This window comes from Photobacterium obscurum, assembly GCF_026191635.1.
In the GTDB taxonomy this organism is placed as follows: domain Bacteria; phylum Pseudomonadota; class Gammaproteobacteria; order Enterobacterales; family Vibrionaceae; genus Photobacterium; species Photobacterium obscurum.
The window spans coordinates 57,672-115,342 of record NZ_JAKRRW010000014.1; the positions used below are offsets into that span (position 1 = coordinate 57,672).

Annotated in this window: 57 protein-coding genes and 1 other RNA gene (2 of these 58 cut by a window edge); 39 read left to right on the forward strand and 19 right to left on the reverse strand. The window is 50.5% G+C overall.

The window, feature by feature from the left end; translation table 11 throughout:
- On the reverse strand, positions 1–676 hold the 5' portion of the coding sequence (locus MD588_RS16765) for a calcium/sodium antiporter (RefSeq protein ID WP_265698652.1). Its footprint begins 290 nt before the window's first position; the window shows 676 of its 966 coding nt (coding positions 1–676); the start codon lies at positions 674–676; its stop codon lies beyond the left edge, outside the window.
- Between the two features lie 390 nt (positions 677–1,066).
- On the opposite strand from MD588_RS16765, the gene mlaF reads away from it, so the two are divergent.
- The 7 genes from mlaF to murA all read left to right on the forward strand — a co-directional run bounded on the left by mlaF (position 1,067) and on the right by murA (position 5,783).
- Entirely contained in the window at positions 1,067–1,882 is an 816-nt protein-coding gene (gene mlaF / locus MD588_RS16770) for a phospholipid ABC transporter ATP-binding protein MlaF (protein ID WP_265698653.1), read from the forward strand.
- A 97-nt stretch (positions 1,883–1,979) separates the two neighbouring features.
- On the forward strand, positions 1,980–2,762 hold the full coding sequence (gene mlaE / locus MD588_RS16775) for a lipid asymmetry maintenance ABC transporter permease subunit MlaE (RefSeq protein ID WP_265698654.1): 783 nt from the start codon (positions 1,980–1,982) through the stop codon (positions 2,760–2,762).
- A 40-nt stretch (positions 2,763–2,802) separates the two neighbouring features.
- Positions 2,803–3,282 carry an outer membrane lipid asymmetry maintenance protein MlaD gene (gene mlaD, locus MD588_RS16780; protein ID WP_265698655.1) on the forward strand — a complete coding sequence of 160 codons (480 nt, stop codon included), beginning with the start codon at positions 2,803–2,805 and terminating at the stop codon, positions 3,280–3,282.
- A gap of 8 nt (positions 3,283–3,290) precedes the next feature.
- Positions 3,291–3,935: a phospholipid-binding protein MlaC gene (gene mlaC, locus MD588_RS16785; protein WP_265698657.1), complete on the forward strand. Its 645-nt coding sequence runs from the start codon at positions 3,291–3,293 to the stop codon at positions 3,933–3,935.
- On the forward strand, positions 3,928–4,239 hold the full coding sequence (locus MD588_RS16790) for an STAS domain-containing protein (protein ID WP_265698659.1): 312 nt from the start codon (positions 3,928–3,930) through the stop codon (positions 4,237–4,239). Before mlaC ends, MD588_RS16790 begins: the two co-directional genes overlap by 8 nt.
- Positions 4,240–4,258: 19 nt before the next feature.
- Entirely contained in the window at positions 4,259–4,516 is a 258-nt protein-coding gene (gene ibaG / locus MD588_RS16795) for a BolA family iron metabolism protein IbaG (protein WP_265698661.1), read from the forward strand.
- A 10-nt stretch (positions 4,517–4,526) separates the two neighbouring features.
- Positions 4,527–5,783: a UDP-N-acetylglucosamine 1-carboxyvinyltransferase gene (gene murA, locus MD588_RS16800; RefSeq protein ID WP_265698662.1), complete on the forward strand. Its 1,257-nt coding sequence runs from the start codon at positions 4,527–4,529 to the stop codon at positions 5,781–5,783.
- Positions 5,784–5,862: 79 nt separating this feature from the next.
- Here the strand turns inward: murA and degS are convergent, their stop codons facing one another.
- Positions 5,863–6,930 carry an outer membrane-stress sensor serine endopeptidase DegS gene (gene degS, locus MD588_RS16805; protein WP_265698664.1) on the reverse strand — a complete coding sequence of 356 codons (1,068 nt, stop codon included), beginning with the start codon at positions 6,928–6,930 and terminating at the stop codon, positions 5,863–5,865.
- A gap of 123 nt (positions 6,931–7,053) precedes the next feature.
- Here degS and MD588_RS16810 point away from each other — a divergent pair, with 123 nt between their 5' ends.
- Complete coding sequence (locus tag MD588_RS16810; RefSeq protein WP_265698665.1) at positions 7,054–7,185, forward strand: hypothetical protein; 132 nt, start codon at positions 7,054–7,056, stop codon at positions 7,183–7,185.
- Between the two features lie 47 nt (positions 7,186–7,232).
- On the opposite strand, the gene MD588_RS16815 is transcribed toward MD588_RS16810, so the two are convergent.
- Positions 7,233–8,600: a Do family serine endopeptidase gene (locus tag MD588_RS16815; RefSeq protein WP_265698667.1), complete on the reverse strand. Its 1,368-nt coding sequence runs from the start codon at positions 8,598–8,600 to the stop codon at positions 7,233–7,235.
- 136 nt (positions 8,601–8,736) lie between these two features.
- Positions 8,737–9,159, reverse strand: a complete 423-nt coding sequence (gene zapG, locus MD588_RS16820; RefSeq protein WP_265698668.1) for a Z-ring associated protein ZapG — start codon at positions 9,157–9,159, stop codon at positions 8,737–8,739.
- A 242-nt stretch (positions 9,160–9,401) separates the two neighbouring features.
- Between zapG and zapE the strand changes: the two genes are divergently transcribed.
- Positions 9,402–10,502 carry a cell division protein ZapE gene (gene zapE, locus MD588_RS16825; RefSeq protein ID WP_265698669.1) on the forward strand — a complete coding sequence of 367 codons (1,101 nt, stop codon included), beginning with the start codon at positions 9,402–9,404 and terminating at the stop codon, positions 10,500–10,502.
- On the opposite strand, the gene MD588_RS16830 is transcribed toward zapE, so the two are convergent.
- Positions 10,499–10,783, reverse strand: a complete 285-nt coding sequence (locus tag MD588_RS16830) for a hypothetical protein (RefSeq protein WP_265698670.1) — start codon at positions 10,781–10,783, stop codon at positions 10,499–10,501. The genes zapE and MD588_RS16830 overlap by 4 nt on opposite strands.
- A 91-nt stretch (positions 10,784–10,874) precedes the next feature.
- Between MD588_RS16830 and rplM the strand changes: the two genes are divergently transcribed.
- The 7 genes from rplM to sspB all read left to right on the forward strand — a co-directional run bounded on the left by rplM (position 10,875) and on the right by sspB (position 15,882).
- A complete protein-coding gene (gene rplM / locus MD588_RS16835; protein ID WP_075762377.1) occupies positions 10,875–11,303 on the forward strand; it encodes a 50S ribosomal protein L13 in 429 nt (142 codons plus the stop codon).
- Positions 11,304–11,318: 15 nt separating this feature from the next.
- Positions 11,319–11,711, forward strand: a complete 393-nt coding sequence (rpsI, locus tag MD588_RS16840; protein ID WP_265698672.1) for a 30S ribosomal protein S9 — start codon at positions 11,319–11,321, stop codon at positions 11,709–11,711.
- A 347-nt stretch (positions 11,712–12,058) separates the two neighbouring features.
- The gene (petA, locus tag MD588_RS16845; RefSeq protein WP_265698673.1) at positions 12,059–12,649 is read left to right on the forward strand and encodes a ubiquinol-cytochrome c reductase iron-sulfur subunit; all 591 of its coding nucleotides are present in this window, start codon (positions 12,059–12,061) and stop codon (positions 12,647–12,649) included.
- Positions 12,649–13,914 (forward strand): cytochrome b, encoded by a 1,266-nt coding sequence (locus MD588_RS16850; protein ID WP_265698675.1) that lies wholly within the window; start codon positions 12,649–12,651, stop codon positions 13,912–13,914. The genes petA and MD588_RS16850 overlap by 1 nt, the downstream gene beginning before the upstream one ends.
- Positions 13,911–14,648 carry a cytochrome c1 gene (locus MD588_RS16855; protein WP_265698676.1) on the forward strand — a complete coding sequence of 246 codons (738 nt, stop codon included), beginning with the start codon at positions 13,911–13,913 and terminating at the stop codon, positions 14,646–14,648. The genes MD588_RS16850 and MD588_RS16855 overlap by 4 nt, the downstream gene beginning before the upstream one ends.
- Positions 14,649–14,734: 86 nt before the next feature.
- Positions 14,735–15,373: a stringent starvation protein SspA gene (sspA, locus tag MD588_RS16860; RefSeq protein ID WP_265698677.1), complete on the forward strand. Its 639-nt coding sequence runs from the start codon at positions 14,735–14,737 to the stop codon at positions 15,371–15,373.
- Positions 15,373–15,882 (forward strand): ClpXP protease specificity-enhancing factor, encoded by a 510-nt coding sequence (sspB, locus tag MD588_RS16865; protein WP_265698678.1) that lies wholly within the window; start codon positions 15,373–15,375, stop codon positions 15,880–15,882. The genes sspA and sspB overlap by 1 nt, the downstream gene beginning before the upstream one ends.
- 63 nt (positions 15,883–15,945) lie before the next feature.
- Here sspB and MD588_RS16870 read toward each other — a convergent pair whose 3' ends face one another.
- Genes MD588_RS16870 through MD588_RS16885 form a run of 4 tightly spaced genes read right to left on the reverse strand, consistent with a single transcriptional unit; the run spans position 15,946 to position 19,261 of the window.
- A complete protein-coding gene (locus MD588_RS16870; protein WP_407676590.1) occupies positions 15,946–16,476 on the reverse strand; it encodes a BON domain-containing protein in 531 nt (176 codons plus the stop codon).
- Positions 16,477–16,485: 9 nt separating this feature from the next.
- A complete protein-coding gene (locus tag MD588_RS16875; RefSeq protein WP_265698683.1) occupies positions 16,486–17,076 on the reverse strand; it encodes a phosphoheptose isomerase in 591 nt (196 codons plus the stop codon).
- A 3-nt stretch (positions 17,077–17,079) separates the two neighbouring features.
- On the reverse strand, positions 17,080–17,454 hold the full coding sequence (locus tag MD588_RS16880; protein ID WP_265698685.1) for a YraN family protein: 375 nt from the start codon (positions 17,452–17,454) through the stop codon (positions 17,080–17,082).
- Positions 17,432–19,261 carry a penicillin-binding protein activator gene (locus tag MD588_RS16885; protein ID WP_265698686.1) on the reverse strand — a complete coding sequence of 610 codons (1,830 nt, stop codon included), beginning with the start codon at positions 19,259–19,261 and terminating at the stop codon, positions 17,432–17,434. Before MD588_RS16885 ends, MD588_RS16880 begins: the two co-directional genes overlap by 23 nt.
- 61 nt (positions 19,262–19,322) lie before the next feature.
- Here MD588_RS16885 and rsmI point away from each other — a divergent pair, with 61 nt between their 5' ends.
- From rsmI to lpxC, 16 genes are all read left to right on the forward strand, one after another.
- Positions 19,323–20,183 (forward strand): 16S rRNA (cytidine(1402)-2'-O)-methyltransferase, encoded by an 861-nt coding sequence (rsmI, locus tag MD588_RS16890; RefSeq protein WP_265698687.1) that lies wholly within the window; start codon positions 19,323–19,325, stop codon positions 20,181–20,183.
- 83 nt (positions 20,184–20,266) lie between these two features.
- An RNA gene (rnpB, locus tag MD588_RS16895) (RNase P RNA component class A) lies at positions 20,267–20,649 on the forward strand.
- A 373-nt stretch (positions 20,650–21,022) separates the two neighbouring features.
- A complete protein-coding gene (gene rsmH / locus MD588_RS16900) occupies positions 21,023–21,970 on the forward strand; it encodes a 16S rRNA (cytosine(1402)-N(4))-methyltransferase RsmH (RefSeq protein ID WP_265698688.1) in 948 nt (315 codons plus the stop codon).
- The gene (ftsL, locus tag MD588_RS16905) at positions 21,967–22,287 is read left to right on the forward strand and encodes a cell division protein FtsL (protein ID WP_265698690.1); all 321 of its coding nucleotides are present in this window, start codon (positions 21,967–21,969) and stop codon (positions 22,285–22,287) included. Before rsmH ends, ftsL begins: the two co-directional genes overlap by 4 nt.
- A gap of 8 nt (positions 22,288–22,295) precedes the next feature.
- Positions 22,296–24,065, forward strand: a complete 1,770-nt coding sequence (gene ftsI / locus MD588_RS16910; protein ID WP_265698691.1) for a peptidoglycan glycosyltransferase FtsI — start codon at positions 22,296–22,298, stop codon at positions 24,063–24,065.
- On the forward strand, positions 24,052–25,569 hold the full coding sequence (gene murE, locus MD588_RS16915; RefSeq protein ID WP_265698692.1) for a UDP-N-acetylmuramoyl-L-alanyl-D-glutamate--2,6-diaminopimelate ligase: 1,518 nt from the start codon (positions 24,052–24,054) through the stop codon (positions 25,567–25,569). The genes ftsI and murE overlap by 14 nt, the downstream gene beginning before the upstream one ends.
- Positions 25,566–26,972, forward strand: a complete 1,407-nt coding sequence (gene murF, locus MD588_RS16920; RefSeq protein WP_265698693.1) for a UDP-N-acetylmuramoyl-tripeptide--D-alanyl-D-alanine ligase — start codon at positions 25,566–25,568, stop codon at positions 26,970–26,972. The genes murE and murF overlap by 4 nt, the downstream gene beginning before the upstream one ends.
- Entirely contained in the window at positions 26,969–28,051 is a 1,083-nt protein-coding gene (gene mraY, locus MD588_RS16925) for a phospho-N-acetylmuramoyl-pentapeptide-transferase (protein ID WP_265698694.1), read from the forward strand. The genes murF and mraY overlap by 4 nt, the downstream gene beginning before the upstream one ends.
- Positions 28,052–29,389: a UDP-N-acetylmuramoyl-L-alanine--D-glutamate ligase gene (gene murD / locus MD588_RS16930; RefSeq protein ID WP_265698696.1), complete on the forward strand. Its 1,338-nt coding sequence runs from the start codon at positions 28,052–28,054 to the stop codon at positions 29,387–29,389.
- Positions 29,389–30,597: a cell division protein FtsW gene (gene ftsW / locus MD588_RS16935; protein WP_265698697.1), complete on the forward strand. Its 1,209-nt coding sequence runs from the start codon at positions 29,389–29,391 to the stop codon at positions 30,595–30,597. The genes murD and ftsW overlap by 1 nt, the downstream gene beginning before the upstream one ends.
- Positions 30,584–31,648, forward strand: coding sequence for an undecaprenyldiphospho-muramoylpentapeptide beta-N-acetylglucosaminyltransferase (gene murG, locus MD588_RS16940; protein ID WP_265698753.1), 1,065 nt, complete (start codon positions 30,584–30,586; stop codon positions 31,646–31,648). The genes ftsW and murG overlap by 14 nt, the downstream gene beginning before the upstream one ends.
- 15 nt (positions 31,649–31,663) lie before the next feature.
- Positions 31,664–33,124 (forward strand): UDP-N-acetylmuramate--L-alanine ligase, encoded by a 1,461-nt coding sequence (gene murC / locus MD588_RS16945; protein ID WP_265698698.1) that lies wholly within the window; start codon positions 31,664–31,666, stop codon positions 33,122–33,124.
- 243 nt (positions 33,125–33,367) lie between these two features.
- Entirely contained in the window at positions 33,368–34,123 is a 756-nt protein-coding gene (locus MD588_RS16950; RefSeq protein ID WP_265698699.1) for a cell division protein FtsQ/DivIB, read from the forward strand.
- Between the two features lie 69 nt (positions 34,124–34,192).
- Positions 34,193–35,449 carry a cell division protein FtsA gene (gene ftsA, locus MD588_RS16955; protein ID WP_265698700.1) on the forward strand — a complete coding sequence of 419 codons (1,257 nt, stop codon included), beginning with the start codon at positions 34,193–34,195 and terminating at the stop codon, positions 35,447–35,449.
- Between the two features lie 34 nt (positions 35,450–35,483).
- A complete protein-coding gene (ftsZ, locus tag MD588_RS16960; RefSeq protein ID WP_265698701.1) occupies positions 35,484–36,680 on the forward strand; it encodes a cell division protein FtsZ in 1,197 nt (398 codons plus the stop codon).
- 112 nt (positions 36,681–36,792) lie between these two features.
- Entirely contained in the window at positions 36,793–37,710 is a 918-nt protein-coding gene (gene lpxC / locus MD588_RS16965; protein WP_265698702.1) for a UDP-3-O-acyl-N-acetylglucosamine deacetylase, read from the forward strand.
- Between the two features lie 114 nt (positions 37,711–37,824).
- Here lpxC and MD588_RS16970 read toward each other — a convergent pair whose 3' ends face one another.
- Positions 37,825–38,286, reverse strand: coding sequence for a DUF721 domain-containing protein (locus MD588_RS16970; protein WP_265698703.1), 462 nt, complete (start codon positions 38,284–38,286; stop codon positions 37,825–37,827).
- A 485-nt stretch (positions 38,287–38,771) separates the two neighbouring features.
- Between MD588_RS16970 and secA the strand changes: the two genes are divergently transcribed.
- Positions 38,772–41,498 (forward strand): preprotein translocase subunit SecA, encoded by a 2,727-nt coding sequence (gene secA, locus MD588_RS16975; RefSeq protein ID WP_265698704.1) that lies wholly within the window; start codon positions 38,772–38,774, stop codon positions 41,496–41,498.
- Between the two features lie 189 nt (positions 41,499–41,687).
- Positions 41,688–42,086, forward strand: a complete 399-nt coding sequence (gene mutT, locus MD588_RS16980; RefSeq protein WP_265698705.1) for an 8-oxo-dGTP diphosphatase MutT — start codon at positions 41,688–41,690, stop codon at positions 42,084–42,086.
- A 108-nt stretch (positions 42,087–42,194) separates the two neighbouring features.
- Here mutT and yacG read toward each other — a convergent pair whose 3' ends face one another.
- The 9 genes from yacG to MD588_RS17025 form a co-directional block, all read right to left on the reverse strand.
- Positions 42,195–42,401 (reverse strand): DNA gyrase inhibitor YacG, encoded by a 207-nt coding sequence (gene yacG, locus MD588_RS16985; protein WP_265698706.1) that lies wholly within the window; start codon positions 42,399–42,401, stop codon positions 42,195–42,197.
- 8 nt (positions 42,402–42,409) lie between these two features.
- Entirely contained in the window at positions 42,410–43,147 is a 738-nt protein-coding gene (gene zapD / locus MD588_RS16990; protein WP_265698707.1) for a cell division protein ZapD, read from the reverse strand.
- 25 nt (positions 43,148–43,172) lie between these two features.
- Positions 43,173–43,778 (reverse strand): dephospho-CoA kinase, encoded by a 606-nt coding sequence (gene coaE, locus MD588_RS16995; RefSeq protein ID WP_265698708.1) that lies wholly within the window; start codon positions 43,776–43,778, stop codon positions 43,173–43,175.
- Between the two features lie 2 nt (positions 43,779–43,780).
- Entirely contained in the window at positions 43,781–44,650 is an 870-nt protein-coding gene (locus tag MD588_RS17000) for a prepilin peptidase (RefSeq protein ID WP_265698709.1), read from the reverse strand.
- Positions 44,651–44,847: 197 nt separating this feature from the next.
- Positions 44,848–46,068, reverse strand: coding sequence for a type II secretion system F family protein (locus MD588_RS17005; protein ID WP_265698710.1), 1,221 nt, complete (start codon positions 46,066–46,068; stop codon positions 44,848–44,850).
- A gap of 22 nt (positions 46,069–46,090) precedes the next feature.
- A complete protein-coding gene (gene pilB / locus MD588_RS17010) occupies positions 46,091–47,800 on the reverse strand; it encodes a type IV-A pilus assembly ATPase PilB (RefSeq protein WP_265698711.1) in 1,710 nt (569 codons plus the stop codon).
- On the reverse strand, positions 47,800–48,315 hold the full coding sequence (locus tag MD588_RS17015) for a pilin (RefSeq protein WP_265698712.1): 516 nt from the start codon (positions 48,313–48,315) through the stop codon (positions 47,800–47,802). Before MD588_RS17015 ends, pilB begins: the two co-directional genes overlap by 1 nt.
- A 465-nt stretch (positions 48,316–48,780) precedes the next feature.
- Positions 48,781–49,668, reverse strand: a complete 888-nt coding sequence (gene nadC, locus MD588_RS17020; protein ID WP_265698754.1) for a carboxylating nicotinate-nucleotide diphosphorylase — start codon at positions 49,666–49,668, stop codon at positions 48,781–48,783.
- 191 nt (positions 49,669–49,859) lie between these two features.
- Positions 49,860–50,027: a hypothetical protein gene (locus tag MD588_RS17025; protein ID WP_265698713.1), complete on the reverse strand. Its 168-nt coding sequence runs from the start codon at positions 50,025–50,027 to the stop codon at positions 49,860–49,862.
- Between MD588_RS17025 and ampD the strand changes: the two genes are divergently transcribed.
- The 5 genes from ampD to lpdA form a co-directional block, all read left to right on the forward strand.
- Entirely contained in the window at positions 50,014–50,568 is a 555-nt protein-coding gene (gene ampD / locus MD588_RS17030; protein WP_265698714.1) for a 1,6-anhydro-N-acetylmuramyl-L-alanine amidase AmpD, read from the forward strand. The genes MD588_RS17025 and ampD overlap by 14 nt on opposite strands.
- 290 nt (positions 50,569–50,858) lie before the next feature.
- Positions 50,859–51,632 carry a pyruvate dehydrogenase complex transcriptional repressor PdhR gene (gene pdhR / locus MD588_RS17035; protein ID WP_265698715.1) on the forward strand — a complete coding sequence of 258 codons (774 nt, stop codon included), beginning with the start codon at positions 50,859–50,861 and terminating at the stop codon, positions 51,630–51,632.
- Between the two features lie 82 nt (positions 51,633–51,714).
- Complete coding sequence (aceE, locus tag MD588_RS17040; RefSeq protein WP_265698716.1) at positions 51,715–54,378, forward strand: pyruvate dehydrogenase (acetyl-transferring), homodimeric type; 2,664 nt, start codon at positions 51,715–51,717, stop codon at positions 54,376–54,378.
- 13 nt (positions 54,379–54,391) lie between these two features.
- Entirely contained in the window at positions 54,392–56,308 is a 1,917-nt protein-coding gene (aceF, locus tag MD588_RS17045) for a pyruvate dehydrogenase complex dihydrolipoyllysine-residue acetyltransferase (protein ID WP_265698717.1), read from the forward strand.
- Positions 56,309–56,482: 174 nt separating this feature from the next.
- A protein-coding gene (gene lpdA / locus MD588_RS17050) for a dihydrolipoyl dehydrogenase (protein WP_265698718.1) crosses the window boundary here: on the forward strand, positions 56,483–57,671 show its 5' portion. It continues 242 nt past the right edge of the window; 1,189 of the gene's 1,431 nt are visible here — the first part of the coding sequence; its start codon is at positions 56,483–56,485; its stop codon lies beyond the right edge, outside the window.

Consider the following 57,671-nt stretch of genomic DNA (forward strand, 5'->3'; position numbering starts at 1 on the left):
CGGCAAGCTCTGGTAGGCTGGTACCAATGGCAATGATCGTCAGGCCGATCACCAAATCACTCATACCGAAGAACTTGGCGATGGTCACTGCTGAGTCGACCAGCATGCTGGCAGCATAAGGGAGCAGAACCAGCCCGACAATGACCCAAACTATCGCGGCCTTGCTGCTGACGCCGTCCGGGATTTCGGACTCTTGTTCCTCGGCCAACGGATCTCCTGATGCTTTGGCGTTGCGGCTGATGTGCAGCATGGCAAGCAGGAAGGCGATGAATAGGATAACCAGCAGGACGCCCTCTAGGAAGCCCAGGTGGCTGTCCCATAGCAAGGCGCCGGCGATCAGGGTGACGACCATCATTAAAGGTAGTTCGCGGCGAATAATGTCAGAGCTGATTGCCAGTGGTTTGAGTATTGCGGTCAGACCAAGGATCAATGCGATATTGGCGATGTTGGAGCCCAGCACGTTACCCACCGCGGTGTCAGTTTTACCGGCAAGAGCCGCTGTTGCAGAAACCATCATTTCCGGTGCGGATGAGCCCATGGCAAGAATGGTCATACCTATGACTAATGGCGCAACACCAAGGTTTTTTGCCAGCGCTGCCGCGCCAAAAACAAGTCGATCCGCACTCCATACCAGTAAGGCTAAACCAATACAGAGCAACACAATGGCTTCGAGCATTCTTATCCCTTTTGTCGTAAATCTTTAGATAGAAGTTAAGAGGACAATTTTGACGGTTCGCTGAGTAAAAGGAAAGTAAAAGCCGCGACAAATTGTTGGGAGGATCAGTTTTAGGTTCCGGTAGGTTCCAATCTTCACTCAAATCAGGGCAGAAAAGGGAGTGTCACACTGTTGGGACTGGGGGCGGTGGGTCTCGGAGGCTAAAAAATTACGGCATAATGGTGATAGTGAATGAAATAACACAGAACTTACAGTTATCGTCTTGAGTTGGCTGCGTAATGTACCTATGATCGATGTTTAATTGTTAAATGATTAATAATATTAATTATATCGCCCCATCACTGGATGGCGAGAGTTACAGACAGGGCCGGAGAGGCCGACAGGATGGCTATGGAACCGACTGAAGCGCTAGTTTCAATCAAAAACATGACGTTTTCGCGGGGAGACCGCAAAATCTTTGATGATGTGTCGCTGGATGTGCCAAAGGGAAAAGTGACGGCCATTATGGGGCCGTCAGGTATTGGTAAAACGACCCTGCTGAGGCTGATTGGCGGCCAGATCCTGCCCGACAGTGGTGAGGTGTGGTTTGAACATTGGAATATACCAGCCTTGAGTCGCAGCGAGCTGTACCAGGCGCGTAACAAGATGAGCATGCTATTTCAGTCTGGGGCGCTGTTCACCGATATGACGGTGTTTGACAATGTCGCTTTCCCGCTACGAGAGCATACCGACTTGCCGGAAGATTTGTTGCGTACGTTAGTGCTATTAAAGTTGGAAGCGGTTGGTTTGCGCGGAGCTGCACAACTCATGCCCAACGAACTGTCTGGCGGTATGGCGCGACGCGCAGCGCTGGCAAGAGCGATCGCCCTGGATCCCGACATGATCATGTATGATGAACCGTTTGTCGGCCAAGACCCGATCACTATGGGCGTATTGGTAACGCTGATCCAAAGCCTGAACAAGGCACTAGGGATCACGTCGGTGATCGTGTCTCATGATGTGCCGGAGGTGATGAGCATTGCCGATCATGTTTACTTGCTCTCAGGGGGCAAGGTGATAGGTCAGGGAACCCCCGATGAATTGAGGGCGAACCCTGATCCGAAAATCCGCCAGTTTCTTGATGGGGATGCCGACGGTCCCGTGCCGTTTAAGTTTCCGTCGCGGAGTTTGAGCGATGATCTTTTTGGAATGGCAGAGCAGAACTAGTACAGAGTTAATTGAAAACGACATGGGTGCTAGCGTGTCGGTTGTTCATTTGGTCGACTAGTGCAGGTATTTATAAATAATAAGGTAATTACCAATAATGATAGCGGATTTTGTTGCACGACAGGGACGGCGAGGGATCGATTATTGCCAGACTCTGGGTCGGGCAAGTTTATTGCTTTATGGAGCATTGGTTCATAAGCCCGAGCCGAGAAAAATGTTTCCGCTGCTGATGAAGCAGCTGTATTCAGTGGGGGTGTTGTCTGTCGCAATCATCCTTGTTTCCGGGTTGTTTATTGGCATGGTCTTGAGTCTTCAGGGCTACATTGTGCTGGTCGATTTCGGCGCCGAAACGAGCCTGGGGCAAATGGTGGCTTTGTCGTTGCTGCGGGAGCTGGGCCCTGTGGTTACCGCATTGCTGTTTGCGGGTCGTGCCGGGTCGGCATTGACGGCTGAGATTGGCCTGATGAAAGCCACCGAGCAGTTGTCGAGTCTGGAGATGATGGCGGTCGATCCGCTACGAAGGGTTATTGCTCCTCGCTTCTGGGCCGGTGTCATTTCGATGCCGTTGCTGGCATTGCTGTTTTGCGCCATTGGTATTTGGGGCGGCCAGTTGGTCGGTGTGGATTGGAAGGGAATTGATCACGGCAGTTTCTGGTCGGTGATGCAGTCCTCGGTAGAGCTTGGCTATGATGTTGGCAACAGCATTATCAAAGCGGTGGTGTTTGCAATCACTGTCACCTGGATTGCGGTGTTTAACGGCTATGACTCGGTACCGACATCTGAAGGGATCAGTCGGGCGACAACACGTACAGTGGTGAATTCGTCATTGGCAGTTTTGGGATTGGATTTTGTGCTAACTGCTTTAATGTTCGGAAACTAATAAGCAGTTTGGCGACTAACGTAACGTTGGGAATTAACGGATGCAACAGATTAAAAAATTAGAATTATGGGTTGGGAGTTTTGTTCTTGCAGGGGTTGTTGCCTTGCTGGTGCTAGTTTTCAAAGTTGCGGATGTGCAGAGCATCGGCGGTAACGACTCTTATACCCTGAAAGCTCAGTTCGATAACGTCGGTGGGTTGAAGGTACGTTCACCGATTAAGGTCGGCGGGGTGACGGTCGGTAAAATTACCGCGATTACTTTGGATACCGAGAATTACATTCCGGTTGTTACCATGGCTATCGAGAAAAAGTATGGTTTCTTTCCTGAAACCAGTTCTGCTGCCATCCTTACATCAGGGCTATTGGGTGAGCAGTATCTGGGGATCGTACCGGGCTTTATTGATGAAGATATTGAGATGCTTGCAGACGGTGACTTAATCGAAGATACCAAGTCGGCATTAGTGCTGGAAGATATGATTGGCCAGGTGCTGTATAGCATTGGCGGTGATAGTGATAAATAGGGGATATGATGAAATTTGTTCGATATATGTTGTTGATGCTAGTTTCGTTGCCTTGGATTGCACAAGCTACGGCTATCGATAAAACCGATCCGTACCTGATGATGGAGAAAGTGTCCCAGGTAACGTTTGATCGTCTGAAATCGGAGCAGGCCCAGATCCAGCGTAATCCGGAATTGCTACGCAACGTGGTTAGGCAGGAGTTACTGCCTTACATCAACACCCGTTATGCCGCTTATAAAGTCCTTGGGCCACAGCTGAAAAAAACCACCAAGGTACAGCGTAATGATTTCGTGGATGCGTTCACAGATTACCTAGTGGCTTCTTATGCGCAGGTGCTGACTCAGTATACCGATCAGGATATAAAGATCGAGTCACCGAAGTCGGTACCGGCGAACCGTACTATCGTATCGGTACGAGTTGATATTCTGGAAACCCAGCGTCCGCCTATTCGTCTGGACTTCAAATTGCGTAAAAACAAGAAGACCAACGAGTGGCAGGGCTACGATATGGTGGCTGAAGGCGTCAGTATGATCGCCACCAAACAGAGCGAATGGAGCGGTCAACTTCGTACCGAAGGGGTCGATGCCGTAACTACCAACCTCAGAACGCTTGCGGCGAAACCGATTCGTCGTGAGGATAAAAACAATGACTAAGCCGAAGATTGAGTGGCTAGTCCAGGAAAATGGGTTTTATTGCTTGTCAGGCGAACTGGAACGTGACACAGTTCCAGCTTTTTGGCAGCAAAGACATAAATGGATGCCGCAGGATGCCAGGGTAAAGCTCGATCTCTCTGCTTTAACGCGGGTAGATTCTGCGGGTATGGTGATGCTGCTTCATGTATATCAACAGCTCAGCAGTAATGGCAGCGAACTGTCATTATTGAATGTGCCGGAACAGCTTATTACTTTGCTACGCCTGAGCCATGTCGAATCAATGTTAGCTGCTTGTATTGACTAAGCAGCAAAGAGGATAGCTTGTGGAAATCTCCGAAATTAAACAAATTCTGGAAAATGCCTTAGAACTTGATGAAATCATCGTTAAAGGCGAAGGCAGCCACTATGAAGTGATTGCTGTAGGTACCATCTTTGAAGGCATGAGCCGAGTGAAGAAGCAGCAGACGATCTATGGTCCGCTAATGGGACAGATTGCGGCGAACGACATTCATGCGTTGAGTATTAAAACATTCACTCCGGAAGAGTGGGCGCGTGATAAAAAGCTAATGTCGCTGTCCTAAGAGGTTAATGATGCAAAAGTTTCGAATCCAGGGCGGTGGCCCATTAAGTGGCGAAGTCTCCATTTCTGGAGCTAAAAATGCAGCATTACCTATTTTGTTTGCATCTCTCCTGGCGGAAGAGCCGGTAGAAGTGGCCAATGTGCCGAAGCTACGTGATATTGATACCACGATGGAGCTACTAGGCCGTCTGGGTGCTAAGGTGTCGCGCAATGGCTCGGTATATGTCGATGCCAGCCAGGTGAATGAGTTTTGTGCACCTTACGAGTTGGTTAAAACGATGCGCGCCTCCATCTGGGCGCTAGGTCCGTTAGTCGCGCGTTTTGGCGAGGGCCAAGTGTCGTTGCCGGGTGGCTGTGCAATTGGTGCGCGTCCGGTTGATCTGCATATTCATGGTCTTGAGCAGCTAGGTGCCGAGATTGTCCTTGAAGAAGGCTACGTCAAGGCTACGGTCGATGGTCGTCTTAAAGGCGCACATATCGTGATGGATAAAGTCAGTGTTGGTGCAACAGTGACGATCATGTCTGCAGCTACCTTGGCTGAAGGCAAAACAGTCATTGAAAATGCCGCCCGAGAGCCGGAAATCGTTGATACAGCGGATTTCCTTAACACTCTTGGTGCCAAGATCACGGGCGCTGGCACGGATACCATTACGATTGAAGGCGTAGAGCGCCTAGGTGGTGGTTACCATGAAGTGGTTGCCGACCGTATCGAAACCGGTACCTTCCTGGTAGCGGCGGCGGTATCTGGCGGAAAGATCATGTGCCGCAATACCCGACCATCACTGCTTGAAGCGGCATTGGCTAAGCTTGAAGAAGCGGGCGCAGCAGTCGAAACCGGTGATGACTGGATTAGTTTAGACATGACGGATCGCGAACTGAAGGCGGTCAATATTCGTACCGCACCTCACCCGGGGTTTCCGACCGATATGCAGGCCCAGTTCTCTTTACTGAACCTGATTGCCAAAGGTACCGGGATCATTACTGAAACGATTTTTGAAAACCGTTTTATGCATATTCCTGAGCTGATCCGTATGGGCGCCCATGCCGAAATTGAAGGCAATACCGTGGTGTGTGGTGATACTGATGGCCTGAGCGGTGCACAGGTTATGGCAACAGACCTACGTGCTTCTGCTAGCCTGGTTATTGCCGGTAGCATTGCCGAAGGCGAGACGATCGTAGATCGTATCTATCACATCGACCGTGGCTACGAGCATATTGAAGACAAGTTCAGTGCGCTGGGCATGAAGATTGAGCGCTTCAGTGAGTAATCTCCCCTTGTATCGATGCTAAAGCCGAATATAAAAAAGCCTCGCACAGCGAGGCTTTTTTAGGTTTAGGTCATCTGCTTTAATAGCCATTTGGCTCGTCGGCAATCCGCACCGATAGTGTTGTCGGCAAGCCATTACGCAGCACTTTCATCTCAATGTCATTGCCTGGGCGAAGCTCGGTGACAATGTCCAATACGTTTCTTCGGTCGGTGACCTTCTTGCCGTCAATCTCAATCAAGATGTCCTGTACCTGAAACCCAGCCTTGGCTGCCGGGCCATTCGGATCCATGCCTATCACAATGATCCCGCTGACTTGTTCGGCATCATAGAGCCGTGCCATTACCGGATTGATATCTCTTGCCTCGATGCCAATATAGCCACGGATCACTCTACCGTCAGCAATCAGTTTGTTCATGATCTTCTGGGTAAGCTTATAAGGGATGGCGAAAGAAATACCGTAGGTTTCAATATCAGTTGCCTGTTGAAAAGAGGCGGTGTTAATTCCCACCAGTTCGCCACGAGTGTTGACCAGTGCGCCGCCAGAGTTGCCGTCATTGATGGCGGCATCGGTTTGCAGAAAATCCTGGCGACCATAGAAACTCATACCGGAGCGGCCGGTGGCGGAAATGATTCCGTAAGTGGTGGTCTGCCCTAGATTGTACGGGTTGCCGATGGCCAGTACGACATCGCCGACGGCAGGCTGGTAGTCGGTGCTAAGAGGAATAACCGGTAAATTCTCTGCCTGGATTTTTAGAACGGCAATATCCGTACGTTGATCCTTGCCAATCAGTTGGGCGGTGAAGATACGCCCATCCTGTAGCGCAGCAATGACCTGATCAGCCTCGGCAACAACATGGTAATTGGTGACGATATACCCTTTGTCGCTCATGATCACGCCTGACCCGAGTCCTTGGGTACTCAGTTTTAATCGATCCTCGGCATTGTAGCGGCGGTTATAAATGTTAACCACGGCTGGGGAGGCTCGGCGTACGGCAAAGTTGTATGAAAGCTGCCCCTGATTGGTTTCCACCGGCGCCAAGGTGGCTGGTGCCTGTATCATCTGGGTGCGGAGATCTGGAAAAATAACCAGCAAAGCAATAGCCGTGACGACACCAAGAAAAATGGATCGACCAATAAAAGCCAGCATGCTTGCTCCCCTGAAACGAAATAACGGCAATACACGTGTAGTGCAATATAAGAATAATCGGATGAGGATATCATTACCGCGTCTAGATACCAAACTGAACAAGGTTGTAACAGAAAGGGGGGGATGGGGGGAATAACCTATCAGGTTAGTGCACTAAATTCCCTGGTGGTATCACAATGGGTGATTATTCCTGAAGGGGAAGGGGAAGGGGAAGGGGAAGGGGAAGGGGAAGGGGAAGGGGAAGTGGGAGGCTGAGAGATACCGAAAAGGCAAAGTCGGGCCATTGCTGGCCCGACGTAGAGTTAACGGATAATAAGATAAAGAATATTGTTGCCACGCTTTACTTCCAGCGCGAGCACATTGGGTTTTTGCTCAAGGGCTTTGCGTAACTCCCCCAAATTGCGGATAGACTGGCGGTTGAGGCCAAGGATAATGTCATCCTTCTGCAGGCCGTAGCGGGCAGCAAGAGACTTGTCATCAATATGGGTGACTTTGACCCCTTTGATACCATCGTCAGCCGTGGTGTTGGCAAATTCCGCTCCATCGAGTCCCTGATGGAGGGTTGCTGCTTTGACCTTGTTCTGGGTGACTTCTTGCAGGGTTACCGAAACGGTTTGCTTGTTACCGTCACGAACGATACCCAGCGTGGTCTTTTTGCCTGCGCCCAGGGTGGCAATTTTCGCCCGGAGTTCACCGAAGGTACGGATCTGCTTACCGTTTACCGACACAATAATATCACCGGCTTTCAGTCCGGCTTTTTCTGCAGCTGATCCTGGCATAACCTGGTTGATGAAGGCACCATGGTTGGTTTCATAGCCAAAGGCTTCTGCAAGCTCAGAGGTGAGTTCGCCACCCTGAACGCCGAGCACACCACGTTTGACTTCACCGTACTCGAGAATTTGGTCGGTCAGGTTTTTCACCATATTGACCGGGATCGCGAAGCCGATCCCGACATTGCCGCCGTTTGGCCCCAGAATGGCAGTGTTGATACCAATGAGTTCACCGTTGAGGTTGACCAGGGCACCACCGGAGTTTCCGCTGTTGATGGCCGCATCGGTTTGGATGAAGTTTTCGAAATTCTCTATGTTCAGGCCGCTACGGCCAAGTGCAGAAACAATACCTGAGGTGACGGTCTGGCCGAGGCCAAATGGATTGCCGATGGCGACGGCGAAATCGCCGACACGCAGGTTGTCGGAGTCTGCTAACTTAATTTCGGCGAGGTTCTTGCTCTTTTCAACTTTTAGCAGGGCAATATCGGACATTTCGTCGCTACCGATTAATTCTGCGGACAGCTCCCGACCGTCATGCAGCTGCACCATGATTTTGTTGGCACCGTTAATCACGTGGTGGTTGGTGACGATATAGCCTTTGTCTGCATCTACAATGACACCGGAACCCAAACCGCGGAAAGGCTGTTCACGAAGTTGTTCTTCAGGAAAGTCAGGGCCAAAGAAAAAGCGGAAGGTTTCTGGCAGGCGCTGTTTTGAGATCTGCTTGCCTTCGACGGCAATGCTGACCACCGCAGGGGTGACTTGCTCCAGCATCGGGGCAAGGCTGGGTAGCTGTTGGCCATTGGTTGAAAGAGGTAGTGCAGCAGTTGCAGTAACAGGGGTAATAACAGAACTGATGCCGAGTGCCAATGCACTGAATACAAGCAAAGGTTTTTTCATTATTACTAAACTCCGGTTTTACAAGTAGTAGTACCATTTCAAGATGATATAAAGATTTAAGAATCAATCATCAATATAGAGAATCGGTATTAGCTATGACTTAAAAACCGGCGTTTAGTTCCTAGATAGTATAGATTTAGCTCGCTTTCGGCTCTTCAGCGATTTTTTCGGGTTCGTCTTTTAGCAGGCCAGTGGCGCCATTGGCATAATCACGGGGCTGATCTTGTACATCGCCAGTTTCCGTGACTGGTGTCAGGGTGCTGATGCGGCGCGAAAAGGGATTGTCCTGGTCTGGAAGGTTCGGCATCAATTCAGTTGATGTCTTTGCCATGTGCTCATACAGCTTGCTGTAATCTTTCGCAATGTTATCGAGCAGCTCTGAACTACGGGCAAAGTGATCCACCAGCTCTTGGCGGTATTGCTCAAGTTCGTATTTTGACTTATCCAGGTCTTTCTTTAGCTCTTTTTGTTGTTTTAAGCTTTTATTGCCTAGGCGAGCTGCAAAAGCACCTACAATTGCACCAGCGGCAAAAATGAGAAGCGCATAAATCCAAGCCATGAAAAACTCCTTGTGACTTAATGAAAACCAAGTTATTTATGTCGGTTTACTATAACAGTGGCAGCAAATAAAGCCGTTAGGGCATGCCAATACCGACGGGTCTTTCCTGTTGTATACCAGAGAGATTAATTGGTGCTGAATGGCAGCCATTTAATCGGTTACGTATTGTTACTATACATGCACAATCGCGGCCATGGTACTATCTGATGCCAAAGATGGGATGAATGGAGTAGCGAGAAGGGATGACACCGCAGCAAAAATATCAACAGGATCTCGAGCGTACAGATTTTATCGCCGATCAAGCACAGGCGAATGCTGTTGCCCACCTTGATGAACTCTATCACCGGATGCTAGCACCCAAACCCGAGGTAAAGCCGACATTGTTGTCACGGCTGTTCAGGCGCGAGCCGCAAGTTGATGCCACTCCGGTAAAAGGGTTGTACTTCTGGGGGGGCGTCGGGCGGGGAAAGACCTATCTCGTAGACATGTTTTTTGAGTGTCTGCCTGTCAAGCGAAAAATGCGCGTCCACTTTCACCGTTTCATGCACCGAGTACACCATGAGCTGCAGCAGCTCTCTGCGCAGCCGGATCCACTAGAATTAGTCGCCGAGCAGTTCAAGGCTGAAACCGATATTATCTGTTTTGATGAATTTTTTGTGTCCGATATTACCGATGCAATGATCCTCGGAACATTATTCGATGCCTTGTTCAGGCGTGGGATTACGCTGGTGGCGACCTCAAATATTCCGCCGGACGAGTTGTATCGCAATGGCTTGCAACGTGCCCGCTTTCTGCCGGCGATAGCCCTTATCAACCAGCACTGCGAGATCGTTAATGTTGACTCCGGCACCGACTATCGTCTGCGTACTCTCGAGCAGGCTGAGATCTATCATTATCCGCTCGAGCAGCAGGCGGAAGACAATATCGAGCAGTATTTTGCTCAATTGAGTGTCGAGCCAAGAACGCAGGACAAGGCGATAGAGGTCAACAACCGTTCTTTGCCCACCCGACATGAGGCGGACGGGGTGGTGCATTTTACCTTTCACACTTTATGCCAAACGCCTCGCAGCCAGAATGACTATATGGAGATCGCCCGTATCTATCACACGGTGCTGGTCTCGGAGGTGATTCAAATGGGGGAGAAGGAAGACGACGCGGCGCGTCGCTTTATTGCCATGGTCGATGAATTCTACGAGCGCAATGTAAAACTGATTATGTCTGCCCAGACAGATTTGAATCAGCTGTATCAGGATGGGCGACTGGAGTTTGAGTTCAAACGCTGTTGCTCCCGGTTGATTGAAATGCAAAGTCACGATTATCTGGCCAAGCCCCATTTGGCTTAAAGTTGCTGATTGAGCTGGTTGCCAGTAGCTGCTTGTAACAATGAGGTGTTAGTGCTGTCATCGTGACTCATGTGGATAGCGCGGCTTAGCATTTTTATACGTTTGGGCGTTTGGTGCGGGTAAATATCCGCTGATAAATTGGTCAAAAACGCCTGATTTTTACCTCGAAAGGGCCAAAGAGAAAAAAACGCATTTTTTTTTGAAAAAAAGGTGATTTTTTCTCCACCCTTCCCTATAATCTTGCGACCCACCGTACCTGTGACGGCGTAAGCCGGGAGCACCAACCGCTCGAAGGGGTGATGACTGGGCTCTTAACAGAAGGAACGCAAGTTCCATAAGTGAATCAATTTTTAATATTGGGTAAGAATTAGCATGAAAACTTTCGTTGCTAAACCAGAAACTGTAAAACGTGACTGGTACGTTGTTGACGCTGAAGGTAAAACTCTTGGTCGTCTAGCAACTGAAATCGCATCTCGTCTACGTGGTAAGCATAAGCCGGAGTACACTCCGCACGTTGACACTGGTGACTACATCGTAGTTATCAACGCAGAAAAAGTTGCTGTAACTGGCGCTAAGAAGACTGACAAAATGTACCACCACCACACTGGTTACATCGGTGGTCTGAAGTCAATCAGCTTCGAGAAGCTTATCGATAAGAAGCCAGAAATGGTTATCGAAACTGCTGTTAAAGGCATGCTTCCTAAAGGTCCTCTAGGCCGTGCTATGTACCGTAAGCTTAAAGTTTACGCAGGTACAGAGCACAACCATGCTGCACAGCAGCCTAAAGTACTAGACATCTAATTGGGGAAGATGACAATGGCAGAGAATCAATACTACGGCACTGGTCGCCGCAAAAGCTCAGCTGCTCGTGTTTTCGTTAAACCGGGTACTGGCAACATCGTAATCAACAAGCGTAGCCTTGAAGAATACTTCGGTCGTGAAACTGCTCGCATGGTTGTTCGTCAGCCACTTGAGCTAGTTGAAATGACTGAGAAACTTGACCTATACATCACTGTTAAAGGTGGTGGTATCACTGGTCAGTCAGGTGCTATCCGTCACGGTATCACTCGTGCTCTTATGGAGTACGATGAGACTCTACGTCCTACTCTACGCGCTGCGGGTTACGTTACTCGTGATGCACGTAAAGTTGAGCGTAAGAAAGTTGGTCTACGTAAAGCACGTCGCCGTCCACAGTTCTCTAAGCGTTAATATTACGCTCCAGAATTTATTCTGGTTACTGTGTGCAGAAAAGCTCAACCTTCGGGTTGGGCTTTTTTTTATCCTTAAACCCTCCCCTTAACCTCCGAAATACCTCGTCTGAATCCACTTTGCAGTAATTTTGAAACAAAAAGAACATACCTCTCACATTTGTTGCGGAAAGGTAGCTTTATCTTGTCAAAAAGTGGGGTTTTATTTATCATTTGGCGCGATAAACAACAGTTTGAGAATGTAACAAACTATCTGTTGTTTCTTTCCGTTGAAAGTTAGCCGTAAGCTCCAGGGACGCCAAGGGACATAATAATAATCCAAAGCGGGAGCACATGGGAGAATGTTGGATGAGCAATGCGCCAGTAAGTAACGGCCGCCGCCGCTTCCTGACTGCGACGACTTCGGTTGTTGGAGGCTTGGGTGCAGTCGCTGTAGCTGTGCCTTTTATCAAATCCTGGAACCCGAGCGCGAAAGCAAAAGCCGCCGGTGCGCCAGTAGAAGTCGATATCAGTAAGTTGGAAGATGGCCAAATGGTACGCGTCGAGTGGCGCGGTAAGCCTGTTTGGGTCGTGCGTCGTAGTGATGCAATTTTAGAAGAGTTGGGTGGCCATGACGGCCAGCTCCGTGATCCGTCTTCGGATGAACCGCAGCAACCCGAATATGCCCAGAATAAATTTCGTTCAGTTAAACCTGAAATATTTTTAGCCGTAGGTATTTGTACCCACCTCGGCTGTTCCCCTACTTATCTGCCTGATAGCTTTAGCGAGCAGGTGAGCGGTGTGAGTGCAGGTTTCTTCTGCCCTTGTCACGGCTCCAAGTTCGATATGGCCGGCCGGGTGTTTGCAGGGGTACCAGCACCGCTTAACTTGGTGGTACCGCCTCATACGTTCCTGGATGATAACACTATTCTAGTGGGTCTTGATGAGGAGGCAGCCTAATGGAAGCTCTGCTCGGTTGGATTGAAAAACGTTTGCCAGTGATGGATGCCTACAAAAAGCATCTGTCAGAATACCCGATGCCGAAGAACTTTAACTTCTGGTATCTATTTGGCTCGTTGGCGATGCTGGTACTGGTTAATCAGATTATTACCGGTATCTGGCTAACGATGAACTATATCCCGTCCGGCGAAGGGGCCTTTGCCTCGGTCGAGTACATCATGCGTGATGTCGAGTACGGTTGGCTGCTTCGTTATATGCACTCGACAGGCGCCTCGGCGTTTTTCGTGGTCATCTACCTGCACATGTTCCGCGGTTTGATCTACGGCTCATACCAGAAGCCTCGTGAGCTGCTGTGGCTGTTCGGTATGCTGATCTTTCTGGTACTGATGGCTGAAGCCTTTATGGGCTACCTATTGCCATGGGGCCAGATGTCATACTGGGGGGCTCAGGTAATCATTTCGCTGTTTGGTGCTATCCCTGTTATTGGCGATGATCTGACACTGTGGATCCGTGGTGACTATGTCATTTCGGGCGCGACACTGAACCGCTTCTTTGCCTTACACGTTATCGCATTGCCTATCGTATTGTTGCTACTGGTTGTTTTGCACATTCTGGCATTGCATGAGGTGGGGTCGAACAACCCGGACGGCATCGAGACCAAGCTGCCAAAAGGCAGTAAGGGCGAAGGTTACAAAACTCAGTTCCCATTCCACAAGAACTACAGCGGTAAATACGACATTATCGACTCAATCCCGTTCCATCCGTACGGTACGGTGAAAGATATGGTCGGTATTGCAGTCTTCCTGTTCTTCTTCTGCTATGTGCTGTTCTTCAACCCGGAAATGGGCGGCTACTTCCTTGAGCCACCTAACTTTGAAGCGGCTAACCCGCTGAAGACGCCTGAGCACATTGCCCCAGTTTGGTATTTCACCCCGTTCTACGCGATTTTGCGTGCAGTACCGGACAAGCTGCTAGGTGTTATCGCGATGGGGGCATCGATTGTGGTGCTGTTTCTGTTGCCATGGCTGGATCGCTGTAAGGTTCGCTCTTACCGCTACCGCAGCAAGTTCCACCTGATCAACATTGTCCAGTTCACTATCAGCTTTGTTGCGCTGGGTGTATTGGGTGCGCTGCCTGCGACGCCAACTTATACCTTGCTGGCACAGATTTTCAGCCTGGGTTACTTCATGTTCTTCGTCCTGCTGTATTTCTACAGTAAAAACGAAGCAACCAAACCGCTACCAGAGAGGGTGACATTCAAATGAAAAAATTGATTGTAATGCTACTAGCTCTGTTGCCATCAATGGCTATGGCGGCTGGTGGAAACGTACATTTAGATGCAGTGAATAACGATCTGTCGGATAAGGCCTCGCTTCAGCGCGGTGCCCAGACATTCATGAACTACTGTTTTGGCTGTCATGCCACTCAGTATCAGCGTTATGAACGTGTGGCGACGGATATCGGTATCCCGCTGGATCTAATGAAAGAGAACATGATCTTCGATAGTGAAGCGAAGATCGGCGATCTGATGACCAATGCTATTCCAACCGAATATGCAGCGGCTTCATTTGGTGCCCCGGCACCGGATCTGACTCTGGTTGCCCGTGTTCGCGGTACCGACTGGCTATACACCTATCTGCGTTCTTTCTATGCCGACCCAAGCCGTCCGTTTGGTGTCAACAATGTGGTATTCCCGAGCGTGGGTATGCCGCATGTGCTAGAAGAGCTGCAGGGTGTGCCAACAAAAGTGTATGAAACACGCCTGGTTGATGGTGAGGAAGTACAGGAATATGTTGGCATTGAGTCGGATGGTACCGGTGAGCTGAACGCTGAAGAGTATGATGAAGCGGTTCGCGATCTGGTTAACTTCCTGGAGTATTCTGCTGAGCCGGTAAAACTAGAACGTCAGCGTCTGGGCTTATGGGTAATGGGCTTTATCGTAATATTCTTTGTACTAACATTACTGTTGAAGAAAGAATATTGGCGTGATGTCCACTGATCAGGTAATCTAGTGGGTTAAGAATCTCGCAATGGGGGCTCGGGCCCCCGTTGCTTTTTGTGTATATAAGTATACTGGAGGGGTTAATGGCTGTTGCTGCCAATAAACGCTCTGTGATGACTCTGTATTCTGATGCTTCGGACATCTACAGCCATCAGGTGCGTATCGTACTAGCAGAAAAGGGTGTTAGTGTTGAAATCGAGCTGGTTGATCCAAACAACCTGCCTGAAGATCTACTGGACCTAAACCCGTACAACTCTGTTCCAACCCTGGTTGACCGTGAGCTTGCTCTTTACCAGGCCGGCATCATTATGGAGTACTTGGATGAGCGTTTCCCTCACCCACCTCTGATGCCAGTTTATCCTGTTGCTCGTGGTAACAGTCGCCTGATGATGTACCGTGTTGAGCGTAACTGGTACACCTTGGCTGAGAAAGTAAATAATGGCACGGCGGAAGAAGCAGACAAGGCACGTAAGCAATTGCGTGAAGAACTGCTTGCTTTGGCACCTGTTTTTGCCGAGTTCCCGTACTTCATGAGCGACGAATTCAGCTTGGTTGATTGCTATCTGGCTCCGCTATTGTGGCGTTTGCCTGAAATGGGTATCGAACTGACTGGTGCTGGTGCAAAAGAAGTTAAGGCGTATATGACTCGTGTATTTGAACGTGATTCATTCCTTGCTTCTCTGACTGAAGCTGAGCGTGAAATGCGCTTGGCTGGACAATAATGGATATGGAAAAAATGACGCCGCGTCGCCCTTATCTGGCGCGCGCGTTTTACGACTGGTTGGTCGATAATGATCTGACACCTCACCTGGTTGTGGATGCCACATTGCCAGGCGTTAAGGTGCCGATGGAGTTTGTCAGTGACGGTCAAATCGTTCTGAACATTGCTCCGCGTGCGGTGGGCAACCTGGAACTGGGTAATGAAGCAATCAGCTTCAATGCCCGTTTCAGCGGCCGTCCGCATTCTGTGATTGTTCCTATGTATGCTGCATTGGCTATTTATGCCCGTGAAAACGGGGCTGGTACCATGTTTGAGCCGGAACCGGCTTATGCGGCAGATATGACGGATATCGAGATTACAGATGACGAGAGTCACTATGAGGAAATAGCAGATACCGCCGAGGAGACCCTGTCTCCGGTTGCTGCCGTGACTGAACTGGGTGACGACAACGGTCCTGATGATGAGCCGCCTCGTCCGCGTGGTCGACCAAGCCTTCGCGTCGTTAAATAAAAAAACGCAGCCTTCTGGCTGCGTTTTCTTTTTCCTGCTTTGCTTGTTATCGCATTTTCGCGCTTATTGCGGATATTCGAAAACTTTTACCACCTTCTTGACCCCAGAAACGTTGCGGGCAATTTCCGTGGCAATATTGCCTTGTTCGCGGGTGACATAACCGAGCAGGTAGACTTCCTGTCCTTCAGTGATCACCTTGATCGAAACATCTTTCAGCTTTTTGCTGCCAATCATCTGAGATTTAACCTTGGTGGTGATCCAGCTGTCTTTGCTGACTTCTCCCAGTTGCGGCAGCGGGCGGATCTGTACCTGGTTGTACACGGTTTCCACATTCTTTAATGCTCGAACCTGCTCAGCCAGCTGCTGACTGGTTGGTTGATCTATCGCCTGGCCGACGAGCAGTACCTTGCCATCAATGGCCACAGCGTTAACCCGTGCATTCTGGCGGTAGGGCGGCTTGTTGACCAGGCCGCCGACTTCCATTTCAATCTCCTGATCGAACCACTGCTGCTTGGTGCTGCGGGGGTCGGTCGGCGTGATCCCGGAACACCCCTGAAGAGCGAAAAGTACTGCAATAAGCAGGATCCGGTACATCTTCATGGCTTATCCTTCGTGATGTGGGAATAGAACCTTGTCGATAAGATCACACAGGCAATGTACTGTTAGCAGGTGCCCTTCTTGAATACGGGCTGTGCGCTGTGAGGGAATGCGGATCTCGACATCCTGAATACCAAGCAGGCCCGCCATTTCACCACCGTCCTTGCCGGTCAGGGCGATAATGGTCATGTCACGGGTCAGGGCTGCTTCCATTGCTTTGATAATGTTCTTGCTGTTGCCGCTGGTCGATAGGACAAACAGGATATCGCCGGCCTGGCCGAGCGCACGTACCTGTTTGGAAAAAATCTCATCATGGTGGTAATCGTTAGCGACAGCAGTCAGCGTGGTGGTGTCTGCGGTCAGTGCCAGGGCTGGCAGGCTAGGACGCTCAGTTTCAAAACGGTTAATCAGACACGAAGCGAAGTGCTGCGAGTTAGCGGCTGAGCCGCCGTTACCACAACATAAAATCTTATTGCCATTCAGCAGGCTCTGTACCATGACCTGCGCGGCTTGTGAAATCGCATCCGGCAGGGCTTCTGCGGCAGCAATCTGGGTCTGAATACTTTCTGTAAAACTTTCTTTAATGCTCTCTAGCATGGATTAACCTTCAACTAGGGTGTTGGTAAACCACTCAATCTGGTGATCGGCGCCCTGGATAGACACCACATCAAACCGGAATTCAGTGTGTTCGGCTGAAAAGCCGTTTTTCTGTAGCCAAAACAGGGCGGCCCGTTTTAGCTTTTGCTGTTTACGCCAGTTTACCGCTTCAGCGGCAGAACCGTAATGTGCATTTTTGCGGAATTTGACTTCAACAAAGACCCAGCACGACCGGTCGCGCATGATGACATCGATCTCACTGCTTCTGCACTGAAAGTTTCGGCATACCGGCTTGAGGCCATGGCGGCACAGAAACTGCTCCGCCATTGCCTCGTAGGCTTGTCCCTGCTTACGCTTATTGAGCGGGTTCAATGCCATTGCCGGAGAATATCGCCCAGCTGATCTGGCGCTGGATGACACACTGGTCATCAATGCTCAGTTGGCCGGTCTTGCCCTGGGTCGAGTAATTGTCGACGACACGCATTTGCGGCAGCTCGGCAATCATCTTGTAGGCATCCATACCAAATGCATGCAGACGGATATCGGTATTTTTTTGGTTAGGCCACAGCTCGTTATAGCGCTCCATAAAGTTATGGTTGGCATCAATCAGCAGCGGGATGTCACTGAACTCAATGCCGCGTAGCTCGTTCATGTCGCTATTGCTGTCAGGGTAGCTTCGGGAGCTGGCATACAGCTTCGGCTGAGCCATATCCGGGTTGATCGCGACTTCAATAAACGGCTTGAGCAAGGTAAGCTCATTTTTGTTGGCGACCAGATATACCGCGTCGGTATCGCGTCGACTGCGTGGCTGAGCCTCGAGCTCCAGTCCCAGCAGTTGCTGCATCTGGTTGATCCGCGCTTCACTCTCGGTTAGTCCGAAGACGGCGGCAATCTGCTGCTGGATTTGTTTGCGCGAGCTGAAAGAACGGATTGCCGGTGACTTACCTGTTAGTTGCTGCCATTGCTCGATGAAGGCGTTGCTGACTCGCTCACCAAAGCTGTTGCCTGGTGCAAGTACCATTGGATATTGGTGGCCTTTGGCAAACAGGTGCTGTGCCGCCTGCTCCGCTTCCTGCTCTGGCGAGAGCGAGAAGTAGCATGCATTTGGCTGGATCATGTTCAGCTGCTCAGGCTCATTCAAGGCAAGCAGGGTGATGTGAGTACTATTGCCGTGCTGGAATTCGGTTATTTTTTCTTTGCGTAGCGGGCCGATCACCAGCTCAACACCGTCTTGCTCCAGCTTGTTGATGATCGTGCTGATCGGCTCGGCTTCGGTATCATAGATGGTCAGTTCAGTCTCGGCATCGCGGCCGGTATCGTCAAGCATGGCATTGATGAAGCCGTCCCTTACCGCCTTGCCAGAGTTCTCATAGCGACCGGACAATGGCAGCAGCAGGGCCACATTGTTAAGCTGGGTGATTTCCAGCTCCATGATGGCTGTCAGCTCGGCCGGCAGATATTGGTTGGCCGGGTGGTAAGAATTCTGGTCCAGCCACTCTTCAACCACCGATTTTAGCTTGGCCGGGCGCTGGGAATAGGTGTTCTTGAGAATGCTCAGCTGTACCCAGCCGCGCAATACTGTTTCGTCTTCGTTAAGCTTGGCCGATTGCAGCTGGTTGTTATTGTAGCGGGAGAGATCATGCCACAGGTTTTGCCAGTTAGCGGCTTTCTGCTTAGTTTTCAGGTACTGATCCAGTGCCGTACGTTCACGGGCAGCGAGAAAAGACTGGTTAGTCTGGGCAAGCAGTTCGGCACGCAGCATATGGAAACGCAGGTACTGGCTATCGGCCAGGGTCCACCAAGGCTGGAAGTTTAGCGTATCTAGCGCTGACTGGGCCTGCCCTTGCTGATAGCGGAGGGTTGCGCGGGCCAGCTGCCACTCAGCCATCTGGATTGGGCTCATCGATAGCCGCCCCAGACGGTTTGCCTGCTGCTCTGCCTGTGCCCAGCTTCCTTCTTTGATCAGGGCCTTGAGGGCAAGAATGTGCCAGTCGATGCTTTCAGCCCCTTCACTCGACTCGGCTTTGATCAGATAATTCGCTGCGCTGTCTGTCGCGGCAGCAGTAATATCGGTGACCACGGCCTGCTGTTGATTTGGCGTACTACAACCCGCCAGAATCACGGCAAGGGCTACAGGGGCTAGCAGTCGTGATACACTTTTACGCTTATGGGTAAAATTGAGCATTGAATTCATTCAACTGTGACAAATTACTCTCTATATTAATTGCAGATGAGATCTTAGACAAATGAGTGAGACCAATTCATGCATGGTAGATGTCGCAACTTTGTACATCGTACCTACACCAATCGGTAATTTAGCGGACATCACACAGCGTGCATTGGATGTATTAGCAAATGTAGACATCATTGCCGCGGAAGATACACGCCATACATCGCGCTTGTTGACACATTTCTCAATCTCAACCCGCACCTTTGCGCTTCATGACCATAATGAGCAGCAAAAAGCCGACTACCTGATCGAAAAGCTTCAGGCCGGTACGAGCATCGCGTTGGTTTCCGATGCCGGTACACCGCTGATTAGTGATCCAGGATACCATCTGGTCAACCGTTGTCGTCAGGCGGGGGTTAAAGTCGTGCCTCTTCCTGGTCCTTGTGCCGTGGTTACGGCACTGAGTGGGGCTGGCTTGCCGTCTGACCGCTTTAGCTTTGAAGGCTTCCTGCCGCCGAAAAGCAAAGGGCGCAAGGATCGTTTTCAAGAGCTGGCCAACGATGAGCGGACGATGATTTTCTACGAGTCACCGCATCGGATCATGGATTCGCTGGCTGATATGCTTGATGTGCTAGGGCCGGAGCGCCAGGTCGTACTGGCTCGTGAGCTGACCAAGACTTATGAAACTATTCATGGCGCGCCGCTGGGCGAGTTGGTTGAGTGGCTAGGTGAAGACAGCAATCGCACCCGAGGCGAAATGGTGTTGCTGGTGGCCGGCCACCGCGCGCAGAAAGATGAATTGCCAGCTGACGCGTTACGTACCGTCACCCTGCTGACAAAGGAGCTGCCACTGAAGAAGGCAGCGGCATTGGCTGCCGAAATCCACGGCGTGAAGAAGAATGCGCTGTATAAGTGGGGATTGGAGAACCTCGATTAATTTCGCTCTCTTTTTGACCGCTCTTGGATGTTGTTGGATTTTTCACTGGTAACTGTGACCCGAGTCCTATACAATCCGTCGCCGGAGTTGGCCAGGGTAACCGCTGCTTCGTTGATGTCCTTTGGGAGACTGACGAAGGGGAGGAAAGTCCGGGCTCCATAGGGCAGGGTGCCAGATAACGTCTGGGGGGCGTGAGCCCACGACCAGTGCAGCAGAGAGTATACCGCCGATGGCTCGCTTGCGAGTACAGGTAAGGGTGAAAGGGTGCGGTAAGAGCGCACCGCGCGACTAGTAATAGTTCGTGGCACGGTAAACTCCACCCGGAGCAAGACCAAATAGGTCCCTAATGGCGTGGCCCGCGTTGGGGACGGGTAGGTTGCTTGAGCCTGTGAGCGATTGCAGGCCTAGAGGAATGGTTACCGCCGCGAAAGCGGAACAGAACCCGGCTTACAGGCCAACTCCCCTCTTTCAGAATAAAAGGTGATGTCATGCTTTGGAAACAGGGCGGGCATCACCTTTTATCGTTTTAGGGCTCAATTTCACAAAATTGAATTATTTAGCCTGCATCTGTCTGGTATCAATGCAAAGTCTTCATAAAGCAATATCATTTGTTTGTCAGAAATCCGGCCTCTCGCTTGACAACTTTTTTGTCTCATACGTACACTTTGCGGTGGGATTTTGCGGGAAAAGCCGTTTTTTAACGTTAAATGAATGTGCTTAATTGCGTAATGCCATGATCTGGCAGGCAATTCCTTCTGAATACACTCTTTCAAGCTGAGGTCGCGACAGTAATATCTGGGTGTCCTTGGTGAGCTTTCACTACAGCTGAAGTTATTTTTATGTCTGAACAATTTGAGCACGTTTCCGTTTTACTCCATGAATCTGTTGACGGTCTGGCGATCAAGCCAGATGGTATCTACATCGACGGCACTTTCGGCCGTGGTGGACATAGCCGTCTAATCTTATCTCAGCTGGGTGAAAACGGCCGTCTTTACAGTATTGACCGCGACCCGCAGGCGATAGCAGAAGCGCAGACAATCGATGATCCGCGCTTTACCATCATTCACGGCCCGTTTTCCGGTATGGCTAAATACATGGAAGAGCGTGATCTGATTGGCCGTGTCGATGGGGTGCTGCTGGATCTTGGTGTATCTTCGCCGCAGCTAGATGATGCCGAGCGTGGTTTCAGCTTTATGCGTGACGGCCCGCTGGATATGCGTATGGATCCGACTTCAGGGATCTCCGCGGCGGAATGGCTGGCGGAAGCCGATGCCGATGATATTGCCTGGGTACTGAAAGAATTTGGTGAAGAGCGTTTTGCCAAGCGTATTGCCCGTGGCATCGTCGCCCACCGCGAGAACGAAGAGAAAGAGCCGTTGACGCGCACTACGCAGTTAGCGAGTCTTATTGCAGAAGTCTCCCCGTTCAGAGACAAGCACAAGCACCCGGCGACCCGCAGCTTCCAGGCGATTCGTATTTATATCAACAGTGAGCTGGAAGAGATTGATACAGCGCTGCATGGTGCGGTCAAGGTACTGGCTCCGGGCGGTCGTCTGTCTGTGATCAGTTTCCATTCATTGGAAGATCGTATGGTGAAGCGCTTTATTCGCAAGCAGAGTAAAGGACCAGAAGTGCCAGCTGGCCTGCCGTTGACCGAAGAGCAAATCAAAGCGCTGGGCTCGGCAGATTTGAAGACGGTAGGCAAGGCTATCAAGCCGTCACAGTCTGAAGTCAGCGATAACGCACGCTCGCGTAGTTCTGTGTTGCGTCTGGCTGAGCGCGTATGAGTTCGGCGCCGGAACCGTCAGAGAATTTAGCTGGTCTGATCGCACGGGATCTTGTGTCGGTCGGGCGGGCTCAGTCTGTTCTTTTGGTTCTGGTGCTTATTTCTGCCCTGGGGGTGGTACTTGTCACCCACCATTCACGCCAGCTGATCGCCCAGCAGGAGCAGTTGCTGATTGAGCGGGATCAGCTGGATATTGAGTGGCGGAATCAGATCCTTGAAGAAAACTCACTGGCGGAGCACAGCCGGATTGAGCGGTTAGCCGAGAAGGAGCTGGAAATGAAGCGTCCTTCAAGAGACAGCGAAGTCGTCGTGCAGTAATTAATTTGATGAATATATTTAAGCGCCAAAAATCAGAGAATCAGCGTCGCCAGAAAGCGCCACCGGTTTTTATCCCGTGGCGCTTTGGTGTTATATGTGGTTGCGTCGTGTTGGCCTTGGGGGCCCTGATTGGGCGGGCTGCCTATATTCAGGTGCTAGAGCCCGGAAAACTGATCCAGGAAGGCGATATGCGCTCGCTGCGTGTCAAAGCAATGCCTTCTGCCCGTGGTATTATCTCCGATCGCAATGATGAACAGCTGGCGGTCAGCGTGCCGGTACAGGCCGTCTGGGCCGATCCTGTCCAAATCTATAAAAATGGTGGTATCCAGGTTCAGGAGCGCTGGTTTGCGCTGGCTGATGTCCTCGGTCTCGACCGCCAGAAATTACTCTCCCGCCTTGAGAAGAACAAAAAGCGTCGTTTTATCTACCTCCAGCGCCAGGTCAGTCCGGCAATGGCGGCGTATGTCAATAAACTAAAATTACCGGGGATTGGTCTGAAAGACGAATCCCGTCGTTTTTATCCTGCTGGTGAAGTCAGTGCCCACCTGATCGGAGTAACCGGTATCGACAGCCATGGCCTTGAAGGGGTCGAGCGTACTTATGACGGTTGGCTGACCGGCGAGCCGGGGCGCCGGACGGTACGCAAAGACCGTTATGGCCGGGTGGTTGAGAATATTTCCCTTAAGAAGCGTGAGCCGGGCCAGCCGCTGACTCTGAGTATCGACCAGCGTTTGCAGGCCGTCGCCTACCGGGCGGTCAAGCAGGCCGTGGCTGATTATCAGGCCACCTCGGCCACTGTCGTGATGGTCGATGTCCGTACCGGCGAGATCCTGGCGATGGTCAATGCGCCTTCTTATAACCCAAACAACCGTAACCAGCTCCAGAGTTTCAGGATGCGTAATCGCTCAATCACCGATGCGATGGAACCGGGTTCGACGATCAAGCCGTTTGTGGTGTTGGCTGCGATGGAAAACGGTGTGGCCGATGAAGAAACCATTATCGATACCGGCAATGGCCTGATGCAGATAGGCGGTAGCCGGGTGCGTGATGTGTCCCGGGTCGGTAAGGCCAATCTGGCGAAGATCCTTCAGAAGTCCAGTAACATCGGGGTTAGTAAGCTCTCTTTGGCGATGCCGATAGATGCCGTGCTGGGTATGTACAGCAGTGTCGGCTTAGGCGACGCCTCGGGGATCAACTTGATCGGTGAGGCACAGGGCTTTTTCCCTGACCGTCGCCGTTGGTCGGATTTCGAGCGGGCAACGCTGGCGTTTGGCTACGGTATTTCCGTCACCCCGATTCAGCTGGTACGTGCCTATGCCACCCTTGGTGCCATGGGCGTGAGCCGTCCGCTATCGATTTTGAAAACTGAAGAAGTGGTTCCGGGGCGCCAGGTTGTTTCTACAGAAAATACCCGCAAGTTACTGAACATGTTAGAGATGGTGACCGGCAAAGGAGGGAGTGCCAAGCGTGCTGCCGTGCCGGGCTACCGGGTCGGGGCGAAGACGGGTACCGCCAAGAAGGCCGCTGCCGGCGGATACAGTGATGAATATATTGCGATGACGGCTGGCCTGGCACCAATCAGCAACCCTCGCCTGGCGATGGTTGTGGTGGTGAACGAACCACAGGGCGATAAATATTATGGCGGTGCCATTGCAGCGCCAATTTTCTCTGAAGTGATGGAAAGTGCACTCCAGATTTTGAACGTTCCGCCAGATGCCGGAACGAATGAACAGTTAAATATCGTACATAACAGAGGCAATGCGCATGCCGGTACCTAAACAGAATAATAAAGTGGGAGCATTGCTGTCTCCGTGGATCGTGGCAACAGCTTTGCCTGCTGGGCTTGCTGATATCCAATTGACCGGCCTGACCTTAGACAGCCGTCAGATACGTGGCGGTGAGATGTTTGTGGCTGTAAAGGGCCATACCGTTGATGGTCGCCGCTTTATTCCTACCGCGATAGAATCCGGTGCCGCAGTGATCCTTGCCGAGGCCGAAGGGGTTGCAGAGCACGGTGAAGTAGCCTGTCAGGACGGTACTTTTATTATTTACCTTCGCGAGTTGGGGCTGTTGCTGTCGGCTATTGCCAGCCGTTTTTACGACCAGCCGGATCAGTCGCTTAAACTGGTGGCAGTCACTGGTACCAATGGCAAAACGACCATCAGCCAACTGCTGGCCCAGTGGGCCGAGCAGCTGGGTTACCGGGCAGGTGTGATGGGCACCACCGGAAACGGCTTGTTGCAACAGTTGCAGCCGGCAGTGAATACCACTGGTAGCGCAATTGAAATCCAGCAGGTATTGGCCGATCTGGTCAGTGACGGCGCCGACTTTGCGGCGATGGAGGTTTCCTCCCATGGCTTGGTTCAGGGACGAGTGAAAGCGTTGAATTTTGCCGCCAGTATCTTTACCAACCTGAGCCGAGATCATCTGGACTACCATGGCGACATGGCCAATTATGCCGAAGCTAAAAAAATCTTGTTTACCGAACATCAGGCCGGGATGGCGGTCATCAATGCCGACGATGCTGTTGGTCGCGACTGGTTGGTTTCCCTGCCGGATGCAGTTGCCGTTGCCTGTGAACAGTCATCCCTGAGCCAGCACCAAGGTCGCAGGCTATGGCTGGAGCAGGTGGAATACAGCACTCAGGGCGTTACCGTCCGTTTTGACTCGTCATGGGGGGCTGGACAGTTCACCGCGCCGCTGGTCGGGTCGTTTAATGTCATGAACCTGCTGTTGGCGTTGGCGACTCTGTTGGCCACAGGACACTCTCTGTCTCAGCTGATTGAGACGGCACCCAAGCTACAAGCCGTAATTGGCAGAATGGAAGTTTTTCAAAAGCCTGACAAACCTATGATGGTTGTTGACTATGCTCATACCCCCGATGCGCTGGAGAAAGCGCTGCAGGCATTGCGAGTGCACTGCACCGGCAAACTGTGGTGCATCTTTGGCTGCGGCGGTGATCGCGATAACGGCAAGCGGCCGATGATGGCCGAAATTGCCGAGCACCTCGCTGATCGGGTCATTTTGACTGACGATAACCCACGTAGTGAAGACCCGGCATTGATTGTTGCCGATATGCTGGCTGGCTTGAAAAAGCCGGAATCAGCCGTGGTGTTACATGACCGCAGAGAAGCCTGTAAGTGGGCACTAACTCAAGCTGGCGAGGACGATATTGTGCTGGTGGCAGGTAAGGGACATGAGGATTATCAAATCCTGGCAGATCGTACGATTCATTACTCTGACCGAGAAACCGTTCAGGCATTACTGGAGAAAAGCGCATGATTGAAGTTCAGCTTTCACAATTAGCTGATGTTTTACAGGCTGAACTGGTTGGATGTGATACCGTGATAGCCGAGGTATCGACGGATACTCGCAAGATTGCGGCTCAGACACTGTTTATTGCCCTGAAAGGTGAGCGTTTCGATGCCCATGACTTCTGTCAGGATGCGAAGGATAATGGTGCCGCGGCGTTGCTGGTAAGCAAGCACTTACCGGTTGCGCTACCGCAACTGATCGTTAAGGACACCCGTTTGGCTCTGGGGCAATTAGGTGCTTGGCTCAAAGCCCAGATGGAGCAGAAACACGGCTTGAAAACCCTGGCCCTGACAGGCAGTTGTGGCAAAACCACGGTCAAGGAGATGGCGGCGGCCATTCTGGGGCAAAAAGGCCCGGTGCTGGCGACTGCGGGTAACTTCAACAACGATATCGGTGTGCCATTGACCTTGCTGCGCCTTGAGCCGAACCACGAGTATGCGGTTATCGAGCTTGGGGCTAACCATCAGCAGGAAATCTCTTATACGACTTCGCTGGTAAAACCGCAGGTGGCGCTGATCAACAACTTGGCTGCGGCGCATCTTGAAGGTTTCGGCTCGCTGCAAGGAGTGGCTAAGGCCAAGGGCGAAATTTTTGAAGGCCTTGCTCCCGTCGAAGAGTGTGCGGATACCAAGGCAACGGCAATTATCAACCTTGACTCAAATGAGTTGTCAATGTGGCAGCCGTTGCTAACAGGGCACCGACTAATTACCTTTTCTGCGACTCAATCAACGGCTGACTTCTCAGCAAGTGACATATTTATTAACAGTCAGGGCCGTGCTTGTTTTACAATGCGCACCCCCGACGGTGATACGCCGGTTACGTTGACGCTGCCTGGTGCCCATAATGTTGCAAATGCGCTGGCGGCAGCGGCGTTGAGCATGGCAATGGGGGCGACGCTGGAGCAGGTCAAAAATGGTCTCGAGCTGGTTGAGAATGTTAAAGGGCGGGTAGACATCACTTTGCCACGAGACGGACTCCGCCTGATTGATGATACCTACAATGCCAGTGTGGCCTCGGTGAAGGCTGCGATTGATCTGCTTGCCACTTTTGCAGGTCAGCGCTGGTTTGTGCTTGGTGATATGGCAGAGCTTGGCGATGACAGTGCAGCGTTGCACCGAGAAGTGGCAGAGTATGCCAGAAATAAAAAACTGGATCGGGTGCTGACATATGGCCAGGCCAGTGCCGTGGTCAGTGAAATGAATCACGGCCAACATTTTGATGATAAATCAGCGTTGATCCAATTGCTTATGGAACAACTTAGTCATCAGCAACTTAATTCACAAAACACAGAGGTTACAGTGTTGGCAAAGGGGGCTCGTAGTTCCCGCATGGAAGACGTTATTGCCGCACTGCAGGAAAACACACAATGATTTACTGGTTAGCTGACTTATTAGAGTCCACGTTCCCTTTTTTCCGCCTGTTTGAATACTTGACGTTTCGCGCAATCATCAGCGTATTAACAGCACTGCTGCTTTCCCTCTGGATGGGACCACGCCTTATTGCCCGCCTGCAATTGCTGCAGATTGGTCAGGTGGTTCGTCATGACGGTCCGGAATCGCACTTCAGCAAGCGTGGTACGCCGACGATGGGCGGGATCATGATCCTGGCTTCGATCGCCATTACTGTTTTGCTATGGGCTGATCTCTCGAACCCTTATGTCTGGGCGGTACTGACGGTGATGCTGGGTTATGGCGCGGTCGGTTTTGTCGATGACTACCGCAAAGTGGTGCGCAAGAATACTGATGGCCTTATTGCCCGCTGGAAGTACTTCTGGCAGTCAGTGATTGCTCTTGGCGTTGCCTTTGCCCTGTATGTACACGGTCAGGATACTGCCGCCACGCAATTGGTCGTTCCGTTCTTCAAGGACGTGATGCCGCAGCTTGGCTTGTTCTATATCGTATTTACCTATTTTGTGATTGTGGGTACCAGCAACGCGGTGAACCTGACAGATGGCCTGGACGGTCTGGCTATCATGCCGACGGTGATGGTTGCTGCGGGGATGGCATTTATTGCCTGGGCGACAGGTAACGTCAACTTTGCGAACTATCTGCACATTCCTTATTTGAAAGATGCCAGTGAACTGGTGGTGGTCTGTACCGCGATTGTCGGTGCCGGCCTTGGCTTCCTGTGGTTCAATACCTACCCGGCTCAAGTCTTTATGGGCGATGTGGGTTCACTGGCACTTGGTGGCGCGCTGGGTACGATTGCCGTACTGGTTCGCCAGGAGCTGCTGCTGGTGATCATGGGCGGTGTCTTCGTGATGGAGACGGTTTCGGTGATCCTGCAGGTCGGTTCGTACAAACTGCGTGGTCAGCGTATTTTCCGTATGGCACCAATCCACCACCATTATGAGCTGAAAGGCTGGCCTGAACCTCGAGTAATTGTTCGTTTCTGGATCATTACTCTGATGCTGGTACTGATTGCACTGGCAACCCTGAAGGTACGTTAAATGAATGGCTTAGACGGTGTGAGAAAGGTTGTGGTGATAGGTCTGGGGATGACCGGGCTATCGGTGGTCAATCACCTGTTACGCCAACCTGACGAGTTTGAGATTAAAGTCATTGATACCCGTCCGACACCGCCTGGCCGGGATGAACTACCGTCACAGGTTAAGCTATGCAGTGGCCAGTGGAATATGGACTGGTTGCTGGCGGCAGATTTAATTGTTGCCAGCCCCGGGGTGGCACTAGCGACCCCAGAGCTGGTGGTGGCGAAGCAGGCTGGCATTGAGATTGTCGGTGATATTGAGCTGTTTGCGCGCGCGGTGACCAAGCCGGTCGTCGCCATAACGGGCTCCAATGGCAAGAGCACGGTTACCAGCCTGGTCGGCGAAATGGCCAAAGAGGCCGGGATTAATGTTGGCGTTGGTGGCAACATTGGTTTTGCGGCATTGGATATGCTGGCACAGGATCATGAGCTTTATGTCCTCGAGCTGTCTAGCTTTCAGTTGGAAACAACCTCTTCACTGCAGCTGAAAGCGGCGGTGTACCTGAACCTTTCTGAAGATCACATGGATCGCTACAGCGGGCTGGATGATTACAGCCAGGCCAAGATGCGGATCTTCAACCACACCGAACTGGCTGTGTTTAATCGTGACGATCTGGCTACCCGTCCGGCATCCTGCCCCTCGGCAATGACCAGTTTCGGTTTCGATTCGGCTGAATATGGGCTAGTGAACCACGAGGGCGAAGAGTTTCTCGCGATTGAGCAGCAACCGTTGATGGCCACCCGTGACATAGCTTTGGTCGGGCGCCATAACGTGGCCAACAGCTTGGCGGCACTGGCTTTGGCTGATGCCGTTAATATCGACCGTTCGGCGGCCTGCCGCGCGCTTAGACGCTATAACGGGCTGGCGCACCGCTGCCAGTTGGTGGCTAACCATCAGGACGTACGATGGGTTAATGATTCTAAGGCGACTAACCTTGCCAGTACCTTGGCGGCTCTGAAAGGCTTGAACTTATCCGGCAAACTGCATCTATTGGTCGGCGGTGACGGCAAAGGCGCCGATTTTTCTGAACTTAGGCCGGTATTAGCTGACTTAAATGTACAGCTGTACTGTTATGGCCGGGATGCCCATCTCTTCGCATCACTGGTCGACCATCCGTTATCAGTCGAGACCATGGAGCAGGCAATGATAATAGCGGCAGACACGGCACAGGCCGGCGATATGGTTTTATTGTCACCGGCATGTGCCAGCTTTGACCAGTTTCCCAACTTTATGGCGCGTGGTGATGCTTTTGTGACGCTGGCCACTGAGCTGCAATACAAAGTCTCCGGAGCAAGCTGATGCTGGAGCAGTTCAAAGAAGGCTGTACCTCGGTCAGTGAGTGGTTAACCCGCCCGGCGGCGCCGTGTATGTATGATCGCCAGCTGGTGTGGATTGCTCTGGCGCTGATGGTAACCGGGCTGGTGATGGTGACATCGGCCTCGGTACCGGTTGCAACCCGTTTGACCGACATGCCGTTTTACTTTGCGCTGCGCCATGGCTTCTTTTTGGTTTGCTCGTTGGTGATAGCAAGCTTCGTCGTACAAATTCCGTTATCTCGCTGGCGTCAGTTGAGCGTGCCGATGCTGCTGGCTTCGATGCTGTTGCTGGTGGCGGTATTGGTGGTGGGGCGTTCGGTGAACGGTGCTGCACGCTGGATCCCACTGGGCATCTTTAACCTACAGCCGGCAGAAGTAGCCAAGCTATCATTGTTTATCTTTCTGGCCGGGTATCTGGTTCGTCAGTATTCCCAGGTAAGGGAAAGTTTTTTTGGTTTTCTTAAGCCATTGGTCGTCTTGTCGATTCTGGCCGCTCTGCTACTGCAGCAGCCGGATCTGGGCTCGTTCGTTGTAATGTTCGTGACGACCGTCGGTATGCTGTTTATTGCCGGTGCCAAGCTGTGGCAGTTTTTGGCGATGCTGGCGATGGCGTTTCTCGGTATTGGCCTGCTGATTGTCTTTGAGCCCTACCGTCTCCGCCGGGTTACATCGTTTATGGATCCGTGGGAAGACCCTTTCGGTAGTGGCTACCAGCTGACACAGTCTCTGATGGCGTTTGGCCGTGGCGACTGGCTGGGACAGGGACTTGGGAACTCAATCCAGAAGCTTGAATATTTACCGGAAGCGCATACTGACTTTGTGTTTGCGGTGCTGGCCGAAGAGGTGGGGCTAATCGGAGTAACCGTAGTGTTGCTGCTGATTTTTTCCTTGGTATTCAAGGCATTGTTTATTGGTCGAAAATGCCTGCAGACTGGCCAATTGTTTGGCGGTTTTCTGGCATTTGGCTTTGGTTTCTGGTTTGCCTTCCAAACGCTGGTTAATGTCGGTGCGGCAGCAGGACTGGTACCGACCAAAGGCCTGACCTTGCCCCTGATTAGTTACGGTGGCTCTAGTTTATTTATCATGGCAACGGCGGTTGCCATATTGATACGGATTGATCATGAACAGCGGCTTGCTGCCAAGTATGGCCCTGCAGAAGAAGTAGATGACAACGACAATGAACAAGAATAAACGCTTGCTGGTGATGGCCGGTGGTACCGGAGGCCATGTGTTTCCAGGCCTAGCCGTGGCCAAAAAACTGCAGCAGGAAGGCTGGGAGATTCGCTGGCTGGGGACTGCTGACCGGATGGAAGCCGAACTGGTACCGAAGCACGGTATTGAGATCGATTTTATCAAAGTGAAGGGCCTGCGCGGTCAAGGAATCGCGCGCCTGTTGGCAGCACCGTTCAAGATCGTTGGTGCGATCATGCAGGCGCGACGCTATATCAAGGCCTGGCAGCCTGATGTCGTTCTGGGTATGGGCGGCTATGTCAGCGGACCGGGTGGTGTTGCTGCCTGGCTGTCAGGTGTACCGGTGGTATTGCATGAGCAAAATGCCGTTGCCGGCCTGACAAACCAGTGGTTATCACGTATTGCCGCAAAAGTTCTGCAGGCTTTTCCTGGCGCATTTACAGGAAAAGAAGTCGTGGGTAACCCGGTACGTCAGGATGTCACTGTACTGCCGGCACCGAATGAGCGTTTTGCCGATCGCCAGGGGCCGACCCGTGTCCTTGTGATGGGGGGCAGCCAAGGTGCCCGTATCTTGAACCAGACTATGCCGGAAGTCGCGGGTATTCTTGGTGATAAGGTGACGATCTGGCATCAGGCCGGCAAGGGCGGCCAGACAATGACCGAACAGGCTTATCAGTCAAATTGCCAAGTGAGTCATAAGGTGACGGAATTTATTGATGATGTCGCCGAAGCCTACGCCTGGGCTGATATTGTGGTATGTCGTTCGGGAGCCCTGACGGTTTCTGAACTTTCTGCGGCAGGCCTTGGCGCCATATTTATTCCGTTTATGCACAAAGATCGCCAGCAGGCATTGAATGCCGATCACCTGGTGCAGTGCGGGGCGGCAAAAATGATAGAGCAGATGGATTTAACGGCTGCTGGCTTGGCACAAGAGTTAAACCAATTAGACCGTAATGCGCTGACAGCAATGGCTGTTGCCGCGCGAGAAGCCGCAATTGTTGATGCTGATGCCAGAGTGGCATCAGTGATTAAATCGCTGGCAAAGAATTAAGTTGAGAACAGAGTGATGAGTAAACTGGATAACCAGCAATTAGCAAAAATTAGAACCATGGTGCCAGAGATGCGCCGCGTTGAGCGTATTCACTTTGTTGGGATCGGCGGTGCCGGAATGAGTGGTATTGCCGAGGTGTTAGTGAACGAAGGCTACTGTATCAGTGGTTCAGATCTTGCCCCTAATGCTGTGACGGAACGCCTGACCGAGAAAGGTGCAGAAATTTTCTTCGGCCATGCCGCCAGTAATGTCGAGGGTGCAAGTGTCGTGGTTGTGTCTACTGCCATTGCCGCAGAGAACCCAGAATTGCTTGCCGCACGCGAAATGCGTATCCCGGTTGTTCGCCGGGCAGAAATGCTGGCCGAACTGATGCGCTACCGTCACGGTATTGCTATTGCCGGTACGCACGGCAAAACCACGACAACGGCACTGACGACCCAGATTTATTCTGAAGCCGGCCTGGATCCAACATTCGTCAACGGTGGCCTGGTGAAGAGTGCCGGTACTAATGCCCGCCTGGGCTCAAGCCGTTATTTGATTGCCGAAGCCGATGAAAGTGATGCATCCTTCCTGCACCTGCAGCCAATGGTGTGTGTGGTCACTAACATTGAAGCCGATCATATGGAGACATATGGCGGTGATTTCGAAGTTCTGAAACAGACTTTTATCGACTTCCTGCACAACTTGCCTTTCTACGGCCTGGCCGTGATGTGCATTGATGATCCCGTGGTTCGTGAACTGCTACCCAGAATTGGCCGCCAGGTGATCACTTACGGTTTCTCTGAAGATGCTGATGTGCGCCTTGTTGGGTATAATCAGCATGGCCAGCAGGGACATTTTACTATCCTGCGTCAGGGTAAACCTGCATTGGATATCAAGTTGAATATCCCAGGCAAGCACAATGCCCTTAACGCGACAGCAGCGGTAGCCGTGGCGACCGAAGAAGGGGTTGAAGACGAGGCTATTATCCGTGCTCTGGCTGAATTCCAGGGAACGGGGCGCCGCTTTGATCATTTGGGCGAGTTTGAAACGGGCAACGGAACGGTAATGCTGGTGGATGATTACGGCCATCACCCGAGTGAAGTGGACGTAACTATTAAAGCGGCCCGTGCCGGATGGGATGATAAGCGCTTGGTAATGGTATTCCAGCCGCACCGTTACAGCCGTACCCGTGACTTATATGACGACTTTGCCAATGTACTGGAACAGGTTGATGTGTTGGTGATGCTGGATGTCTATGCTGCCGGGGAGACGCCGATAGCAGGGGCCGATGGCCGCTCACTTTGCCGCACAATCCGTGGACGCGGCAAGATCGATCCGATTTTTGTGCCTAACAGTGATGCATTGCCGGCTGCATTGGCAAATATTATCCAGAATGATGATTTAGTTCTGACTCAAGGAGCCGGCGATGTTGGTAAAATTGCCCGCCAACTAGCTGAAATGGAGCTGAATGTAGTAGAAATGCGCGGAAATTAGCCTTCTTGCGATGAATGGTGATAAAATGGCTCGAATATTGCATTCTTTTTAAGCGGCAAAATATGTGTGATATTGCCATTTATCGGGCTTTGATCTCAGGATATGTAAGTAATGCTCTAACAATAGTTGGAGAGCAACGGGTTGGTCGGTATAATCGATCAACTTTGCGCATTACTCGCTGATTTTTCCAAAAGTCGGTCATTACTACCAGTTTTGCTAAGCAGGTAAGGGCAAAGAGACAATATGGCTGATGCAGTCTTAAAAAGATTACCCCTGCCACCTTCAGTTACGACAGGTAACTGGGGGGGATTGGCATTTTTTCTTTTTGTTATTGGTTTTGTCGCATGGTTATTCAGTGCCGCGATAAACTGGATGACAGACGCCAACAGATTACCGTTGTCGCAATTGGTTATTCAGGGAAAACTGGATTACCTCAGTACTAATGATGTTCGCCAGGGAATATTGCAGCTCGATCAGCTAGGAAGCTTCATGACCCAGGATGTCGATCAGATCCAACTGGCACTTGAAGCCTTGCCTTGGGTTGCCCATGCATCAGTACGTAAACAATGGCCTGACTCCATTAAGGTCTTTCTGGTTGAACATCAGCCTGCGGCGATTTGGAACCAGCAGTTTCTGGTGAATACCGAAGGCGCGGTATTTGAAGCACCGGCGGAGCAGGTAAAAGATTTAGGTTTGGTCGAGCTAGCTGGGCCAGACGGCAATAGTCAGGAAGCCCTGACTGCGTTGCATGAAATGCAACCAAGATTACAGCTTGCGGGGTTCGAAATTGCTACGCTAGCAGTTAATGAACGTCGAGCCTGGCGAGTCTGGTTAACAAATGGAATTCGACTCGAGTTGGGTCGAGAAGCCCGAATGGAGCGACTAGAACGCTTTATCGGGTTATATCCTGAATTAGAGCAGCAAGGAAAAGCCATAGAGTACGTAGACTTGCGCTACGACACCGGGGCTGCTGTGGGTTGGAAAGTGGTTCAAGAATAATACTTGCCAAGCACTCGTCTGATTTATAAGACATTGTTTGTTTGAGTATAACTATAAGAGCGTGCGCTAATGACGAAGGCGGCAGATAAAAAACTCATAGTGGGCCTGGATATCGGCACTTCCAAAGTTTGTGCTTTGGTTGGAGAGGTGCTGCCTGATGGCAATGTAAATGTCATTGGTGTTGGCAGCAGCCCTTCACGGGGAATGGATAAAGGCGGAGTCAACGATCTTGAGTCCGTGGTTAAGTCGGTTCAGCGTGCCGTAGATCAGGCTGAATTAATGGCCGACTGCCAGATTTCCTCTGTGTTTTTGTCGTTATCTGGCAAACATATACGTTGCCAAACAGAAAAAGGCATGGTGCCTATTTCTGACAAAGAGGTGACGCAGGATGACGTTGATAATGTTATCCATACAGCGAAATCCGTAAAAATTAGCGATGAACACCGAACTTTACATGTAATTCCTCAGGAATTTGCTATTGATTATCAAGAGGGAATTAAAAATCCCGTTGGTTTATCAGGCGTTCGCATGGAAGCTAGTGTTCATTTGATCACATGTCACAATGATATGGCACGCAATATCGTTAAGGCGGTTGAGCGTTGCGGGCTGAAGGTCGATCACCTGATTTTTTCAGGGTTGGCGGCTAGCCATGCTGTCCTGACTGCCGACGAGCGCGAACTGGGTGTTTGCGTGGTCGATATCGGTGGCGGCACCATGGATTTAGCGGTCTGGAGTGGTGGAGCCCTGCGCCATGCCGAAGTGATCCCGTATGCCGGCAATGTTGTGACCAGTGATATTGCCTATGCCTTCGGTACTCCTCCAGGGGATGCCGAAGAAATTAAAGTTAAATATGGCTGTGCGCTGAGTGAGCTCGTGAGCAAAGATGCGAAAGTCGATGTACCAAGTGTCGGTGGTCGCCCGTCTCGCAGCCTGCAGAGCCAAACTTTGGCAGAAGTGATAGAACCCCGCTACAGTGAACTGTTGGGGCTGGTTAATCAGAAACTGCTTGAAATACAAGAACAACTGCGTGATGCGGGTGTAAAACATCATTTAGCGGCGGGCATTGTCCTCACTGGCGGTGCCGCACAAATGGAAGGATTGATTGAGTGTGCCGAGCGCGTTTTTCGCAATCAGGTACGGATCGGACAACCATTAGAGCTAAGCGGACTGACCGACTACGTTCAGGCCCCGCATTATGCGACTGCAGTAGGTTTACTGCATTACGGAAAGGACAGTCAGACATTTGACGACAGTGAACTGGAGCCGAAACGTTCGGTGTCCGGAATCTTCACTAAAATCAGTGGCTGGCTAAGAAAAGAATTTTAAAACCTGATGCGAACAGGATAAACGGAGAGAACAAATGTTTGAACCGATGATGGAAATGTCTGATGAAGCGGTAATTAAGGTCATTGGCGTTGGCGGCGGCGGCGGTAATGCTGTCGATCACATGGTACGTGAATCTATTGAAGGCGTTGAGTTCATCAGTGTTAACACCGATGCACAGGCGCTTCGTAAAAGCAGTGTAAGTACAGTGATCCAGATCGGTGGTGATATCACTAAAGGTCTGGGTGCGGGTGCGAACCCTCAAGTGGGTCGTGACTCGGCGCTGGAAGATCGTGAAGCGATTAAATCGGAGCTGCAGGGATCGGATATGATCTTTATTGCAGCTGGCATGGGCGGCGGTACCGGTACTGGTGCGGCGCCAATCATTGCTGAAGTAGCGAAAGAGCTAGGTATTCTTACTGTGGCGGTGGTGACTAAGCCATTTAGCTTCGAAGGTAAGAAGCGTATGGCTTTTGCTGAGCAGGGCATCGAGGAGCTTTCTAAGCACGTTGACTCCCTAATCACAATTCCAAACGAGAAACTGCTGAAAGTTCTTGGCCGTGGTATTACGTTGCTGGACGCATTTGCCAAGGCAAATGATGTTCTGAAAAATGCGGTGCAGGGTATTGCCGAGCTGATCACCCGTCCGGGTATGATTAACGTCGACTTTGCCGACGTACGTACTGTGATGTCTGAAATGGGTCATGCCATGATGGGCAGCGGTGTTGCTACTGGTGACGATCGCGCTGAGGAAGCTGCTGAAATGGCTATCTCTAGCCCGCTGCTGGAAGATATCGATCTAGCGGGTGCTCGTGGTGTTCTGGTTAACATCACTGCTGGTCTGGATATGCGTCTTGATGAGTTTGAAACTGTGGGTAACACAGTGAAAGCCTTTGCATCGGATAACGCGACAGTGGTTATCGGTACCTCTCTGGATCCAGAGATGACTGATGAGCTGCGTGTAACAGTGGTTGCAACGGGTATCGGCAAAGAAAGCAAGCCGGATATCACGCTGGTAACAACATCGAAGCCTGTTCAGGCGGTTGCTCAGGAAAAACCGGCTGCAGCAGCTCCAGCTGTCGAAGAATCTAAACCTGCGCCGTTAACTCAGCAAGCTCCAGCTGCTGATACCAACGTACAGCAGTCAGCTTCTTCTGCTGCAGCGAAGTCCAAGCCTCAGGCTGACCACGACTACCTTGATATTCCAGCATTTTTACGTAAGCAAGCTGACTAGCGAATGTAATCTATTGGGTTATTATTTAAGAAGTGGTATGATATCTGTCCAATTGCCTTGCGATTGCGAGGTAATGGGCCGATGTATTGGCGAATAATAGTTGAGAGAGCAGATGATTAGACAACGTACACTAAAAAGCATTGTGCAAACGACTGGGGTGGGACTTCACTCTGGCCGTAAAGTGACGCTTATTCTACGTCCTGCAGCCGCAAATACCGGTGTGATCTATCGTCGTACGGATTTAAATCCACCTGTAGACTTTCCTGCAGATGCAGACTCTGTGCGTGATACCATGCTGTGTACCGCCCTTGTTAACGAGGCCGGTGTGCGAATCTCGACTGTTGAGCACCTAAATGCAGCTTTGGCAGGTATGGGCATCGATAACGTGATTATCGAAGTTGACGCACCGGAAATTCCGATTATGGATGGTAGTGCCAGCCCGTTTATTTACCTGCTGCAGTCTGCCGGTATTGATACCCTGAATGCACCTAAGCGTTTCTTGCGTATCAAAAAAACTGTTCGCGTTGAAGATGGTGACAAATGGGCTGAGCTACGTCCATATAACGGATTCCGCCTAGATTTCGCTATCGATTTTAATCACCCGGCGATTGAATCAGAGCAGCAGCGTTTGGTGTTGGATTTTTCCAGCCAGTCATTTGTCAAAGATATTAGCCGTGCCCGTACTTTCGGCTTTATGCGTGATATCGAGTACCTACAGTCACAGAACCTGTGTCTGGGTGGTAGCTTTGATAACGCCATTGTTCTCGATGACTACCGTATCCTGAATGATGACGGTCTGCGTTTCGACAATGAGCTTGTGACACACAAGGTACTGGATGCGATTGGCGACCTGTACATGTGTGGCCATAATATTATCGGCGAAATGTGTGCCTTTAAATCGGGTCACGCCCTGAACAACAAACTGCTACGTGCAGTATTGGCAGATCAGGAAGCTTATGAGTGGTCGACCTTCGAGGAAGAGCACGAAGTACCGGTTACCTTTGCCCAGCCAGGCATGGTACTCGCCTAAGCAAAATGCAGAATTAAAAAACGCCGGACTCTGTCCGGCGTTTTTGTATCTGGCTTTTTTCGTTGTTACTGTTATAGGGGGCGGGTAATCTTCCCCTAATATGCTTTCTGTGTTTTACCTTTCTCGCCTTTTTGCGGCCAGGGCTGCCAGCCGTTCCAACCTGGCTTTGACTTTATCCGGCGCATCTTTGGCAGTGGTCAGTAAATACTGGGCGGCCAGGGGGGAAATCGGTTTCTGGACGATATCCGGTACTTTTTCTTTCTGCTCTCTCTCGACCGCGGCCAGTGCCGGGTTGATCTTCACTTCAATGTTTGTCAGTTGCGGCAGAAGCTTTTCTCTTAATTTTCGGGTTAGGTTATTGCGTTCGTAGTTGAGCCGCATCGACCAGGCGGCCGATGCTGTTTCGATGATTAATACACCCTGACGATAGTTACTGACCCGGCAGTGCTGCGCACATGCTAAATGCTCTTTGACCGCCTTGTTGAGCTTACTGAGTGCGATGGCACGTTGCTGGATATTTCCCAGCTTGCTGTCATCAAGTAGGCTAGCAGTTGTTTGGGGGCGATGATCGCGCATTACACTGTCCTAATTAGGGGCTTAGTTCTAATTTTTCGAATATGAAAAGCAAGTCACCTGCTTTTATCATAGGCGGCTTGGTTAATATGTCTTATTATACCAAGTCTGCAGGGGGCAAGTTAGTAATAGCTTGCTTTCCTGTGGCAATGGCATGAATGCCAGGCTGCCGATGGCAGCAATCGTCGGTAAGACGTCGATCCTGAGCAACATATTAGTATTGTTTTCATATCTCCCTTGAAATTGACACCGGTTGCCACAATATCATTTACAACCATTGTTTTTCGTGTCGGCTTCTGTTGCCATACATTGTGGCGGATTCAGACGGGACAGGGATGATAATGCCTAACAGAATAATTATCTGACCTATCAGTTAGATTGGAAAGGCTCAGATAATTGTTCAGCTGGGTATACTCCCGGTATGAAACTCAGATTAAGCGATTCAGCCATTACTGAAGCTGAAATAACAAAGAGAAAACGGCATAGCCATGTTATCAAAACTACTGACCAAAGTTATCGGTAGCCGTAACGACCGCACTTTGCGTCGTTTGCGTAAAATTGTTGACCAAATCAACAAGCTAGAACCTCAATTCGAAAGCCTTCAAGACGAAGAGCTGAAAGCCAAGACCGTTGAATTCCGTGAGCGTTTGGAGCAGGGTGAAGACCTAGATCAGCTTCTGCCTGAAGCGTTCGCAACCGTCCGTGAAGCATCCAAGCGTGTCTTTGGCATGCGTCACTTCGACGTTCAGTTGATTGGTGGTATGGTGCTGAATGACTGCCAGATCGCCGAGATGCGTACTGGTGAGGGTAAAACCCTGACAGCAACGCTACCAGCCTACCTGAATGCCCTGACAGGCAAAGGCGTTCACATTGTTACGGTGAACGACTACCTGGCTGCACGTGATGCCGAAACAAACCGCCCATTATTTGAATTCCTTGGTATGACTGTCGGTGTGAACGTACCGAACATGCCACCGCAGGCGAAGAAAGAAGCTTATGCGGCCGATATTCTTTACGGAACCAACAACGAATTCGGTTTCGATTACCTGCGCGATAACATGGCGTTCCGTCCGGAAGACCGAGTTCAGCGTGAGCGTTTCTTTGCAGTAGTCGATGAGGTGGATTCCATCCTTATCGATGAAGCCCGTACTCCGTTGATTATCTCCGGTCCGGCTGAAGATAGCTCTGAGCTGTATATCAAGATCAATAAGCTGATCCCTGAACTGGTGAAGCAGGATCAGGAAGACAGCGAAGAGTACCGAGGCGAAGGTCACTATACGGTTGACGAGAAATCTAAGCAGGCCCACCTGACTGAAAACGGTCAGGAGTATGTGGAAGAGCTACTGAAAAAAACAGGCATGATGGAAGAGGACGATACCCTGTACTCGCCTGCTAACATCAGTCTGCTGCACCACGTCCATGCGGCTCTGCGCGCCCATGTATTGTTTGAGCGTGATGTTGATTACATCGTCAAAGATGACGAAGTGATCATCGTTGATGAGCATACCGGCCGTACTATGCCGGGACGTCGCTGGTCTGAAGGTCTTCACCAGGCTGTTGAAGCCAAAGAAGGCGTGAAGATCCAGAACGAGAACCAGACGCTGGCATCGATTACGTTCCAGAACTACTTCCGCCTGTACAGCAAACTATCGGGTATGACAGGTACTGCGGATACCGAAGCATTTGAATTCCAGTCTATCTACGGCCTGGAAACGGTTGTTCTGCCAACCAATAAGCCAATGATCCGTGATGATATGGGTGATTTGGTTTACATGACTGAGCTTGAGAAGTTCGCGGCAATCAGCGAAGACATCAGAGAGCGTGTGGCCAAAGGCCAGCCGGTCTTGGTGGGTACGGTTTCGATTGAAAAGTCAGAGCTGCTGTCTAATGCGCTTAAGAAGCAAGGCATCAAGCACCAGGTTCTGAATGCGAAGTTCCACGAAAAAGAAGCCGATATTGTTGCCGAGGCGGGTCAGTCTGGTGCCGTTACGATTGCAACCAATATGGCAGGCCGTGGTACCGATATCGTATTGGGTGGTTCTTGGCAGAGCGAAATCGCTAAGATTGACAACCCGACGGATGACCAGGTTGCAGCAATCAAAGCGAAATGGAAAGAAAACCATGATGCCGTTCTGGCAGCCGGTGGTTTGCATATCATTGGTACCGAGCGTCACGAATCCCGTCGTATCGATAACCAGTTACGTGGTCGTTCGGGTCGTCAGGGTGATGCCGGTTCTTCTCGCTTCTACCTATCAATGGAAGATGGCCTGATGCGTATCTTCGCCTCTGATCGTGTGTCGAACATGATGAAGAAGCTGGGTATGGAAGAAGGCGAAGCGATCGAGCATCCATGGGTAACCAAAGCAATTGAGAATGCCCAGCGTAAGGTAGAAGGCCGTAACTTCGATATTCGTAAGCAGCTGCTTGAGTTTGATGACGTTGCCAATGACCAGCGTAAGGTGGTTTACGAGCTACGTGACGAGCTGATGAACGCTGAAGATATCAGCGAGATGATCGAGCAGAACCGCGAAGATGTTCTACAAGCGATGATTGATGGCTATATTCCGCCACAATCACTGGAAGAGATGTGGGATGTTCCAGCCCTGGAAGAGCGTCTGAAAACCGACTTCGATATGGAGCTACCGATCCAGGAATGGTTGGATAGCGAAGAGAAGCTGTACGAAGAAGCTCTGCGTGAGCGCATCGTCAACAAAGCTGTTGAAATTTACCGTCAGAAAGAAGAAGTGGTCGGTGCAACCGTGCTGCGTAACTTCGAGAAAACGGTGATGCTGCAGAACCTGGATACGCTGTGGAAAGAGCACTTGGCAGCAATGGATCACCTGCGTCAGGGCATCCACCTGCGTGGCTATGCACAGAAGAACCCGAAACAGGAATACAAGCGCGAGTCGTTTGAACTGTTTGAAGGTATGCTGGAAAGCCTGAAATCTGATGTGATTGCGATCTTGAGTAAGGTTCGTGTTCAGCAGCAGGAAGAGGTCGAGCGTCTTGAAGAAGAGCGTCGTCGTCAGGCGGAAGAGTTAGCTCGTCGCCAGCAGTTCCAGCACCAGAATGCAGAAAGCCAGATTGCTGATGAGAGCAAGGAAAGTGAAGAAAGTACTCCTTTCCAGCGTGAAGAGCGCAAAGTTGGCCGAAACGAGCCTTGCCCATGTGGCTCTGGTAAGAAATACAAACAGTGTCACGGTAAGATCAGTTAATTGATCCGCCGAAGGACAGTTTGATACAGTAAAAAGGCCGCGCAAGCGGCCTTTTGTTTGAAAAAAATAAAAATGAGAAACCTGTGATACCAAACCCACTAACCATATGAATACCTAGTAATTAATTGGATTAGTGTAGCGGTAGGCTTTCTCGATACAAGCAACTCGATACGGATAGTAGGCATCAGTTTGGAAAAGAAACAAGTTTGGATCTCGGCGGGGATCATCCTCAATGCTCAGCAGGATAAAGTTTTTATTACCCAGCGTGCTGCCAAAGCCCATAAGGGCGGTTTTTGGGAGTTTGCCGGTGGCAAGGTTGAAAGTGGTGAAACGGCGGAGCAGGCTGTGATCCGGGAGTTAGATGAAGAAGTCGGTATTCAAGCAACAGAGCTGGAGCATTTTATTGCCCTAGAGCATGATTATCCGGAAAAAGCACTCAAGTTTGACTTCTTCCTGGTGAAAGGCTTTGAGGGCGAAGCCTACGGCAAAGAAGGGCAACCAGGCGAGTGGGTGAAACTGGGTGAGTTGGCTAACTACGAGTTCCCTGAAGCCAATGATGTGGTGCTGGAAAAGCTGATGGGGCTGTAAAACAGAACCTTGAAATAGATCCTAGATCCTAGATCCTAGATCCTAGTTCCTAGAGGGGAGGGAGACGGTTTCTTCCTTGGATCCAGGAACTAGGTGCTTGTACCTTCCTTAGTACCCCATATCTTCCGACCAGCCGTCGGAGTCCGACATATCGGGTGCGCCGGGGATCGCTTTCTCTTCCTCAGCCCACTCGCCAAGATCAATCAGCTGGCAGCGCTTTGAGCAGAAAGGACGGAACGGGCTTTTTTCGCTCCACTCGACGTTGTCTTTGCAGGTCGGGCATTTAACCACAGTTGGCGTTGTTGGTTGTGTCACGATAAACCTCAGCAGATAGCTAGCTTGAATTCAATCGCATCCGCAATGCTCGCACCTTCTTCAAAGGGAAGAAAGCGTATGGCAAAGCGACTGCGGTGGCCCGATATCATAGGATATACACCATGGGTTGGGCAAATTTCTAGCCGTAGCAGGCAGGCATCTTCTGCGTCATGCTGGAAAAAACCGCACCGGGCTATCTGCGGCTGGTACTGGCCCGACTCGCGGGTAAAGCGCAGCCACAGATTGAGTGCCTCGGTGAGTTCCGCCAGCTGCTTTAGCCAGTTAGCCATGTCATTTTGCTTGTGTGCCAGTGGTAAATGGAGCCAGTGGTGCAAAGTCGGAAGATCAAAGCAGCAGCTGCCACCCGGGATAGAAAAGCGTTGTTTGATACCACTGAGGAAACGGTCTTCGCGGATCTCCTGGCCAAGGCGGTTGGCGGTGATCAGTTGATGGTGAGCCAAATCCATATTATCGAGAATACTTAGCAGGGCAGACTGATCGACCCCCTCGATATTGAGCCAGCTTTTCAGCTTGGTTCGTTGTTTATCGAGATCCTTTGCCAGTTCTGATTTAACCTGGATCTGATCCAAAATCTCCAGAAGATCAAATAAGGCACGGAAGAAGATCTGATGTTGCCACTGATCGCTTAGCTGGCTGGCATGAGTCATCTGCCGGATCAAATACTCAAGACGTAAATAAATACGTACTTTTTCATTTAGCGGATGTTCAAAGCGGTTTGTCTGCATACTCGTATTATCCGACGTTAACTCGTTACTGATTGTGAAGGCTCATTGCTACATATTGTTGATGTAAGGTGGCGACTTCAGATTGAAGTGCGGCACTGTCACCATTGTTGGTGATCACATCATCGGCTGCGGCTAATCGCTCCTCACGCGAGGCTTGTGCTGCAAGGATCTTTTTCACGTGTTCGGCATTGACCTTGTCACGCTGCTGGGTACGGGCGATCTGTACCTCTTCATCCACATCGATGACTAAAAGGCGGTCGGTCATGGTTTGCAAATTATTCTCGACCATCAGCGGGATCACCAGCAAGCAGTAAGGCGATTTTGCCTTTTGGATATCGGCTTGCATTTTCTCCCTGATCATCGGGTGGAGCAGCGCATTTAGCCAATCTTTCAAGCTGTTATCATTGAAAATTGCTTGTCTTAGCTTACTGCGGTTGAGGCTACCATCTGTCAGTAGGATGTCAGAACCCAATTTGTCGATAATCGCATTCAGTCCCGGCGTGCCGGGTTCTACCACTTCTCGGGCAACGATATCGGCATCAATAATATCAATGTTAAATTGGGCAAACAGATCAGCAACGGTGGTTTTGCCACTGCCGATGCCGCCGGTTAGCCCGACAACCATGGTCATACTTACAGTCCTAGATAAGAAGTCAGATACCAGTCCAAGATCGGCTCGCCCCATAGAATGCTAATCCAGCCAGCCATAGCAAGGTAGGGGCCAAAAGAAAACGGAGTTTGTGAATCTGAACTTTGCATACGCAACATGATGATGCCACAAATTGCACCGACCAAGGAAGACAGGAGCACGACAAAAGGCAGCAATTGCCAGCCTAACCAAGCACCTAGCGCCGCCAGCAGCTTGAAATCACCATAGCCCATACCTTCTTTGCCGGTCAGTAGCTTAAAACACCAGTAAACGCTCCACAGTGATAGATAGCCGGCGATGGTGCCGATGATGGAGTCGGTCAGGGAGACCGGCCCCCAGCCGAGCAGGGCAATAAAAATGCCAGCCCACATCAGCGGCAGGGTGATTTGATCCGGCAGCAGCATCTTGTCGATGTCGATAAAGGTCAGGGCAATTAATGCAAAGCTGAAGAAGATCACTGCAATTGCCCACTCGGATGCCGGCAATACTATAGCGACTGTTGTGGCAACAGTGGCAGTAAACAGCTCTACCGCAGGATAGCGGGCACTGATCTTGGCCTGACAGGAACTGCAACGGCCTTTTAATACTAGCCAGCTAAAAACCGGGATATTTTCCCAGATGCGGATTTTATGCTGGCAGTGCGGACAGCGTGAACGCGGCACGCTGAGGTTGAAGGTCTGTTCGTTTTCGACAGTGCCAAATTCCGGGAAGCACTCGACACACTCAGACTTCCATTGCCGCTCCATCATGATTGGCAGGCGGTAAATTACGACATTGAGGAAACTGCCGATAAGCAGCCCGAAAATGGCGGCAAAAGCAGGAAAAAGCCAGGGATAGTAAGTCAGCAGTTCCATGAAAAACATCTCATATTAGTTGTTACGGCTATTGTAGGGGAATCTAGCAGCAGATCCTAGGGAAGAGCGGATGCGAGTTCCTGGAACCTAGCTCCTTGAGGAAGAGCTATACATGCCGTGTATCTTCATTTTATCTGTAAAATCTAGAGCCTTGAACCTAGCCCTGCTTTTCCTAGGCTCTAGGAACTAGCCCCTCTTCAACCAATCACACTCATTAGTTTGAAGATTGGCATGTACATCGCGACCAGCAGACCGCCGATCAATCCGCCGAGGACAATGATGATCAGTGGTTCAAGGATCTTGCCGAGGTTATCGACGGTATTGTCGACATCATTTTCATACAGGGTAGCCATTTTGTTAAGCATATCATCCAGTGAGCCGGATTCTTCACCGATCATGGTCATCTGCAACATTAATTCAGGGAACACATCGCTCTGGCGCAGGGCGATATGCAGCGGCATACCTGCAGCGGTACTGCTGTGAGCTTCTTCAATCGCCAGTTCAATGTGGCTGTTGCCTGCGGTTTTACCGGCCGATTGCAGGCCGTTCAACAATGGAATACCGGCACTGAAGGTGGTGGCGAGAGTACGGGAGAAACGGGCAACCGTGGCCTTGAGCAGCACACTGCCAATAATTGGCAGCTTGAGATTGAAGCGATGTATCGCCAGTTTGAAGTTCGATGATTTTTTGTAGCTATAGCTGGCCAAAAACAGTGTTGTTATCAGGGCGAGAGCCAGATAGGGGCCGTTGTTGATCATAAAATCCGAGGCCTTGAGTACCTGACGGGTAAACCATGGTAGCTCGGCGCCAAAGCTGCTGAAAATACTGGCGAACTGGGGGATCACAAAGATCAGCATCATGATGGTGACACCAATTGCGGTGAGAGTCACCATGCTCGGGTAGATCATTGCCTTGATCACCTTCTTGCGCATCGTCTCGTTTTTTTCGCGGTAAGTGGCGATACGCTCGAACACTTGGCCTAAATGACCCGTTTGCTCACCAGTCGAGACCAGATCACAGTAGAAGTTATCAAATAGCGGCGAGCTGGTACGAAGGGCTTTGGATAGCGAGGCGCCGGCCTCGACCTGAGTCGTTACCTGCGACAGTATTGCCCGGGCCTCGGCTTTGTGGTGGCTGTCTGCCATCAGCTTCAAGGCCTGTACCACCGGTACTCCCGAGGCAATCATGGTTGCCAGCTGACGGGTTACCGCGGTGACATCTGTCGGCTTCATTTGGTTTTTTAGTTTGCTGAATGTCGACGGCTTGCGGCGTTTAATTTTTTTTACCTGGATCATCTGCTCACTGAGCTTGGCGCGAACTTCCTGCTCCTGATAACCGAGGGTAATGCCGTTGATTTTCTTCCCGGCCTGATTGACACCACGCCAGTGGTAATAACGAATTTTACTGGCCTGGGCCATAACGTTTCCTTTTTAATAGGTTCTAACTAAAGTGCAGTACTCGTTGCAGCTCGGCGAGGCTGGTGACGCCTTCACACAATTTTTCAATGCCAGAAAGCTGTAGTTTCTGCATTCCCTGTTTGCAGGCGATGTCTTCCAGTTCCAGTGTTGATGCGCCGGTCATCAGTGCCTCTGCAAGCTCACGGCTGAACGGCATGACCTCATAAATTCCGACTCGGCCGATGTAGCCCTTATTGCAGTCGTCACAACCGAACTCACTGGCTTGATAGAGCGAGGCTGTTAGTGGAATCGTGAATTTTTCCCGCATATAGTCATCCAGCGGGTGGGGTTGTTTGCAGTTATTGCATAATCGCCGCGCCAGACGCTGGGCGATGATCAGGCTGAGCGACGATGCTAGGTTGAAGTCTTCCACCCCCATATTGGTCAATCGGGTGATGGTTTCGGCGGCTGAATTAGTATGAAGGGTCGAAAGCACTAAGTGTCCGGTTTGTGCGGCTTTAACCGCTATCGCGCCAGTTTCCAGATCGCGGATTTCCCCCACCATCACCACATCGGGATCCTGACGTAGAAATGATCGTAGGGCTTCGGCAAAACCGAGACCGACCAGGGTGTTGATCTGTACCTGGTTGATCCCCGGCAGGTTGATTTCCACCGGATCTTCGGCGGTAGAAATGTTGAGCGCGTCGGTATTGAGGATTTTCAGTCCGGTATACAGCGAAACGGTTTTGCCGCTCCCTGTCGGTCCGGTCATCAGGATCATCCCCTGCGGTTGTTGCAGCGCACTGAGGTACGCCTGTTTTTGCTGCTCGTTATAGCCGAGAATATCAATATCCAGATTGGCACTGGAGCTGTCGAGGATCCGCAGAACCACCTTTTCACCCCACAGCGTCGGCAGGGTAGACACCCGCAGGTCGATCGCCAGTGTTGGGGTGAGTTTTAATTTGATCCGGCCATCTTGTGGTTGGCGGCGCTCGGCAATATTGAGCTTCGACATCACCTTGAGGCGAGTTGATAGCCGGCGTGACAAATGAGCTGGTGGAGTCGCATGCTGGTGCAATATCCCGTCACAGCGAAAACGGATCCGGTAAGTTTCTTCGTAGGGTTCGAAATGAATATCAGACGCTTTCTTACGTACTGCATCCATCAGGGTTTGGTTGATATAGCGGGTAACCGGGGCGCTGTCCTGGCTTAAATCCAAGGCGTCATCGAACAGTTCTCCGTCGCCCAAATCGACCAGGTTCCCTAAGTCCTCATCACTGACGCTGCGCTGGTGTTGATGCTGGTTTGGGTTATAGCCACCGCCGATCTCGCTGCCGTAAATCCGCCGTATTGCACTTTCCAGTTGTTTGTTTTCTAGCAGCAGCGGCTCGATATTCTTTCCGATGGCAAAGCGGAACTCGTCCAGCGCGTCGATTTGGGTTGGATCGCTAAGACCAATGAACAGCGTGTTGTCGTTCATCTGCAGCGGCAGCACCCGATGACGCAGCACCAAGTCACGTTGGTTTAGATCTTTACAGCAGGTGTGGTAGTCGTACTGGTGAACATCAATCAGCGCAATGGCAAAGATATGTTCCAAATGGCGAGCGAGCTCGGTGGCGCTAAAAAAGCCCAGCTGAACTACAGCAGAAGGTACGTTAGCACCTTCTGCCCTGACATAGTCAACCACTTGCTGCTCCTGAACCAGGCTAATCAAGTTAGCCTGATGCAGGATGGAAGCGAGGTTGGTTTGCATTAGCTGGCTGGACAAAAATCAGTCGAAGCACCGACTGTAGTATTACATGTAACATTCCATGTTACACCGCTTCCTGTTATTTTAGGGGTAAGCTGTACTTTTGCATCTGTTGGTAGTGAGCCTTTGGCCCCATCAACTTGTGCTGTAATCGCGCCTGATTTGTATTGAGCAATTTTTTTAGTGTTATCATTTGGATCAGCAACAAGCTCAGCAATTACATTCGAAGTCACTTTAAATGAATCGCTAGTATCCTTGGTAAAAGTCTGCTCCCCCGGAACCCCATTTTTTGTCTCGCTACAGTCGATGGTCGTGCTACCTCCTGAAGTTGACCAGCTTCCATTAAGTAGACAGACGCCAACTGCGGTTTTGAATGCACTGCTGGCATTTAGCATTTCACTAGCATGGGTTCGGGCCGTATAGTTTTGATAAGCTGGTACCGCAAATGCGCTCAAAATTCCAATAATCGCCACCACAATCATCAATTCAATTAAGGTAAAACCTTTTTGTCCTTTCATGTTTCTTCCCTTTAAAAAAGTAGCCAATAAGCCAGATAATTTAGTGATTCCAGCATAAACCCATATGCAAGTTACTGAATAGGTGGTAAATGATTACTCGGCGCACTGTTAAAAAAACTCAGTTTGGTTACATTTGTTACATAATGCGCATCGGCGAAAAACTCAGTTTTTATTATTTAAATTATCAGCTTATGGAATTTTTTATTGGGATAAGGAATGCTTATTCAAGCTTGATAATGAATTGGGTGAGTGAATGTATTGGTGTTGGATATAAAAGGTGCTGGATATATTAGAGGCTAGGTATATTAGGGAGCTGGATCCTAGAAACGTGTTCCTAGAGGGAAGTGTTGATGATTTCGGGGGAAGTGGATAATCGTTAGAGAAAGAAAGCTCCTCCCCTTCATCAGGGGAGGGAACTAGAGCCCGCTCTTTCTAGGTACAAGGAACCAGTCTCTTGGAATTTAGTTACTTAAACCTCATCGACAAATCCATTGCCTTGAGGTGCTTGGTCAGCGCGCCGACCGAGATATAGTCGACACCGGTTTGGGCGTATTCGTGGATGGTTTCTAGCGTTACATTGCCGGAATTCTCCAATGCCGCACGGCCGGCATTGAGTTTAACTGCGTCACGCATCATGTCGGTGGTGAAGTTATCCAGCATAATAATGTCAGCACCGGCATCGATAGCCTGCTGTAGCTCTTCCAGACTCTCTGTTTCCACCTCGACCGGCTTGCCCGGATTGAGCTGCTTGGCGGTGCTGATGGCTTGCTCAATGCCACCGCAGGCAATGATGTGGTTTTCCTTGATCAGGTAGGCATCGAAGACACCGATACGGTGGCTGTAGCCGCCGCCGCAGGTCACCGCATATTTCATGGCGCTGCGCAGGCCCGGAATGGTCTTGCGGGTATCGAGCAGGCGGGTATTGGTGCCTTCCAGTTGCTTGGCGTATTTGGCAACGGTGGTGGCGCAGCCTGACAGGGTCTGGATGAAGTTCATTGCGTTGCGCTCACCAGTCAGCAGAATGCGAGATGGACCGCTCAGAGTACATAGAGTCTGGTTTGGCTCAACGGTGTCGCCGTCCTGAACATGCCACTCGATACTGACTTCACCACCTAGCTGCCTGAAGACTTCCTCGGCCCACATCTGGCCACAGAAGATACCGTGCTCGCGGGTAATGATTGTGGCGACGCCCTGGCTATCGGCCGGGATCAGGCTCGCTGTTATATCCAAAGCCGGATCGATAGTACCGCCCAGATCTTCACGCAGAGTATCGGTAACGGCGCGGGTGATTTCGTGTGGGAGTTGCTGCTTTAAGTAGTCTAAGCGCGACTTGCTGTCGTGCTTCTTTTCCATCTGAGTCATGACATATCCGTAGCAAGGTTGAGCTGCTAATGAATGGGGAGAGATTCCCTCTTTTTGATGAGTTGATCATACATGGAGGGGCGGGAAGATCCTAGATCTTGGATCCTAGTTCCTGGGAAAAGCGGGGAGCTAGGTTCTAGGAAAAGCAGGTCCTAGGAAGAACAAGAGCTTGACACAACTCTTTAGCTGTTGAAATCTGCCTTCAGTACCCAGTACCCAGTACCCAGTACCCAGTACCCAGTACCCAGTACCCAGTACCCAGTACCCAGTACCCAGTACCCAGTACCCAGTACCCAGTACCCAGTACCCAGTACCTGAGAATCACAGGATGAATAAATGTTAACAATCAACAACGATCACTGGCTTGAGGGCGTTAAGCATGTGCCGTCACCGTTTTTCGATCAACGTCCAGATAGCCAAGATATCTCGCTGCTGGTGGTGCACAACATCAGTCTGCCGCCGGGGCAGTTTGGCGGACCGTATATCGAGCAGCTGTTTACCGGTCAGCTGAATCCGGACGAACATCCCTATTTCGGGTTAATTTCAGGCTTTCGCGTCTCAGCTCACTGTTTAATTAGAAGAAATGGCGGTATTATCCAGTTCGTACCGTTTGACTGTCGCGCCTGGCATGCAGGAGTTTCGCAATTTGCCGGCCGTGATAAGTGCAATGATTATTCTATTGGTATAGAACTGGAAGGAACGGACACCCTCCCTTATACCCAAGCTCAGTACGATACACTGACAGAGCTGACCCGGGTTATTATTCGTCGTTACCCTGACATCGATGCTTCGCGGATCACCGGCCATGAGTTTATTGCGCCGGGGCGCAAAACGGATCCCGGTCTTTCTTTTGACTGGCGGGCGTTTAAAACAGCGCTGCTGGAAAAGTAATTGACTACGACTGACAAGAGGTCTGGAGCAAATTGGTCAGACCATTAATGATTTTTTCACTCTTCTCTCTATTTCTTACTGTTAATTAATAGTAACTGGCGTGTGTTAATAAGTTTTCACAAAATGAAATCTTTGTTAAACGTGCGCTTGTTCTATGATTTGCATCAAGTTGCCAGTAGACATCCTCAATTATTTCTGTAAACTTTCCTTCCAGAATTTAATTGGTATTACCAATTACCCGCAATCGGGTTCACTGAAACACTATAAGTACAAGAACCATAAAGAAAAAAATGACTTATAAACGAATTCGCCAACCCAAGCTCTCCGATGCCATCGAGCAGGAAATTGAGCGCCTGATCCTCGAGGGCATCTTGTCCCCGGGTCAGCAGCTGCCGCCTGAGCGCGAGTTGGCTAAGCAATTCGACGTTTCACGTCCTTCTGTGCGAGAAGCAATCCAGCGTCTTGAAGCCAAAAAACTCCTGACTCGCCGTCAGGGCGGTGGCACCTTTGTGACCGAAAAGCTATGGCAGAGCTTTTCTGAACCGTTGCTGGACTTGCTTGGTGCTAACCCGGAAGCCCAATTAGATTTACTTGAGTCTCGCCACGCCCTCGAAGGCCTGGCTGCGTATTACGCGGCACTGCGAGGCAACGAAGAAGATTTCACTCGTATCCGTGACTGCCATACACGGATACAAGACGCTCAGCAGCAAGGCGATCTCAAAGCCGAAGCTAACGCGGTAATGCAGTACCTGATTGCGGTGACCGAGTCCGCACATAATGTCGTACTGCTTCATATCATCCGCAGCCTTGCCCCATTGTTAGAGCAAAACGTATTACAAAACTTTGAGCTCCTGAACCGCCGCCAAGATGTGGTGGAGAAGGTGCGAAAGCATCGAGCCGATATTGTGCAAGCGATTGTTTCTGGTGAGCCAGAAAAAGCCCGTGAAGCATCGCATGCACATTTGGCTTATATCGAGGAAACCCTGTTGGATTTATCGCGTGAAGATAGCAGACGTGAACGCTCTCTTCGTCGGATTCAACAACGCAAGGACGGGCTGGATTAGTACCCCTCATATAAGCCGAGGGTGGTAGTAAACAGTCGCGACATTGTTAGTTTTGTAGATTATCAACGAAAGGATAGATCGCATGTCTGAAGTCATGAAAAATGACGTTGACGTACTTGAAACTCAAGAGTGGCTAGAAGCTCTTGAATCAGTCGTTCGTGAAGAAGGTGTAGAGCGTGCACAGTACCTGCTTGAGCAAGTTCTGGATAAAGCGCGTTTAGACGGTGTAGATATGCCAACGGGCATGACTACTAACTACATCAATACGATTCCAGCTGCACAAGAGCCTGCGTATCCTGGTGATACTACTCTTGAGCGTCGTATCCGTTCCATTATCCGCTGGAACGCAATCATGATCGTACTACGTGCTTCTAAGAAAGATTTAGACCTGGGTGGCCACATGGCTTCTTACCAGTCTGCTTCTGCTTTCTACGAAGTATGTTTCAACCACTTCTTCCGTGCACCAAACGAAGTAGATGGCGGCGACTTGGTTTACTACCAGGGCCACATCTCTCCAGGTATCTATTCTCGTGCATTTGTTGAAGGTCGTCTGACTGAAGAGCAGCTAGACAACTTCCGTCAAGAAGTTGATGGCAAAGGTATCCCTTCATACCCGCACCCTAAACTAATGCCTGAGTTCTGGCAGTTCCCGACTGTTTCTATGGGTCTTGGCCCTATCTCGGCTATCTATCAAGCTCGTTTCCTGAAGTACCTTGAAGGTCGTGGCCTTAAAGACACTTCTGCTCAGCGCGTATACGCGTTCCTGGGTGACGGTGAGATGGATGAGCCAGAATCACGTGGTGCAATCTCTTTCGCAGCGCGTGAGAAACTGGACAACCTATGTTTCCTAATCAACTGTAACCTACAGCGTCTTGACGGCCCGGTAATGGGTAACGGCAAGATCATCCAAGAGCTAGAAGGCCTATTCAAAGGTGCTGGCTGGAATGTGGTTAAAGTGGTTTGGGGCAACAACTGGGATGCGCTACTAGCGAAAGACACTACCGGTAAGCTTCTTCAGCTAATGAACGAAACTATCGATGGCGATTACCAAACATTCAAATCTAAAGATGGCGCATACGTACGTGAGCACTTCTTTGGTAAGTACCCAGAAACAGCTGCACTAGTTGCAGACATGACTGATGACGAAATCTTCGCACTTAAGCGTGGTGGTCACGAGTCTTCTAAGTTGTTCGCGGCGTTCAACAACGCAAAAGAAACTGGCGGCAAACCAACTGTAATCCTAGCGAAAACTGTTAAAGGTTACGGTATGGGTGAAGCAGCTGAAGGTAAAAACATCGCTCACGGCGTGAAGAAAATGGACATGACACATGTTCAGCACTTACGTGATCGTCTAGGTCTAGAAGATCTAGTTTCTGACGAAGACATGAAGAACCTTCCATACCTGAAACTGGAAGAAGGTTCAGCAGAGTACAACTACCTGCATGCTCGTCGTAACGCGCTGCACGGTTACACACCTAAGCGTCTGCCTAAGTTCACTCAAGAGTTCAAAGTGCCTGAGCTCGATGCATTTGCCCCTCTACTAGGTGAGCAGAAGCGTGACATCTCTACCACTATGGCTTACGTACGTACGCTAAATATCCTTCTGAAAGATAAAGGTATTGGTAAAAACATCGTACCAATCATTTGTGATGAAGCGCGTACATTCGGTATGGAAGGTCTATTCCGTCAGGTTGGTATCTACAACCCACACGGTCAAGAATACACACCTGAAGACCGCGGCGTAGTTTCTTACTACAAAGAAGCGACTTCTGGTCAGGTTCTACAAGAAGGTATCAACGAGCTTGGCTCAATGGCATCTTGGGTTGCTGCTGCTACATCTTACAGCACAAACGATCTGCCAATGATCCCATTCTACATCTACTACTCAATGTTCGGTTTCCAACGTGTTGGCGACATGGCATGGCTAGCAGGTGACCAACAAGCACGTGGCTTCCTACTTGGTGCTACTGCAGGTCGTACAACGCTAAACGGTGAAGGTCTACAGCACGAAGATGGTCACAGCCACATCATGGCTAACACTATTCCTAACTGTATCTCTTACGACCCAACGTTCGCTTACGAAGTAGCGGTAATCATGCAAGACGGTATCCGTCGCATGTACGGTGAGAACCAAGAGAACGTGTTCTACTACCTAACGGTAATGAACGAAAACTACGCAATGCCAGCAATGCCAGAAGGCGCTGAAGAAGGCATCCGTAAGGGTATCTACAAGCTAGAATCTTACGCAGGCGATAAGAAAGTTCAGCTAATGAGCTCTGGTACTATCATGAACGAAGTACGTAAAGCGGCTCAAATCCTAAGCGACGACTACGGTGTTGCATCTGACATTTACTCTGTAACTTCATTCAATGAACTTACACGTGACGGTCAGGATGTTGAGCGTTTCAACATGCTACACCCAGAAGCAGAGCAGAAAGTTCCTTACATCACGTCTGTGATGGGTACTGAACCTGCAATCGCTGCAACTGACTACATGAAGAACTACGCAGAGCAAGTACGTGCATTCATGCCTTCTGAGTCTTTCAAAGTTCTTGGTACTGATGGTTTCGGTCGTTCTGACAGCCGAGAGAACCTACGTCGCCACTTCGAAGTTAACGCAGGCTACGTAGTAGTTGCAGCGCTAACTGAACTGGCTAACCGTGGTGATGTTGAGAAATCAGTAGTTGCTGAAGCAATTGCTAAATTCAACATCGACGCTGACAAGATCAACCCGCTATACGCGTAAGAGGCAATAAAACATGGCAATCGAAATTAATGTACCTGACATCGGTGCGGATGAGGTTGAAGTAACTGAGATTCTTGTAAGCGTTGGCGACAAGGTTGAAGAAGAGCAGTCACTGATCACTGTAGAAGGCGACAAGGCTTCTATGGAAGTACCAGCTTCTCAGGCGGGTATCGTTAAAGAAATCAAAGTTGCGGAAGGCGACACAGTTTCTACCGGTTCTCTAATCATGATTTTCGAAGCCGAGGGTGCTGCAGCTGCAGCACCTGCTCCTGCGGCTGAAGCAGCACCTGCTGCTCCAGCTCCAGCAGCAGCGGCTCCTGCAACTTCAGAGCTTAAAGAAGTTCACGTACCGGATATCGGTGGCGACGAAGTTGAAGTAACTGAAATCATGGTTGCAGTTGGCGACAGCATCGAAGAAGAGCAGTCTCTTCTAACTGTTGAAGGCGACAAAGCATCAATGGAAGTACCAGCACCATTTGCCGGTACGCTAAAAGAGATCAAAGTAGCAGCAGGCGATAAAGTATCGACTGGCTCTCTTATCATGATCTTCGAAACAGCAGGTTCATCACCTGCAGCAGCTTCAGCAGCAGCTCCAGCAGCAGTAGAAGCGCCAGCGGCGGCTCCTGCAGCATCGGCTGCGAAAGAAGTAAACGTGCCGGACATCGGCGGTGATGAAGTAGAAGTTACTGAAATCATGGTTGCTGTTGGCGATACAGTGGAAGAAGAGCAATCTCTGATCACTGTTGAAGGTGACAAGGCTTCTATGGAAGTTCCTGCACCATTCGCGGGTACGGTTAAAGAAATCAAGATTGCAGCTGGTGACAAAGTGTCAACTGGCTCACTGATCATGGTATTCGAAGTGGCTGGCGCAGCTCCTGCTCCGGCAGCCGGTCCAGCGGCGGCAGCACCTGCAGCAGCGCCAGCGAAAGCGGCACCTGCTCCAGCGGCAGCTCCAGCAGCAACCGGGACGCCGGCCGCTGGTGATTTCCAGGAAAACAACGAGTACGCACACGCGTCTCCAGTTGTTCGTCGTCTAGCTCGTGAGTTTGGCGTTAACCTATCTAAGGTTAAAGGTACTGGCCGTAAGCAACGCATCCTGAAAGAAGACGTACAGAACTTCGTTAAAGAAGCGCTTAAGCGCCTTGAGTCTGGTGCTGCGGCAGCTGGCAAAGGCGACGGTTCTGCGCTTGGTCTACTACCATGGCCGAAAGTTGACTTCAGCAAGTTCGGTGAGACTGAAACTAAGCCTCTATCTCGCATCAAGAAGATCTCTGGCGCTAACCTGCACCGTAACTGGGTAATGATCCCTCACGTTACACAGTGGGACAACGCAGATATCACTGCTCTGGAAGCATTCCGTAAAGAGCAGAACGCGATTGAAGCTAAGAAAGATTCAGGCATGAAGATCACTCCTCTTGTGTTCATCATGAAAGCGGCAGCTAAAGCACTTGAAGCATTCCCTGCGTTCAACTCTTCGCTATCTGAAGACGGTGAAAACCTAATTCTTAAGAAGTACGTGAACATCGGTATTGCTGTTGATACGCCGAATGGCCTGGTTGTTCCTGTCTTCAAAGACGTGAACAAGAAAGGTATCTACGAGCTATCTGAAGAGCTAATGGCTGTATCTAAGAAAGCACGTGCTGGTAAGCTAACTGCTGCAGATATGCAGGGTGGCTGTTTCACTATCTCTAGCCTTGGTGGCTTGGGTGGTACTGCATTCACACCAATCGTGAACGCACCAGAAGTAGGTATCCTAGGTGTATCTAAGTCTGAAATGAAACCAGTATGGAACGGCAAGGACTTTGAACCTCGCCTAATGCTTCCTCTATCACTGTCTTACGATCACCGCGTGATCGACGGTGCTGAAGGTGCACGCTTCATTACTTACCTAAACGGTTGTCTATCTGATATCCGCCGTTTGGTGCTTTAAGGTTTCACATCCGCAACGCCATGCTTGTAACAGCAAGCATGGAATTGTTGTCTAGCTCACAGGCTATAGCAATTTAGTTTTCAGTTTGTTAACACCTCTGTAAAATCGTTGGCAAACTGAAACAAGAAACTTGCACGTACCTGTTAGGGATAAAAGACTTACAACGAGGTCATGATGAGTAAAGAAATTAAAGCCCAGGTAGTGGTGTTGGGTTCAGGCCCTGCTGGTTATTCTGCGGCATTCCGTTGCGCGGACTTAGGTCTAGATACGGTTCTAATCGAAAAATACAGCACTCTAGGTGGTGTATGTCTGAACGTGGGTTGTATCCCATCTAAAGCTCTTCTTCACGTAGCTAAAGTTATCGAAGAAGCGAAGGCAATGGCTGATCACGGTGTTGTGTTCGGTGAGCCGCAAACAGACATCAACAAGATCCGTCTGTGGAAAGACAAAGTAATTACTCAGCTAACTGGCGGTCTTGGCGGTATGGCCAAGATGCGTAAAGTTAACGTAGTTAACGGTTACGGTAAATTTACCGGTCCTAACACGATTGTTGTTGAAGGCGAAGACGGTCAGACGACTGTTAGCTTCGACAACGCGATCGTAGCGGCGGGTTCTCGTCCTATCGAGCTACCATTTATTCCGCACGAAGATCCACGTATCTGGGACTCAACTGACGCGCTAGAGCTGAAAGAAGTTCCTGAGAAACTGCTTGTAATGGGCGGCGGTATCATCGGCCTGGAAATGGGTACGGTTTACCACGCACTAGGTTCTCAGATCGACGTTGTTGAAATGTTCGATCAGGTGATCCCAGCAGCTGATAAAGATATCGTGAAAGTATTCACGAAGCGCATCAAGAAGAAATTCAATCTGATGCTGGAAACCAAAGTTACTGCAGTTGAAGCGAAAGAAGACGGTATCTACGTTTCAATGGAAGGTAAGAAGGCACCAGCTGAGCCAGTACGCTACGATGCGGTTCTTGTGGCTATCGGCCGTGTACCAAACGGTAAACTGCTAGATGCAGAGAAAGCAGGTATCGAAGTTGACGAGCGTGGCTTCATCAATGTTGATAAGCAGATGCGCACTAACGTTGCTCACATCCACGCTATCGGTGATATCGTTGGCCAGCCAATGCTTGCTCACAAAGGTGTGCATGAAGGCCACGTCGCTGCTGAAGTTATCTCTGGTAAGAAGCACTACTTCGATCCTAAAGTGATTCCTTCAATTGCCTACACTGAGCCAGAAGTGGCATGGGTTGGTAAGACAGAGAAAGAAGCGAAAGCAGAAGGTATCAACTACGAAGTTGCGACTTTCCCATGGGCAGCCTCTGGCCGTGCAATCGCTTCTGACTGTGCTGACGGTATGA

Coding starts and splice junctions, on each gene's coding strand:
- mlaF (WP_265698653.1), top strand. CDS start 1,067: ATGGAACCGACTGAAGCGCTAGTTTCAATCAAAAACATGACGTTTTCG.
- mlaE (WP_265698654.1), top strand. CDS start 1,980: ATGATAGCGGATTTTGTTGCACGACAGGGACGGCGAGGGATCGATTAT.
- mlaD (WP_265698655.1), top strand. CDS start 2,803: ATGCAACAGATTAAAAAATTAGAATTATGGGTTGGGAGTTTTGTTCTT.
- mlaC (WP_265698657.1), top strand. CDS start 3,291: ATGAAATTTGTTCGATATATGTTGTTGATGCTAGTTTCGTTGCCTTGG.
- MD588_RS16790 (WP_265698659.1), top strand. CDS start 3,928: ATGACTAAGCCGAAGATTGAGTGGCTAGTCCAGGAAAATGGGTTTTAT.
- murA (WP_265698662.1), top strand. CDS start 4,527: ATGCAAAAGTTTCGAATCCAGGGCGGTGGCCCATTAAGTGGCGAAGTC.
- degS (WP_265698664.1), bottom strand. CDS start 6,930: ATGCTGGCTTTTATTGGTCGATCCATTTTTCTTGGTGTCGTCACGGCT.
- MD588_RS16810 (WP_265698665.1), top strand. CDS start 7,054: ATGGGGGGAATAACCTATCAGGTTAGTGCACTAAATTCCCTGGTGGTA.
- MD588_RS16815 (WP_265698667.1), bottom strand. CDS start 8,600: ATGAAAAAACCTTTGCTTGTATTCAGTGCATTGGCACTCGGCATCAGT.
- zapG (WP_265698668.1), bottom strand. CDS start 9,159: ATGGCTTGGATTTATGCGCTTCTCATTTTTGCCGCTGGTGCAATTGTA.
- zapE (WP_265698669.1), top strand. CDS start 9,402: ATGACACCGCAGCAAAAATATCAACAGGATCTCGAGCGTACAGATTTT.
- rplM (WP_075762377.1), top strand. CDS start 10,875: ATGAAAACTTTCGTTGCTAAACCAGAAACTGTAAAACGTGACTGGTAC.
- rpsI (WP_265698672.1), top strand. CDS start 11,319: ATGGCAGAGAATCAATACTACGGCACTGGTCGCCGCAAAAGCTCAGCT.
- petA (WP_265698673.1), top strand. CDS start 12,059: ATGAGCAATGCGCCAGTAAGTAACGGCCGCCGCCGCTTCCTGACTGCG.
- MD588_RS16850 (WP_265698675.1), top strand. CDS start 12,649: ATGGAAGCTCTGCTCGGTTGGATTGAAAAACGTTTGCCAGTGATGGAT.
- MD588_RS16855 (WP_265698676.1), top strand. CDS start 13,911: ATGAAAAAATTGATTGTAATGCTACTAGCTCTGTTGCCATCAATGGCT.
- sspA (WP_265698677.1), top strand. CDS start 14,735: ATGGCTGTTGCTGCCAATAAACGCTCTGTGATGACTCTGTATTCTGAT.
- sspB (WP_265698678.1), top strand. CDS start 15,373: ATGGATATGGAAAAAATGACGCCGCGTCGCCCTTATCTGGCGCGCGCG.
- MD588_RS16870 (WP_407676590.1), bottom strand. CDS start 16,476: ATGTACCGGATCCTGCTTATTGCAGTACTTTTCGCTCTTCAGGGGTGT.
- MD588_RS16875 (WP_265698683.1), bottom strand. CDS start 17,076: ATGCTAGAGAGCATTAAAGAAAGTTTTACAGAAAGTATTCAGACCCAG.
- MD588_RS16880 (WP_265698685.1), bottom strand. CDS start 17,454: ATGGCATTGAACCCGCTCAATAAGCGTAAGCAGGGACAAGCCTACGAG.
- MD588_RS16885 (WP_265698686.1), bottom strand. CDS start 19,261: ATGCTCAATTTTACCCATAAGCGTAAAAGTGTATCACGACTGCTAGCC.
- rsmI (WP_265698687.1), top strand. CDS start 19,323: ATGAGTGAGACCAATTCATGCATGGTAGATGTCGCAACTTTGTACATC.
- rsmH (WP_265698688.1), top strand. CDS start 21,023: ATGTCTGAACAATTTGAGCACGTTTCCGTTTTACTCCATGAATCTGTT.
- ftsL (WP_265698690.1), top strand. CDS start 21,967: ATGAGTTCGGCGCCGGAACCGTCAGAGAATTTAGCTGGTCTGATCGCA.
- ftsI (WP_265698691.1), top strand. CDS start 22,296: ATGAATATATTTAAGCGCCAAAAATCAGAGAATCAGCGTCGCCAGAAA.
- murE (WP_265698692.1), top strand. CDS start 24,052: ATGCCGGTACCTAAACAGAATAATAAAGTGGGAGCATTGCTGTCTCCG.
- murF (WP_265698693.1), top strand. CDS start 25,566: ATGATTGAAGTTCAGCTTTCACAATTAGCTGATGTTTTACAGGCTGAA.
- mraY (WP_265698694.1), top strand. CDS start 26,969: ATGATTTACTGGTTAGCTGACTTATTAGAGTCCACGTTCCCTTTTTTC.
- murD (WP_265698696.1), top strand. CDS start 28,052: ATGAATGGCTTAGACGGTGTGAGAAAGGTTGTGGTGATAGGTCTGGGG.
- ftsW (WP_265698697.1), top strand. CDS start 29,389: ATGCTGGAGCAGTTCAAAGAAGGCTGTACCTCGGTCAGTGAGTGGTTA.
- murG (WP_265698753.1), top strand. CDS start 30,584: ATGAACAAGAATAAACGCTTGCTGGTGATGGCCGGTGGTACCGGAGGC.
- murC (WP_265698698.1), top strand. CDS start 31,664: ATGAGTAAACTGGATAACCAGCAATTAGCAAAAATTAGAACCATGGTG.
- MD588_RS16950 (WP_265698699.1), top strand. CDS start 33,368: ATGGCTGATGCAGTCTTAAAAAGATTACCCCTGCCACCTTCAGTTACG.
- ftsA (WP_265698700.1), top strand. CDS start 34,193: ATGACGAAGGCGGCAGATAAAAAACTCATAGTGGGCCTGGATATCGGC.
- ftsZ (WP_265698701.1), top strand. CDS start 35,484: ATGTTTGAACCGATGATGGAAATGTCTGATGAAGCGGTAATTAAGGTC.
- lpxC (WP_265698702.1), top strand. CDS start 36,793: ATGATTAGACAACGTACACTAAAAAGCATTGTGCAAACGACTGGGGTG.
- MD588_RS16970 (WP_265698703.1), bottom strand. CDS start 38,286: ATGCGCGATCATCGCCCCCAAACAACTGCTAGCCTACTTGATGACAGC.
- secA (WP_265698704.1), top strand. CDS start 38,772: ATGTTATCAAAACTACTGACCAAAGTTATCGGTAGCCGTAACGACCGC.
- zapD (WP_265698707.1), bottom strand. CDS start 43,147: ATGCAGACAAACCGCTTTGAACATCCGCTAAATGAAAAAGTACGTATT.
- coaE (WP_265698708.1), bottom strand. CDS start 43,778: ATGACCATGGTTGTCGGGCTAACCGGCGGCATCGGCAGTGGCAAAACC.
- MD588_RS17000 (WP_265698709.1), bottom strand. CDS start 44,650: ATGGAACTGCTGACTTACTATCCCTGGCTTTTTCCTGCTTTTGCCGCC.
- MD588_RS17005 (WP_265698710.1), bottom strand. CDS start 46,068: ATGGCCCAGGCCAGTAAAATTCGTTATTACCACTGGCGTGGTGTCAAT.
- pilB (WP_265698711.1), bottom strand. CDS start 47,800: ATGCAAACCAACCTCGCTTCCATCCTGCATCAGGCTAACTTGATTAGC.
- MD588_RS17015 (WP_265698712.1), bottom strand. CDS start 48,315: ATGAAAGGACAAAAAGGTTTTACCTTAATTGAATTGATGATTGTGGTG.
- nadC (WP_265698754.1), bottom strand. CDS start 49,668: ATGGAAAAGAAGCACGACAGCAAGTCGCGCTTAGACTACTTAAAGCAG.
- ampD (WP_265698714.1), top strand. CDS start 50,014: ATGTTAACAATCAACAACGATCACTGGCTTGAGGGCGTTAAGCATGTG.
- pdhR (WP_265698715.1), top strand. CDS start 50,859: ATGACTTATAAACGAATTCGCCAACCCAAGCTCTCCGATGCCATCGAG.
- aceE (WP_265698716.1), top strand. CDS start 51,715: ATGTCTGAAGTCATGAAAAATGACGTTGACGTACTTGAAACTCAAGAG.
- aceF (WP_265698717.1), top strand. CDS start 54,392: ATGGCAATCGAAATTAATGTACCTGACATCGGTGCGGATGAGGTTGAA.